The following is a 42,868-nucleotide window of genomic DNA, read 5'->3' as shown; positions in this document are numbered from 1 at the left end:
GTTCGATAGAGATGTCGGCAAGGGCATGCGGGGGGACCGATCCGAAAACGAACGCCACCGAGATCTACACTGATACATTCGTCGGCAGCGTCAGATGTGTATAAGAGACAGGTTCCGGGCCCGGCCCATTGATGCTGTTGCCGACCTAGACGGCCCAGCGCGCCCCGGAGGTGTGCAGCTTGCCGTACATGTGACTGATGTTCGTCACCGTCAGGCCGGCATCCGGGTTCAGCGCATGGACCACCTGCCAGTTGCCGATGTAGACCGCCACGTGCCAGATGGCATTGGGTTCTCCCCAGAACACCAAGTCGCCGGGCTGCAACTGCGAGAGCGGAACCTTGTAGGGTGCCTGGTCGAGCTGGGCCTGTGCGGTCCGCGGGAGCCACCGGCCCGCGCTGCCGAACGCCGCCTGCGTCAGTCCCGAGCAGTCATAGCCCAACGGGCCGACGCCGCCCCAATCGTAGAAAGTCTTCTTGTTGGATTCCTTCGCCCTTGCGAAGCTGATGGCCGCGTTGGCGATGCCGCCGTTTACCGAAGGAGCACCGACAACCGGCGGAGGCGTCACGACCTCGGGTTCCGGTTCCGGCTTCGGCTTGGGCTTTTCCGGCGGCGGCGTTGGCCTCGCTGGCGGGGTGGCGGGCTTGGTGGGAGCAGGCGTCGACGGCGGCGTGCTGGGCTTGGGAGCGGGCGCCGAAGGCCTGGACGGTTCCGGCGTCGAGGGGGTTGCCGGTCTCGACGTCGTCGGGGGTGAGGGGCGCGACGGCGTGACGTCGTCACTGGCCGGCGCCACGGTGGAACCTTGTGCGGTCGAGTTGCTGCTGGAAGGCCGCTGCGCCGCGGCGGCCTCTTGGGCTGACTGCTCAACCAGGGCCTGAAGCTGGCGGTCCTGCTCGGCCTTCTCCAAGGCGGCGATGCGGGAGTCCTCTTCGCTGGTGCTGGTCCCTCTGAGCTCGGCGAGATGTACCAGGAGCGTCTGGCGCTGTTCCTCGTAACGGATCACTTGCTGTTCCTGGGCGGCGCTGGCGGCCTTGGCGTCCGTCTCGGCGGCTTCCGCTGCGACCGCGGCGTCCTTGGCAGCCTCATCTGCCTGCGCGACATAAAGCTCCCAGGCGGCCCACAGCTGCGCGGCCTGCTGGGATTCGGTGAGGGTCTGCGAGCGGTTGGCGGTCAGCGCATCCAGAGTGGAAGCCTTGTACAGCACATCGCTGGTGTCCTTGCTGTCCAGCAGTGCGCTCAACGCGGGGTTGACGCCGCCGTTCCGGTACAGCTCGCCGGCCAGCTGGCCCACTTGGTTCTTGACCGACTCGAAGTATTCGGCGGCCTCCGAGGCCTTGGCCTTGGCGTCATCGAGCTCTGCGGTCCGCTCTTGCTGCTTCAGCAGCGACTCGCTGTAGGTGTTCTGCAAACGCATCGAATCGAACTCGGCGTTGGCCAGGTTCCCCGAGGCTTCCTGCAGCTGTTCTTCGATCCGGTCTACCAGCGCCTGGGTGGCGGCTGCATCGCCCTTGGCGTCGTCGATCTCGTCGTTGGAGGGGAGGTTCGGCGCGGCCGGCAGCGTGATCCGTACTGACGTCACCTGCGGCAATTGTCCGGCTGGAGCGGCGACGGCCGGCGCCAGGGCCGGAACGCAGACGAGTAGGGCGGTAGCCGAGAAGAGCGCGACGGCGCGCATCGGCGTCGTCGATCGATGCGGGGCAGGACGCCCCGAGGGAAGCAGCCTCATCCGAACGGGTCCTTAATACGAGCGCAGTGAACGTACGCGCCCTTTCGGGACGGCCGGCCTTGGGGCCGAGAGCGGTCAATGTGCGAACGGGTGGCACCCCAACTAGACCGAACTGCATTCACACAGCACGTTGAGAATATGCACCTTCGGTCACTTAAGCAACATTCGCCTCACGAGTAACATAAACAACATCAGTGTCATTTCCGCGGTTTTGAGCTGGAGCGGCGTGTCGCCGGTGAGCCTGGCCCCGAAGCCCGCGCCACATTGACGGCGTAGGCCGCGGGACTTTCCGCATCTGCGTCGACGTGTCGCCAGCGCGTCGCGCCTGCGTCACTTGTCCGGCCGCATCTGCGTCGACGTGGCGCCGGCGGACGGCCATGGTCTTGGGGCTGCTCGGGCCAGCAGCCGCAGGCTGAGCAGGGGGAGGCGGAAAAGCTGGGCGGTTAGCCCCAGCCCAGCTCGTGCAGGCGGTCGTCGTCGATGCCGAAATGATGGGCGACCTCGTGGATCACCGTCACCAGGATTTCGTGGACTATTTCTTCCCGGGAGGAGCACATCCGCAGGGTCGGCCCGCGGAAAACCACAATCCGGTCGGGCATGGACCCCGCACCCCACCAGTGGTCCCTCTCGGTGAGCGGCGTGCCTTCGTAGATGCCCAGCAGCTCCGTGGCCGGATCCTCCCACGGCTTGGGAACGTATTCCTCTTCGACGAAGATGCCGACGTTGCTCATTTCGCGCACGATATCTTCCGGAATCTGATCGATCGCGTCGTTGACCGCGTCCTCGAATTCCGGCAGGGACATCTCCATCGGCATGCAATCGACTTTACCCGCGGGGCGCCACGGCAGGGCCGGCCGGGCCGCCCCGCGCGAGGCAGGAAGGCCGGTTTTGGTTTTTCCCGAAGCAGGCCCTATAGTTTTATAGGTCCACAGCGGGGAAACGAATCCCAAGTGGTCCTGGCCCCCATCGTCTAGCGGCCTAGGACACCGCCCTTTCACGGCGGCGGCACGGGTTCGAATCCCGTTGGGGGTACGCGAGGCATCATGAATGGCAGCCGCTGAAGTGGTCAGAACCGCTTCAAAAGGCTGGTAGGATTGAGTCTCGTAAAAAATGCAAGGCCCTGTAGCGCAGTTGGTTAGCGCGCCGCCCTGTCACGGCGGAGGTCGCGGGTTCAAGTCCCGTCAGGGTCGCTTTGGTTTCCGGAGCGATTTCGGAACGCCATCGGTGATCATCGAGAGATGTTGCCAGGCTCTGTAGCTCAGTTGGTAGAGCGTTCGACTGAAAATCGAAAGGTCACCGGATCGACGCCGGTCGGAGCCACCAGCAAAACTAAATGAAAAACCCCGGAACTCGCCGAGTGCCGGGGTTTTTTCTTTGCCGTCTCTCCGCGGAAATATAGGCAGAGTGTGCCACACTGCCTCGTGGTGGGCCGCAGCAAGTGAGCGGCAGAGACCGGTGTATTCGCGTGGACGCTTTAGTCCTTGAGGAGCCGGTTCACCGCGTCGATGTTCGCCCGGGTGTACCTGAGCCGCTTTTCTCGCTTCGGTCGTTTTGCCAGTGCCTTGCCGATGAAGCAAACCAACAGGGACGTGAACGCCCACTGCCAGCGAAACTCGGCGATCCAGATCGCTGCCAGCGCACAGCCGGCGGCGAGGGCCAGGATCAACTGCCCGAACGTTCTCATGACTTGCCTCCCGATATTCCGCGAGGGCGGGATAGTCGCCGTCCTTGGCTCCGATTGTGCCTGCTGGGTCTGTCAGGAACCATCCACGGCCACCACTGTCCACAACAGGCTCAGTGCGGGAACATAGGCACATGAGCGAAACGGCATTCACCCTTGTGGGGGGCCCGACGGCCTTGCTTGAGTACGGCGGCTGGACCTTCCTGACCGACCCAACCTTCGATGACCCCGGGCAGTACCAGGGGGCGGCCGGAACCCTGGTCAAGACGTCCGGGCCAGCCATCCGGGTCGTCGACCTGCCGGCAGTGGACGTGATCCTGCTCTCGCATGACCAGCACGCCGACAACCTTGACACATCCGGCCGGCGGTTGGTGGAAGGCGGCGGCGCCAAGGTCCTCGGCACGCTGGAGACCGCGGACCGGATTGCAACGGTCACCGGCGTGGCTCCGTGGGAGCGGTCGGTGTTCGAGGCTCCGGACAAGGCCACCGTCACCGTCACCGCCGTCCCGGCGCAGCACGGACCGGAAGGATGTGAGCCGGTGACCGGTACGGTAACGGGCTTCGTCCTCACAGGATCCGACCTCCCGACCGTCTATGTGAGCGGAGACAACGCTTCGCTGGAGGTGGTCGGCGCCGTTGCCAAACGGTTCGCACCGATCGGTCTTGCGGTTCTCTTCGCCGGCGCTGCGCGGGTGGGCCTCTTCGACAACGCCGCGTTGACGCTGACTGCCCAAGACGCGGCTGAAGCGGCCCGCGTCTTGGAAGCGGCCGCCGTCATGCCGGTCCATGCGGAAGGCTGGCAGCATTTCAGCGAGGGGCACGGCGAACTTCGCACCGAGTTTACTGCCGCCGGTCTCGAGGGCCTGCTCCGGATCCCCACCCCGGGAGAAAAGCTGTCCCTCTAGACAAGGGGGCGCCGGCCGCGCCGCGCCGGGATTCAGTTCGCAGTTCATCATGCATTCGCCCGGTCTTCCCCGCGGCGATTCCCCCGCCGCTACAGTGGGCTGATGCCGAACCTTGCCTTCGAGGCCTCCGGGCCCGAGTCCGCCGAAACCATCATCTTCCTGCACGGGGCGGGCTGGCCGGGCATCACCTGGCACCAGCAAATGAAGCACTTCTCCACGTCCTACCGCTGCCTAGCCGCGGACCTGCCGGGCCATGGCGCCAGCAGCGGCGTTGGCTGGGAGGATCTAGACACGACCGCCAAACTGGTCGCCGAACTGATTGAGTCCGTCTCGGACCAGCCGGTCCACTTGGTTGGCCTCTCGATGGGCGGGGACGTTGGGCTGCGGCTGCTGGCACAACGCCCGGAACTGGTGCGGACCGCCCTGCTGACCGGGGTCCTGGTGCTCCCGGTGCCGCGGTGGATGCTGAAGGCGCAGCTTGCCCTCGCGGGCCTGACCAAGAACCGCTTCCTGTGGCGGGCCTCGGCCAAGTACCTGCGGCTCGGGCCGGAGCAGATAGCCGAGTACCTGGCGCGGAACCAGCCGCTGGACCCGCAGCAATATCGCGCGATCATCTCGGAGATCTTCGTCGGCACCAATGTCGAGGGCCTCGACCAAGCCGCCTGCCCGGTGCTCGTCACCGCCGGAGAAAAAGAACCGCGGCAGGCTCGCGAGTCAGTCTCCGTGCTGGCCGGGTTGATGCCGGACGCCCGCGGCGGGCTGGCGCCGAAGTCCCCGCACGAGTGGCCGATGAACCGTCCCGAACTCTTCAACCGGACGCTGGAGGATTGGCTGGCGGATCAGGCCGTGCTTCCCCGGACGCTGCTTCCGGTCTGACCTGCCCGAAGCCCCGGCACCGGCTGGCGGCCGGGGCTTCGCACCCGCTTTGCGCCCGACACAGCCCGTTCCCAGCCTCCATTCAGGATTACCGGCATACCATGGATGGGTATTCCGAGTGCCGCCTGCACCTGATGAGGCACTGACCGGGGACGATGGGAGCGAGGAGCGTAGTGCAGGCCCTTCTGAAGATTGCAGCCAGCGGCATGGTAACGGCCGTCATGCTGACATCGTGCAGCAGCGCTGACTCTGCAAGGGAAACAACGACGCCGGTGCCCGCCCCCTCTGCGCCGACCGCGGTACCGACTGCCCCTGCCGAACCACTCGCTTCACCTGGGCCGGCCGAAAGTCAACCTGCCCCGGCATCGCCCAGCCCAACACCGTCGTCGGGCTCCACCGACGCCAAGGGTGACGGCGGAGCAGACAAAGGCGCCCACGTGTGGGGCCGTTACGGAGATCGAGCCGACGCCTGCGCAGCGGTGGCCGCCAACGTGGCCTCGCTCCTGCTGGTCCCGCTGGGCTTCATGACCGGAGTGAAGGACTCCGACCTGAAGTCCTTACAGGTTGAACTGGACGAATTCAGCCGCAAGGTGCCGCCCGAGCTCACCGATGATCTGGACCGCGTCGAGCGGCTGCTGAAGAAGTCAGCACCTGACCGCGACTTCGACGTCGCCGCGTTCGCTGAAGCGCTTCAGCCGGTGCAGGACTGGCTGGCCGAACACTGCGGGGAATGAGGCGTTAGGCTTGCCCTGAGAGTCAGCACAGCGCCAGGGAGAACAGATGCACAGCGAGGATCGGCTGCCCGCCCCATCCGTCGGAGATGCTCCGGGGCAAGTCCCCGTCTCCGCACCTGCCGTCACCCCTGCGGGCGGTACGGAACTGCCGGACCTGCAGGTGCCGGAACAGGCCGAGCTTGACCCGGCTCTGCTCCCCGACTCGGCTTTGGTGGTCCCGGCTGCTCCGGGCCGCACTACCATTTCCGAAGCCGCGGTGGCCAAGGTGGCGGCGGTTGCCGCCCGCTCCGTTCCCGGGGTCTATGCACTGGGCAGCGGCACCGCGCGCGCCCTGAGCGCGCTGCGCGACGTGGTGGGTGGCAGCGACGCAGGCCAGGGCGTGAACGTGGAGGTCGGTCAGACGCAGGTAGCCGTGGACATCAATCTGGTGGCCGTCTACGGTAAGCCGCTGCACGAGCTGGCGAGCAGCGTGCGCGCGGCGGTGTACACCGCCGTCGAGCAATTGGTGGGGCTGGACGTGGTCGAAGTGAACGTGGAAATCAACGACGTGCACGTGCCTGGGCTGGACCCCAAGGCGCCGGCGGAGAAGCCGGTCCGCCAGGTGGCCCAGTAACAGGATGCGCGGATCGGTAGGAGGGGCAAGGATGAGCTACACGGTGGTCGGCATGGCCGTCGGCGCGGTTCTGGCGTGGGCCGCACTGGTGTTCCACTTCTGGGGATTCCTGCTGATGGCGGTGTTTCTCTTGGTGGGAGCGCTGCTGGGCCGTGCCGCGGAAGGAAAACTCGACTGGCGCAGCATCCGCGATGCATTGACCGGACGACGCTCGTCTTCATGACGGACCGCGCCGTGCCCGCCGAGAAACTGCCTCCCCGCCCGGCCAGACCAGCGCCGTTTGACCGCCCGAACGGAGAACCTTCGGCGCCAGAACCCGCAGGGCCACCCGCGGAGAGCTACGCCGGACACACCCGGGTCAGCACACAGGCCCTGACCAGCACCGCCCAGGGCGCCGCGGCGCGGGTGCTGGGAATCTCGCCGGGGCTGGTCCGCGCCACGTGGAGTGATGACGCCGGTTCGCTCGCCCTGTCCCTGGCGCTTCCCGTCGGCATCCCCTCGCTGAACCGGGTGCTGCTCGACCCCCAGTTGGTGGCCGGTTTCGGCGGTTCGGTCTGGGACCGGGCACACGCCGCCAAGGGGGCAATCCTGGCGGAGGTCTCGCGGATCAGCGGTTCGCAGCTGAGCCGGGTGGACATTCGGGTCACCGGCATCCGCGTGCAGGAAGGGGGGCGGGTCCGGTGAGCCACACCGAAGTTGAACGCGACCGTCCGGCCAGCGAGCATCTGGCCGATGAGCGCCTGGCCAACCGGGAACTGCGCAGTTCCCGCGCCACGGCGTCGGTGATTGCCGCCGTCCTCATTGCTCTGGCCGGGCTGTACCTGCTGCTCGAAGCCGCCTTGAAGGCGATAGGGCAGCCGTCCTGGCTGGCCGATCCGGAAGAGATGGCAGGCTGGCTGAACCAACTGCCGGGCAATGTGGCACCAGCCGTCCTGGCTGCGTCCGGGGCGCTGATCCTGCTGCTGGGGCTCTTCTTTTTCCTGCAGGGGGTGCTGCCGGGGCATCTGCACCGCCATCGCATCCCCGGACGCCGGGGCGTGGTGGTGGTGGACGATGAAGTGCTCGCTTCCTCGCTGGCGCGCCGGGCGCGCACCGAGGCGCAGGTGACGCGCGAGCAGGTGCTGGTGGTGGTCTCGCGTAGCTTGGTGGACGTCCGGCTGCGGCCCACGTCCGGCATCCCGGTGAACGCCGATGCCATCCAGTTGGCGGTGGAGGACGAAGTCCGCCGGGCGCGGATCAGTCCGGTCCCGCAGGTGCGCGTCTTCGTCTCCAGCTCCGGGGTGGTGGGACAGTGAACCAGACCCCCAGGACCCTGAACCGGGTCCTGATCACCCTCCTCGGCCTGCTCCTGATGCTGGCCGGCGGCACCGCCCTGGCGCTGGCACTGGTTCCGGCGCTCGCGGGATGGTGGCATGCCGTGACGGCACAGGCCGGCGCCAACCTGCAGACGGTGCTGGACGCCACCACTTTGCCCGGCCAGCGGGACAGCTGGCTCTGGATCGTCGCATCCCTGGTGCTGCTCCTGCTGGTGCTGCTGATGATCGCGTGGGTCGCGCAGCAGGGCAAGGGCCGCACCGGCACCATTGCTGCCGATTTCGACGGCGACGGCGCGCCCGGCGCTGTCCAGCTCAGTTCCGGCGTGGCCGAGCAGGCGCTGCGGGCCGCCCTGCTGGAACGCGACAGCATCCTGCACGCAACAGTTACCGCCTACGACTATGACGGCGGCGGAGCCCTGCGCATCCGGGTGGTGCCCCGACTGGGTGTATCCCCGCAAACAGTGGCCGACGACGTCTCCGATCTGGTGGAAGCGCTGGACCTCGCCCTTGGCATGAGCTTCCCGGTGGTGATCCACCTGGTGGCCGGCGCCCGCTCGCGGCTGGTCCGCGCGGACCGCGTCCGCTGACCACTCTCAGGTGAACCGGCGGGGACGGGGCTAGCGCCCGGTGGCCAGCCAGACGGCGGCGTTTGGTGCCAGCGAGCCGCTGTCGGCGGTTCGGTCCGTCGACGCAACGAGCGCCGAAGCGCCCGCGGGCAACCGGATCGCTGAGCTGCCCAGATTGGCCAGCACCTGAACCGTGCCGTTCCGATAGCTCAAGACGCCGGATGCCGGATCGTGCTCCGCCGCCCACTCGAAGTCGCCTTGGCCCAGCTTCCGCTCGGCCCGCAGGCCCAGCGCCGCCCGATACAGCTCGTAGCTGGAACCGGGCACACCCAGCTGCCGGTCCACCGCGTAGCGGGCGAACCCCTCCGGCTGCGGCAGCCACGGTTCATGCTGCGTGGAGCCCCAGCCGAACCCATGCGCTTCCGCCCGCCAGGGAAGCGGAACGCGGCAGCCATCGCGGCCGCGTTCTTCGCCGCCGGTGCGGAAGAACGCCGGATCCTGGCGCACCTCGGCCGGCAGGGTGGTGTGCTCCGGCAGGCCCAGCTCATCGCCTTGGTAAACGTACGCGGAGCCTGGCAGCGCCAGCATGACCAGCGCGGCGGCACGGCCGCGGGCATAACCGAGTTCCTCGTCGGGCTGTTCGTCCTCCGGGCCGATGCCCTTGGGGAACGTAGTGGGGTCGGTCAGTCCGTAGCGTGAACTGTGCCGGACCGTGTCGTGGTTGGACAGCACCCACGTGCTCGGCGCGCCCACAGCAGCCGCCGCAGCCAGCGAGTCATCAATGCTGCGGGCCAAGCGCTGGGCATCCCAGCCGGCCAGCAGGAAGTCGAAGTTAAAGGCCTGCTGCATTTCGTCCGACCGGACGTAGGCAAAGAGCCGCTCGGCCGGCTCCACCCAGGCTTCCGCCACCAGCATGCGGTCGCCGTCGTACTCCGCCAAGACCTTGTGCCATTCCCGGTAGATCTCGTGCACGCCTTCCTGGTCGAAGTAGGGTGGCGTGTCCGGGTGCACGGTCGCTTCCTCCGGGTCGGCTGCCTGCTGCAGCGCCGCGTCCTGGATGCTCTCGGCCGGTTCCAGCACCTGCTCCCGGGCGGGGCGGGCATCGGGGGCCGGCGATGCGCCGGCCGGCTGGCCGACGGCAACCCCGTCGTCGTCGATCAGTGCGTCTTCGCCGGGCAGCCGCTCGTTGCCGGCCACCATCGAGGTCTTCGCAGCCCAGTCCGGGAGGCCGTCGGCCTTGACCAGCCCGTGGGCCACGTCAATCCGGAAGCCGTCCACGCCGCGGTCCAGCCAGAATCTCAGGACGGAGACCATCTCCGCCTGGACTTCCGGGTTCTCCCAGTTCAGGTCCGGCTGCGTGGAGTCGAACAGATGCAGGTACCACTGGCCCGGCGCGCCGTCGGGGCCGGTGGCCCGGGTCCAGGCGTTGCCGCCGAACACGGACTGCCAGTTGTTGGGCGGCTCGGCTCCGTCCGGGCCTTTACCATCGCGGAACATGTAGCGGGCGCGTTCGGGCGAACCCGGGGCAGCAGCCAGGGCGCTGACGAACCACTCGTGCCGGTCGGAAGTGTGGTTGGGAACCAGGTCGACGATCACCCGCATACCGAGTTCGTGTGTGCGTGCCAGCAGGGAGTCGAAGTCTTCCAGCGTGCCGAAGAGCGGATCGACGTCGCGGTAGTCGGCCACGTCGTAGCCCGCGTCGTTCTGCGGGGAGACGTAAAAGGGCGAGAGCCAGATGGCGTCCACGCCCAGGTTTTTCAGGTAGGGGACCTTGGCGCTGATGCCCGCCAGGTCGCCCATGCCGTCGCCGTTGTTGTCCGCAAACGAGCGCGGATAGATCTGGTAGATGACGGCGTCGCGCCACCACGGTACGGATGCTGCAGCCATTAACACTCCTCGGCTCGCGGGTCAGGACCACTTCCAGCCTAATGATCTTCGCGACCGAGCAGGCAGCCGCGGTCGCCCGGCGGCCGGCAATGCGGTCTAGATCACGATTCGATATCGAACCGGCCAGCTTGCAAAAATGTGTCTTGCCGCACACTTAGTAAGCGTTTACGTTACCAGTTACCAGATTGGTACTTGGGTGGCTTCCTTCTGACCTATCAGCGTCTGCGCGGCCACCGGACAAAGGAGTCACATCATGCACATTGCACGCTCCAGAAAGGCCATCCTGCCGTTGGCCGCGCTCAGCGCCATGGCACTGACACTCTCCGCCTGCGGGGGAAGCACGGAAGAGCCCAGCGGGTCCGAAGCGGCCGCCGACTGTGCCGCCTACGAGTCCTACGGCACCTTTGACGGTGCCGAGGTCAGCGTCTACTCGACCATCACGGATACCGAGCAGGACAAGCTGGAGCAGTCCTGGGTGGACTTTGAGCAGTGCACCGGGATCGACGTGGTGTACGAGGGATCCAACGAATTCGAGACGCAACTCCAAGTCCGCGCCCAGGCCGGCAACCCGCCGGACGTGGCGATCATCCCGCAGCCCGGCCTACTGGCCGCGCAGGCACGCGCCGGAAACCTCAAGCCTGCACCGCAGGAAGTCTCCGACCTGGTGGACGAGAACTGGTCCGCGGACTGGAAGGCCTACGGCACGATCGACGGCACCTTCTACGCCGCTCCGATGCTGGCCAGCGTCAAGGGCTACATCTGGTACCAGCCGTCCACCTTCAAGGACAAGGGCTGGGAGGTCCCGCAAACGTGGGACGAGATGATGACGCTGACCAAGACCATCGCGGACGAGGGCACCATGAAGCCCTGGTGCGCCGGCTTTGAATCTGGCGACGCGACCGGCTGGGCCGGCACCGACTGGATCGAGGACGCCTTGCTCCGCCAGGCCGGTCCGGAGGTCTACGACCAATGGGTCAACCACGACATCCCGTTCAACGATCCGAAGGTGGCCGACGCGTTTGATGCGGTGGGCGACATCCTGAAGACCGAGGACTACGTCAACGGCGGCATCGGGGACGTCCGCTCCATCATCTCCACCTCGGTGGACGACGGCGGCATGCCGGTGATCGACGGCAGTTGCGCCATGCACCACCAGGCCACCTTCCAGGCGGCCAACTGGCCTGAGGGCACCAACGTGGCCGAGGACGGCGACGTCTGGGCCTTCATCACCCCGGGCCAGGAAGCCGGCGCCAGCGCCATCACCGGCGGCGGCGAGTTCGTGGCTGCCTACACCGAAAGCGAAGAGGTTTCGGCCTACCTGCAGTTCATGGCCTCACCTGAGTTCGCCAACAACCGGGTGGAGCAGGGCGCCGCAATCAGCGCCAACAAGGGCCTTGACCCGGCGCTGGCCGCCAGTGACCTGGACCGCCAGTCCATCGAACTGCTGCAGTCGGAGGACACCACCTTTCGCTTCGACGGTTCGGACCTGATGCCCGGTGCGGTGGGCGCCAACTCCTTCTGGAGCGGCGTTGTGGAATGGATCAACGGCAAGTCCACCAAGGAAGTGGTCGACTCGATCGAAGCCAGCTGGCCTTCGGACTAGCCGCTCCGTAGCCCGGCCGTGCCGCCTGTGACCACTGCAGGCGGCACGGCCGGCGCGACAGTTCCCTTCCACGCACCAAGGAGGTAAGTGCCATGGAAGACGTTGGCGAAAAGCTTGTGCAGGTAGTGATCGCGCTGGCAATCTTTGCCGCGATCATCGCCCTGATCATGCTGTTGGTGGACCGGGCCCCGAAGACGTTCCGCGATAAGGCGACGATCATCGGATTCCTGGCCCCCGCCGTCGTGCTGCTGGCCATCGGGCTGATTTGGCCGGCCATCCAGACCACCTACCTGGCGTTCACGGACCGCAACGGAACGCCCAACGGCTTGGACAACTTCGTCTGGATGTTTACCCAGCCCGAAGCCCTGGTCACGCTGAGGAACACGCTGCTGTGGGTTGTGCTGGTGCCGCTGATGTCCACCGGTATTGGGCTGGCCTATGCCGTATTCATCGACCGCGCCCGCGGCGAGAAGGCGCTGAAGGCCCTGGTCTTCATGCCGATGGCCATTTCCTTTGTCGGCGCTGGCGTGATCTGGAAGTTCATGTACACCTATCGCGGGGCCGAACGCGAGCAGATCGGCCTGATGAACCAGATCCTGGTGTGGTTCGGCGGCGAACCTAAGCAGTTCCTGCTGGACGCGCCGGAAAACACCTTCTTCCTGATTGCCGTGATGGTCTGGATCCAGACCGGTTTCGCCATGGTCATTCTCTCCGCGGCGATCAAGGGCATTCCCACCGAAATTGTGGAGGCGGCCCGGCTGGACGGGGCCAGCGCCAGGCAACAGTTCTTTTCCATCACCATCCCGTCCATCCGCGGGGCACTGATCGTGGTGGTCACCACGATCACCATCGGCACGCTGAAGGTCTTCGACATTGTCCGGACCATGACCGGGGGCAACTTCGAGACCTCGGTGGTGGCCAACGAGATGTATACCCAGGCGTTCCGCGCCAGCGAACCGGGACGTGGCGCCGCACTGGCGCTGATCCTGTTCCTGATGGTGCTCCCGATCGTGCTGTACAACGCCCGGCAGCTGAAGAAGCAGAGGGAAATCCGATGAGCGCAACGCCCGCCATCCCGGCCGCTCCCGAGGCGGCCGTGGCCAAAGCTGCTGAACCGCAGGTCCCGATCGCCCGGCGGGTCAAAAAGCGCCTCACCTCGCGCGGCGCCACCGCGGCTGCCATCATCATTGCCGTCATCTGGACGGTGCCCACCTTCGGCCTGTTCGTCTCCTCGCTTCGGCCCGAAGACAACATTCAGGCCAACGGCTGGTGGAACGTGCTGGGCGACCTGGAGTTCACCTCCGAGAACTACACCGAGGTCCTGGCGTCCGGGGGTGGCTCCGCGTCCAACCTGGGCCAGTACTTCATCAACTCTCTGGCGATCGTCATCCCTGCCACCATCATTCCGTTGGTGATCGCCTCCATGGCGGCCTATGTTTTCGCCTGGGGCCGCTTCCGCGGCAAGGACACGCTCTTCATCTTCATCTTCGCGCTGCAGATTGTGCCGCTGCAGATGGCGCTGATCCCGCTGCTCTCGCTGTTCATCAACCTCAAGATCGGCGAGTTCCAGCTGCTGCCGTCCGGCACCTACGCCCAGCTCTGGATAGCGCACAGCATCTTCGCGCTGCCGCTGGCCATCTTCCTGCTGCACAACTTCATCTCCGAGATCCCCGGCGAAGTCATTGAGGCGGCACGGGTGGACGGCGCGGGTCACGCAACCATCTTCTGGCGGATCGTCCTGCCACTGTCCGTGCCGGCGATCGCCGCCTTCGGCATCTTCCAGTTCCTCTGGGTCTGGAACGACCTACTGGTGGCACTGGTGTTCTCCGGCGGCACCGCTGACGTCGCGCCGATCACGCAGCGGCTCGCGGAGCTGACCGGTACCCGCGGCGACGAGTGGCACCGCCTGACGGCAGGGGCGTTTGTCTCCATCATCGTGCCGCTGGCGGTGTTCTTCGGCCTGCAGCGCTACTTTGTCCGAGGCCTGCTGGCGGGTGGCCTCAAGGGGTGAGGGCGCCGTGACCGGGATCGACGACGTCGCCCGGGCCGCCGGAGTCTCGACGGCTACGGTGTCGCGTGCCCTCCGCGGGCTGGCCGGGGTTTCCGCGGTCACCCGCGAGCGGGTGCTGCAGACGGCCGAGTCGCTGGGCTACGAGCCGTCGTCGTCGGCAGCCCACTTGGCGTCCGGCCGCACTATGGCTATGGGCGTGCTGCTGCCGATGATCGAGCGCTGGTACTTCGCGTCCGCACTGGAAGGCGTGGACCGGGCGCTGCGGGCTGCGGGCTACGACCTGATCGTGTTCAGCCTGGGCGGCACCGGCACCAACCGCGAACGCGTGTTCCACCGTTCCATGTTGCGCAAGCGGATCGATGCGCTGTTGGTGATGTGCATGCAGCTGACGCCGGACGAGCTGGCCGACCTGCAGGCGTTGGAGTATCCCAATGTGATTGTGGGCGGCCACGTGGACGGGCTGCGCAGCGTCAGCGTGGACGACGCCGCCGCGGCCACCGACGCGGTGGAATACCTCATCTCGCTCGGTCACACCAGGATTGCCCACCTGCAGGGCGGCGGCGCCTACGGCATCGACTTTAACGTGCCGCGCCGGCGCGAGCAGGCCTTCCGGGACACGATGGCCCGGCACGGACTTCCGGTCCGGCCGGAATGGCAGGCCATCGGGGACTTCCGGTTCGCGGGCGGCAAGATTGCCGCTGGCCAACTGCTGGATGCTCCGGGAGAGCGGCCGACGGCGATCTTCGCCTCCGCGGACGAGATGGCCTTCGGCGCGCTGCTGGCCGCGCACGAACGAGGGCTTCGGGTGCCCGAGGACCTCTCCGTAGTGGGGATTGACGACCACGAGTTCGCCGAACCGATGGGCCTGACCACCGTCCGGCAGCGGCCAGACGAGCAGGGGGCCTACGCCGCGGAGCTGCTGCTGGCTGAACTGCAGGGCAAGGCACGCGTGGACGTGCCACGGATCCAGCCGCACGAGCTGGTGGTCCGCGCATCAACCGGCCCACCGCCGTCGTAAATTTGGCCCGTAGGGTGCGGTGCGGGCGCAACGCGCGGCGGTGGGCTGCAGCGGTCAGGGCCTACCTCGGTTGTGGGCTGACGGTCAGGAGGCGCGGGCCAGCTGGCGGATCTTGATCCAGCGGCCGGCCAGGCGGCGGTAGGCGGCAGCGGCGCCGGTCATGTCCCCGTCGGCGAGGGATTCGATGCCGGCGTGCACGTCCGACGGCGATTCGTCCGGGTAGACCAGCTCGGCCACGCGGCCGTAGTCCAGCTCCACGATGGCATCGGCTGTGAAGGTCTCCAGCCATTCGATCAGCTCAGTCAGTTCTTCCAGCAGATCCAGCCCCGGGGCCGCCACGGCCAGTGATGCCGCCGCGTAACGGGCGCGGTCAATGCACTGAGGAACCGGGGCTGCCAAGCGGACGGTCTGCAACGTGTGGTCCGTTTCCACCCTTTCGGTGTGGTCGTCCTCTCGGAACAGCACAAACCAGCCGAACGGGATGCCCCAGGTGGAACTGCGCGTATGCAGCTTGGCCAGCGATTCCACAAAGTTGTCCGGATCCAACCGCGACTGCTGGGCGTCGCGGGCGGCCTCCGGCACCAGCAGCCCCAGCAGCGGATCCCGCAGGCTGCTGGAGAGCGATTCGGCGGCCAAGGTGCTGCGGACGGCCAGCTGGTTGGGGCAGTAGCGCGGGGCGGTGATGCCGTCCGTCGTCGGGTAATGCAATACCCGGATCAGGTCCTCACTGGTATGCGGGAAAGGGTCGGACACCGTGCGCGTGATCCGGCGCAGCGAGTCACCGCGGTCCAGGTTTTCCGTCACGTCCCGCCCGCGGCCGCGCTGGCTCATGATGAGCAGCTGCTGGTCGTCGTCGAACACATCGAGTGGTTCGAAGACCCGCAGGTAGGAGACGTACGGAAACTTCATCTCAATCCAGCTCCGCAATGACGGGTGCGTGATCCGAGGCGCCCTTGCCCTTGCGCTCTTCCCGGTCGATCATGGCGCCGCTGACCCGGGCGGCCAGCGCCGGTGAGGCCAGGATGAAGTCGATGCGCATGCCTTCCTTCTTCGGGAAGCGCAGCTGGGTGTAGTCCCAGTAGGTGTAGACGCCGGGACCGGGCGTGTGCGGTCGGACCACGTCCACGAATCCGGCCTCTTCGAAGGCACGGAACGCGGAGCGCTCCGGCTCGGTGATGTGCGTGGCGTTTTGGGCGCGGAACCATTCGATGTCCCAGACGTCGTCGTCCGTGGGGGCGATGTTCCAGTCGCCCATCAGGGCGAGGTTCAGCGAGGGGTCGGCCTGGACCCAGCTGGCGGCTTCTTCTTTCAGGACCTTCAGCCAGTTCAGCTTGTAGGGCATGTGGGGATCGTCGACTGCCCGGCCGTTGGGAACGTACAGGCTCCAGACCCGCACCCCGCCGCAGGTTGCCCCGATGGCGCGGGCCTCGGCCGCGGTGATCTCCTCGGTCTTGCCGAAGTGCGGCTGACCGGGAAAGGTGCGTTCCACGTCATCCAGGCCAACGCGGGAGGCGATCGCCACGCCGTTCCACTGGTTCAGGCCGAAGTGCGCCACTTCGTAGCCGTTCTTCTCGAACAGGTCCCAGGGGAAGTTCTCATCCTTGGCCTTGGTCTCCTGGATGGCCAGGACATCCACGTCGGAGCGCTGCAGCCAGGCCTCAACGCGGTCGGCTCGGGCACGGATCGAGTTCACATTCCAGGTAGCAATCTTCACAACAGCTACGTTACCCAAACGGCGCATGCTGCGCTTCTCGTCCGGGCGAAACGGGGAGCGCTGAGCTGAAACGGGCGGCCGGTGGCGTAACGGGCCGTCGGTGGCGAAACGGGTAGCGCGGAGCTGAACAGGCAGCCCGGGTGGTGGAACTACGCAGAGGACAATGTGGCATTCGTGGGCCGGGGGTATGTTGGAGGTATGTTCGCCGATAAGCCGCAGACTCTCGCAGATCCGAACGAACAGCAGCAGAGGAAAGCCATGCTGCAAACCGAGCCGGCCATCCAAGAACTTGAAGAATGGCGGGAAGAATTCGCTAAGACACGGACAGAGCCCGTACCGCATTTTGACCCGGCGGATGCCGGTTCGGCGGCACGGGTACTCTTCTTGCTCGACAGCCCCGGAAGCAACACCGTTACCGCCGAGGGGCTGGGATTCGTCTCAGTGGACAACCCGGACCAGGCCGCCGAGCGGTGCTGGAACGAACGGAACGACGCGGAGCTTCACGACGGAATCCTGCAATGGAACACCGTGCCATTCTTCCTGGACGGCGCCGAGCCGACACCGGTTCAGACCATCGCAGGGGTCAAGGCGCTCAAGTCGGTCCTGAGGCTGCTGCCCCGCCTCGAAGTAGTCGTGCTCTGCGGGACATTCACCAAGACTCAGTGGACCAAGCACATGGGTGCGTTCACCCGGCCGACGGTCATCAAGGCACCCAGTCCCGGCGGCAAGGCCCTGATCAGCAAGAAAAACCAGGAAGACTTCCGTAAGGCAGTGAGGCGGGCGAAAGGCTTGGTCGGCTGAACGTCAGCTCTGCCACCACTTGTCCAGGATGGACACCGGGGTGGTGCGCTTGTGCCTGGTCATCAGGTAGCGCTGCTCGATCTTCTCGGCGACCTCATCCGGAATCGTGCCGCCCTCGAGGTATTCGTCGATGTGGTCGTAGCTGATGCCCAGCTCGTCTTCGTCCGTGCGGCCCGGCTTGTCATCCAGCAGGTCGGCCGTCGGCACCTTGTGCGCCACTTGGTCGCTGGCGCCGAGGTGTTCCAGAAGTTGGCGGTTCTGCCGCTTGTTCAGCCCAAAGAGCGGAAGAACGTCGGCCGCGCCGTCGCCGAACTTGGTGAAGAAGCCCGTCACCGACTCTGCGCCGTGATCCGTGCCCAGCACCAAGTAATTGTGCTGCCCGGCCAGCGCGTACTGGGCCATCATTCGGGCGCGGGCCTTGATGTTGCCCTTATTGAAGTCGGTGATCTCTTCGCCGGTGGTCGCCGTGAACTCGGACTGGAAACCGTCAACCGCCGACTTGATGTTGAACGTCCATGACGCCGTCGGCTTGATGAAGTCCATCGCGGCCTGGGCGTCGTCCTCGTCATGCTGGACGCCGTAAGGCAGGCGCACGGCCACGAACGTGGCGTCCACGCCCTCGGCCTTGAGCTCATCCACGGCCAGTTGGGCGAGCTTGCCAGCAAGGCTGGAGTCCACCCCGCCGCTGATGCCCAGCACAAAGCCCTTGGTCCGGCTGGCCTTGAGGTAGTCCTTGAGGAAACCGACGCGCCGTGCGACTTCCTGTGCCGGGTCTATGGAGGGCTGGACACCGAGTTCGTCAATAATCGTGGCCTGAAGTTCACGCATGACCACAGCCTACTGGAGGACTCCGGCCGGGTGTCCACGTTTTGGCGGCCGCCCGAGCATCGTCGCAGGTCAGGGGCTCGCGCCGCGTCAAAACGTGGACAGTTGTGGCTGAACGTGGACAGTTAGGGCAGGGGAACCCGACCGGCCGACCGGCACCGGGCGCCGGACTCGAGGCCCCGGACCCGACGCCCGCCCCTACTGCTGGAACGCGGCGTCGAACGACACCGACGGCGGCTCGAAGTCGAACCGCTTCAGGAACTCCAGCGCTTCCGGCGCACCCTGCAGCCGGTCCATCCCGGCGTCCTCCCACTCCACCGAGATCGGCCCGTCATACCCGATCGCCGCCAACGCGCGGAAGCTGGCCTCCCACGGCACGTCTCCGCGCCCAGTGGAGACGAAGTCCCAGCCGCGCCGCGGGTCGCCCCACGGCAGGTGCGAGCCCAGCCGGGTGTTGCGCCCGGTGATCCGCAGCTTCGTGTCCTTGCAGTCCACGTGGTAGATCCGGTCCTTGAAATCCCAGATCAGCGACACCGGATCAATGTCCTGCCACATCATGTGGCTCGGATCCCAGTTGATTCCGAACGCCTCGCGGTGCCCCACGGCTTCCAGCGCCCGCACCGTGGACCAGTAGTCGTACGCGATCTCGGACGGGTGGATCTCGTGCGCGAACCTCACGCCGCATTCGTCGAACACATCCAGGATGGGGTTCCACCGGTCGGCGAAGTCCCGGTAGCCCGCGTCGATCACATGCGCCGGCACCGGCGGGAACATCGCCACGTACTGCCAGATCGAGGACCCGGTGAACCCCACCACGGTCTTCACCCCGAGCCGCTGCGCCAGCCGCGCGGTATGCATCATCTCCTCGGCCGCCCGCGTCCGCACGCCCTCCGGATCGCCGTCGCCCCAGACGCGCTCGCCGACGATCGCCTGGTGCCGGAAGTCGATCGGGTCGTCGCAGACCGCCTGGCCCTTCAGATGGTTGGAGATGGCCCATACCTTCAGCCCGTGGCGCTCCAAAATGCCCAGCCGGTCAGCGATGTAGTCGTCGTCGTCCCAGCGCCAGGCGTCCAGATGGTCGCCGGACACCGCGATCTCCAGGCCGTCGTAGTCCCAGCCTGCGGCGAGTTCCGCCACCTTCTCGAAGGGCAGGTCCGCCCACTGGCCGGTGAACAGGGTGAAGTTACGAGGCATCGGTTGCTCCTGTCGCTGAAAGGTCGTGGCGGCTGCCCGGTTCGGCCAGAACGACGGCGGCGCCCTCCTGGGCGGCGCTGCGCACCATCGCGTCCAGCACCTTTTGCACCGCCAGGCCGTCCTCGAAGCCGGGACTGGGCGCCGAGCCGGCGGCCACCGCGGCCAGAAAATCGGCGGCTTGGCTGGTGAACGTGTGGTCCCAGCCGAGCACGTGCCCGGGCGGCCACCAGGCCTGCAGGTAAGGGTGCGACTGCTCGGTCACCAGGATCCTGGCCGCACCTGCCAGCCCTGGCGGCGCACCGGCGTCGTAATAGTGGAGCTCATTGAGCCGCTCCAGGTCGAAACTGAGGTGCCCGCCCGAGCCGTAGACCTCGATCCGCAGCGCGTTCTTGCGGCCGGTGGCCATCCGCGTGACTTCCAGGCTGGCCACCGCGCCGGTATCCAGCCGCAGCGTGGCCCACGCGGCGTCGTCCACAGTCACCGGTTCCGGCCCGTCCGGGCCCTGCCGGGTGTCCACGAAGGTGTTGAGCGTGGCGGACACGGACGTGACCCGCGCGCCGAGCAGGAAGTGGAGCTGGTCCACCGCATGCGAGGCTAGGTCGCCGAGCGCACCGGAGCCGGCCGTCTCCCGGCGCAGCCGCCAGGTCATCGGTGCGGCAGCGTCGGCCAGCCAGTCCTGCAGGTAGGCGATCCGCACCTGCCGCACGGTGCCGATCCTGCCCTCCGCGATGAGCTGCCGGGCCAGGGCCAGCGCCGGAACCCGCCGGTAGTTGAAGCCGACCATCGCGTGCACGCCGGCGGCCCGGGCGGTGCGGGCGGCGGCCGCCATCAGCTCCGCCTCCGCCACCGAGTTGGCCAGCGGCTTCTCCACGATCACGTGCTTGCCGGCCTCCAGCGCGGCCACGGCCAGCTCGGCATGCAAGTGTCCCGGGGTGCAGATGTCCACGATCTGCACGTCGTCGCGGGCGAGGACGGCTCGCCAATCGGTGGATCCCTCGGCCCAGCCGTACCGGGCGGCGTCCGCGGCCACGCCGTGCGGATCCCGGCCGGCCAGCACGCGCTGCGCAACCGCGGGTCCACCGGGATAGAAGGCGGAGACGTTGCGCCAGGCATTCGAGTGCGCCTTGCCCATGAAGGCGTGCCCCAGCACTGCCACGCCCAGCGTCGGCGCGTCCGGATTGGCGGTCATCGTCTTCTCCTTCGTGCTCGGCGGTCTGTACTGCGGCCCGGTCTGTACTGCTGCCTCGGTCTGTGCTGGGGCGGATTCTGCGGCGCCCTCCGGCCGGCGCCGGCGCGGTTAGAGGCTCCGGAGGAACGCCAGCCCGTCCTCGGCCAGCCGGTCCTGGCTCGGTGCCAGCGGCCGCCAGATCGAGGCGGCCGTGGCGATGGCGGCGTTGTCAGCGGTGAAGCTCTCGATGTTCAGCGGGCCGGCGTAGCCCACGTCGTCCAGCGCCGCCATCAGCGCCGGCCAGTCGGTCTGGTCGCCGCCCGGGGCTCCGCGGTCGTTGCCGCAGACCTGCAGGTGGATAAGGTGTTCGCCGGCGGCGCGGATGGCCGCGGAACTCGAACGTTCTTCGATGTTCAGGTGGTAGCTGTCCAGCGCCAGCCCCACCCCGTGTCCGAGCAGCGGTTCCAGCGCCTCAAGAGCCTGCTCCACGGTGTTGATCAGAGAGGTCTCGTACCGATTGAGCGGCTCAATCCCCAGCACGACGCCGACCGCTTCGGCTCGGGCGGCCAGCGGCGCCAGATTCTCGCGCAGCTGGCTGTACGCCTCGGTCCGGTCGCTGGCGCCCATCCGCCAAACCCGGCCCGTGCCCGCGTAGAACGGGCCGCACACCGCCGGGGCGCCGAGCTCGTGCGCCAGGTCGATGCAGGCGGACAGATAGTCCTGGGTGGCCTGCACTGACTCGGCGTCGGCCAGGACCAGATCGCGGCCCGGTGCCATGGCGCCCACCAGGTAGGGCTTCAACCCGGTGGCCGCGAGGGCGTCCCGGGCGGTGCCGGCGGTGAAATCGCCGGGGTTCTCCAGCGGCAGTTCCACCGCGTCGAACCCCATCCCGGCGATCTTGGCCAGCAGCTGCGGAAGCACGTCGTCGGTCAGCGGGGACTGCCACACCCAGGTGTTGACCCCGATCGGCCGGTCCATCGTGTACCTCCCTCAACTGCCGCCCTTGTCGTGCGCGAACTGCCGCCCTCGTCGTGCGCGAACTGCCGCTGGCGCGCGTGCGCCATCCGCCGAACACGGGTCCGGGCGGGAACAACGTGTCCGGCCGGGCCCCCACACCCGGCCGGACACGCCTGTCTTACGGAATCTGGCGCTTCTGCCAGACCTCCGGATAGCCCGGCAGGTCCTCGCCGCCGAACTTCGCATAGTGGCCGTCCGGCATGCCTTCATTGCGCTTCAGCCAGTCGTCCAGTTCCTCGGCCGGGATCGGCTTCTGCGGCAGCACCCACTCGGCCGGGATCTCCTCGCCGGCGAAGATCTTCTGCACCGCCAGCAGCGGCGTGCGCCACTGGAAGTTGGAGTACACCGGGGCGATCGCGTCGATGCCGGTATCCTTCCACTTGCGCAGGAAGCTCAGCTCGTCCTCGCCGGTCATCACCGGCAGGTCCTTGCCCGCATCCTCGAACGCCTCGATCGCCGCCACCGCGCCGTCTCCGGCGTCCATCCACACACCCTGCACGTCGCCCTTGGCGAGTTCATCGGAGATGATCTTCTTGATCTCGGTCGGGTCCGCACCGGTGAAGTGGTCGGTGGCCTCGATGCCCTTCTCCTTGAAGATCTTCTCGGCCGCGGCCCAGCGCTGCTCCAGCACGTCCACACCGGGCAGGATGCGCAGCGCCACCACCTTGTCCCCGGACTGGAGCTTGCTGGTGAGGAAGTTTGCGCTGTCGATGCCCCAGGCGAAGCCGCCGATCGGGTGGATGAAGGTGGTGGCACAGTCGGTTTCCACGCCGCGGTCGAAGACCACCACCGGCTTGCCGGTATCACAGGCACGCTCCACAGCCGGCGTCAGCGCCGCCGTCGCGTTCGGTGAGATCACGAAGACGTCGCACTTGCCTTCGCTGATGAAGTAGTCGATGTCGGCAATCTGCGTGTTGGAGTCGTCCTGAGCATCGCGGGTCTCCATCTCGGAGATTACGCCCTCATCCTGCAGCACCTTGAGCTGCTGGTTCATGGTGATCCAGCCGGTCTGCCGCCACGGGTTGGAGATGGACGCGTTAGCGAAGCAGACCTTCTTGGCGCCCTTGGAGGCGAAGTCCGCGGTGTCGGTCATGTCGCCGGCGATGTACTGCAGCCACGGCTGTTCCGGATCGCCCTCAAAATCGGCGGTGCGCTGTTCGAATTGTTCGTCATAGAGCGCCTGGCTGAACCACTCCTGGGCGGCCTCGGTGGTCTCCGCCGGAGCTGATGCGGCGGGGCTGCCGGTATCCTCCGTGATCGACTGATCGGTGGTGCATGCCGTCATGGCCAGTAACGAGGCGGTCGCTGTGAGCGCGACCGCGGTACTTAGACGTTTCCTCGTCATGTCAGTTCCCTCCCTTGTCGGTGCCCTCAGCGGGCTCTGGTGCCGCAGTGATGCGTTGTTGTTCGGATTGCGCTGCCGCAGAGCCCCCGCGGCGCTTGCGTTGCCAGGACTGCGCGGCGGCAGCCACGGCGACGATGATGATGACGCCCTGAACGGTGTTCCGCCAGGTGGACGCCACGCCCATGAAGTTCAGCAGCGTGAACAGGGCTTCCAGGGCGAAGGCGCCGGCCGCGGCCGAAAGCACCCAGCCTCGTCCGCCGCCCAGCACCACCCCTCCCAGTACGACGGCGGTGATCGCCGTAAACTCGTAGCCTCGCCCCACGGAAGGGTGGACTCCGGCGTAGCCGACCAGCAGGATTCCGGCGACGGTGGCGGCGAGCGAGGAGAGCATGAAGGCGCGCGTGCGCACCCACCAGACCCGAGCGCCGGTCAGTGCGGCGGCGACGTCGTTGTCGCCGACGGCCAGCAGTGTGCGGCCGTAGGGCCGGCGCATCAGCCAGAAGGCCAGCACTGCCGCCACCGTCAGGATCAGCACCGGATAGGGGATGATCCCGAGCACCGGGACGTCTTCGATGCCGCCGCGGCCGATCTGGCGGAAACTGTCCGCCGGATTGCCTTGGGCGGCGCCGCCGGTCCAGTACAGCACCAGGCCCAACAGTGCCAGCATCATGCCCAGCGTGACGATGAAGCTGGGCACCCTCAGCAACGTGGTGACCAAGCCGTTGATCAAGCCGATCAGCGCGCCGAGGACGAACATCAGCAGCAGCACCGGGACGACTTTGGAATCGTCGTCGCCAATCAAGTTGCCCGCCACGATCACCTGCATGGTGACCACCGAGCCCATGGACAGATCGAATTCGCCGGAGACGATCACGAAGTACTGTCCGATCGCCGCAATCGCAATCGGGGCGGTGCGTCCGATGAAGCGGATGAAGGATTCGGGCTCACCGAACGACGGGCTCCAGATGATGATGGCCACCAGCAGGACGAACAGCAGGACGAAGACGCCGCCGCCGGGCGTCCGCAGGCTGCGGAGGAAACGTTCGCCGCGGCTGGCCCGGTTCTGCTGCAGGACGGCGCGGCCGGCTTCCGGATCCAGGATCGTGCTCATGGCTGTATCTCCTGCTGGTGCCCGCCGTGCCCGAAGCGCGGGGGCCGGGTGACGACGGTGCGGCGGGCATAGACGGCGACGGCGACCACGATCACCACGCCCCGGACCACGTCCTTCATAAACGGGTTGATCTGCAGCACGGACATGATGTTGTCCAGCATCGCGAAGATCAACACGCCGCCTAGCGTGCCGAGGACCGAACCCTTGCCGCCGGCCAGCAGGGTTCCGCCCAGCACGACGGCGGCGATCGACAGCAGATCGTAGCCGCCTTGCGAGCCGACCGTTGGGCTGCCGACGCCCAGCCGGCTGGCCAGCAACAGACCGGCCATGCCAGCCAAGACCGAGCAGGTGACGTGCGCCGTGATCACGGCGCCTGGGACCCGGACGCCGGACATGCGGGCCACGTCCCGGTCGCCGCCCACTGCATAGATGTGGTGGCCGATCCGCGTGCGGTGCAGCATCAGCAGCACCAGCGCGGCGCAGGCAAGCATGATCAGCGTGGAGATCGGCACCGGACCCAATCCAGTGGCGCCGATCAGCCGGAAGGAGAACGGAGCCTGGCCGAAACTGCCCTTGAAGTTCGTGGCCAGGTAGCCGCTGATAATCAGGCCCATGCCCAGCGTGGCTATGAAGCCGTGCACCTTGAGGCCTGCGACTATCAGCCCGTTGGCCAGGCCGATCACCGCCGAGACCCCGAGTGTCAGGGCCACGGCGGCCGGCACGTTCCCGCTCTGGTTGGCCATGACGCCGGCACCGATCAGGCTGGCCAGGCTGGTCACATAAGAGACGGAAAGATCGAGGCTGCCGACCAGGATCACCAGGGTTTGGCCGATGGCGATGAAGCCCAGCACGCTGGTGCCGGTCAGGATGGCGGAGATGTTGCCTGGACTGAAGAAGCTGCGGCCGGTGGTGGCCACCAGGATGCTGCCGGCGATCAGGACCAGCAGTGCCACCAGATAGACGATCTGGGTTGAGCTCAGCCTGGCGAAAAAACTGCCGGCCTGTGCTGATGGTTTGGCCCGGGGTGCTGAGCGCGTCGTTGTCATGCCGTCCCTCCGGTCGTGCTGCCGTCCTCCGGCGCCGTGCCGGGAACCCTGGCGCCGGTGGCCAGCCGCAGGATTTCCTCTTCGGTGGCACCGGCGGGGAGCTCACCGGCGAGTTGCCCGTCGCGCATCACCAGGATCCGGTCGGACATGCCGATCACCTCCGGCAGCTCGCTGGAAACCATCAGTACGCCCTTCCCCTCGGCTGCAAGCTGGCGCATCAGCCGGTATACCGCCACCTTGGCGCCGACGTCGATGCCCCGGGTTGGTTCGTCCAGCAGCACGATGCGCGGGGAGACGGCCAGCCACTTGGCCAGCACGATCTTCTGCTGGTTGCCGCCGGAGAGGTACTGCACTTCCTGGTCCAGATCCCGGGCGACCACCTCCAAGGCGCTGAACGAACCGGCGACTTCGCGGCGCACGGTAGGGGTGCGGCCGGGGAACACGGCGCGAACCACGCCCAGCGCGTTGTCCAGCAGCGACTGGTTCAGGCTCAGGCCCTGCGCCTTGCGGTCCTCGGTGATCAGCGCGATCCCGTGCCGCACCGCCTGGCGCGGAGAGTGCGGACGGACCGGCCGGCCGTTCAGCTGCATGGTGCCGCGGTTGAACGGTGCGGCGCCGAAGACCGCGTGCAGCAATTCCGTGCGGCCGGATCCCTGGAGTCCGGCGACACCGACGATCTCGCCCGGCATCAGCTTCAGGCCGATGCTGTCCAGTTGGTCATTGCCGGCGCCGTCCAGTTCCAGTAACGGTGTGGAGGCGGTGGCCTCGCGAGGAGTGGCCGCCTGGCTTTCGGTCGGCTGGATTCCCGCCGCCGGCTCGGCCGGGAGCTTGTCCGGGAAGTAGGCGGAGATGGGCCGGCCCACCATCATCCGCACCAGCGAAGCGTCGTCGAGCTCGGCGGCGGGTTTGGTGTCCACGATCCGCCCGTCCTTGAGCACGGTGATGGTCTGGCAGAGATCGAAGATTTCTCGCAGACGGTGCGAGACGTAGAGGATTCCGGTCCCGCGTTCGGCCAGCCGCTGCACAATGCCGTAGAGCAGGGAGACTTCCGGGCCGGACAAGGCGGCGGTCGGTTCATCCATGGAGATGATCCGCGCGTCATAGCTGACCGCCTTGGCAATCTCCACAATTTGTTGCTCGGCCACGGACAGCGACCGTGCCAGCGAGGTGGGACGGATGAACCCGATGCCGAGAGACTCCAACAGGTCTGCGGTGGCGGCGTTCATCTTCGCCCTGCTGACCAGCAGGCCCTTGCGGGGTTCGCGGCCCAGATAAATGTTCTCGGCCACCGTGCGGTCGGGCAGCAGGTTGAATTCCTGAAACACGGTGGACAGGCCGGCTTCGTGTGCCTGAGTGGGATGGCTGAACTGCACGCTCTGGCCGCGCAGCAGCACCGTTCCGGAGTCCCGCTGGTAAACCCCAGCCAGGATCTTCATCAGGGTGGACTTTCCGGCGCCGTTTTCCCCCACGACGCCGTGAACCTCGCCCGGGTGCAGCGTCAGCGACGCATCCTGCAACACCGGGTTGCCAAAGAAACTCTTCGTCAGCCCGCGCACTTCAAGCACAGGCTGATCCCGCTTTTGACCGTTTTCGGCCGCATCGCTGCTGACAATACCCTCCACGCCCCCTACTGTGGCACGCCTCACATACTTTTGTCGATAGTCAAACAAAAGTTGTCAAAAGTTCTTTAGATAGTCGCTGTAGAGACAAACAGAAGCTCCGCATGCTGTACTGAAAGTGTGTTGAACTCCGACGTCGCCCCGCAGCGCTTGGCAGCGCAGCCGGCCGCAGGAGCCAGCGAGGTCTTCCAGCTGCTCCGCGATGGCCAACCACGCACCCGCGCCGAACTGGCGCAGCTGACCGGCCTGGCCCGTTCCACGGTGACAGCCCGCGTGGATGCGCTGATGCGGGTAGGGCTGATCGCGCCCGTAGGCGGAGCGACCTCGACCGGCGGCAGGCCGCCGTCGTTGTTTGCGCTCAATCCGGCCGCACGGCTGGTGGTCGGAGCGGACCTCGGTGCCACGCACGCGCTGGTGGTCGTAGCCGATCTCTCCGGCGCGGTGCTGGCCGAAGAACGCGCCGAACTGAGCATCGCCAGCGGCCCGGACAGCGTGCTGGGCTGGCTCTGCGATGCGGTGGCGCGGCTGCTGAGGGAAGCCGGCCGGAGCGCGGCGGACCTGGGCGCGATTGGCATCGGATTGCCCGGGCCGGTCGAGCATGACACGGGTCGGCCGATCAATCCGCCGATCATGCCCGGCTGGGACCGCGTGGACGTCCCCGCGCTGGTGCAGCAACACTTCAAGGTGCCGGTACTCGTGGACAACGACGTGAACATCATGGCGCTGGGCGAGCAGGCCCTGGCCTGGCCGGACACCGCTGACCTGATGCTGATCAAGGTGGCCACCGGGATTGGCGCCGGCATCATCTCCTCGGGCCAGCTGCAGCGCGGCGCGCAGGGCACCGCCGGGGACCTGGGGCATGTGCGGGTGCCCCGCGGTGACGGCGTGGCCTGCCGCTGCGGGAACACCGGCTGTTTGGAGGCGTTGGCCGGCGGACCGGCGCTGGCCGCAGCGTTGACAGCGGAGGGGAAGAAGGCCCACAGCAGCCAGGACGTGATCGACCTGGTGCGCTCGGGCGACCTGCAGGCAATCCAGGCCGTGCGCCAGGCCGGCCGGGACATCGGCGACGTGCTGGCCACCTGCGTGAACCTGGTCAATCCCTCCGTGGTCGTGATCGGCGGCCGGCTGGCGCAGGCAGGCGAGCACCTGCTGGCGGGGATCCGGGAAGTGGTCTACCAGCGCTCGCTGCCGCTGGCCACCGAGCACCTGCGGATTGCCCCGTCCGTGGCCGGACAGCGTGCGGGTGTGCTGGGGGCCGTCTCGCTGGCGATCGGCCATGTGCTTTCGCCCGAGGCGATCGAGGCCGCGGCGTCGGCGTGACTGCCGGCTTTAGCCCCCATGGTCTGAAGTTATCGTTTCGCAACCTGCTGGGGCCCCCGCGCCTGCAGATAGGTGGCTAGCGTGAGACAAACGCTCATCCATTGACGGCAGGGGAGTCATGCGCACATTGGTCAACGTGGCGGCCGGTGCCGTTGCACTGCTGGCGCTGGCCGGCTGCGGCGGCGCCAAGCCAGTGGTGTCCGCAATGGCTCAGGTGCCTATCGCGGAGGACAAACTTCCTACGCACGTCAACCTGGGCCCTGAAGCGGATCCGGACAGCGCTCGGCTGCTGGCCGAGCAGGACGACTATGCCTTCTATGCGACCCGGGCGGACCCTGACGGCTTTTGCGTTGTTATCGTCAACCGTCAGGTGGACTCAGACTGGGTGACCGGCTGTGCGACCTCATTGCCACTTCACTTCAATCCCCGGGGCCAGAGCCCGATCAAGGTCGCTGGTCCCGCCGGTGTCATAGCCAAGCTTGCCTTAGACGGCTACGACGCGACCGACGACCTGGCCGCCGGCTGGGAGCAGTTGCACCCGAACCTGCTGGTCGTTGGACTCTAGCCATCTACTCGCTCAGGTAGCTCTCCAGCTGGTCGGCCAACTCTTTGGGGTGGCTGAGCGCCACGCAGTGGCAGCCGGGGATTTCGTCCGGGACAATGCCCAGCCGCTCGGGCACGATCCGGCGGAACAAGTCGGCGGGAAAGAAGCGGTCGTCCTTGCACAGGATGAACTTCGTCGGCACGTCCGGGTGGGCCTCGAGCGGCCAGGCCTTGTCCTGGGAGGCTTCCGACTGGCCGCGTTCAAAGCTCAGCGCCTTCTCGGCCAGCTCGCGCGGGACGCCGTTGTAGAAGCAGATGAACGGGTCATCGTTGCCGGTAAGTCCGCCGTCCTTGGCGGCCTGCTGCTTGGCAGCTTCGCCGTATCCGGTATTGCTCCACCAGTCCGCCGGCCGCTCACCGGGGGCCGGGACCATCGCCGCAAGGTAGACCAGCAGCTTGACCGGCAGCCGGGCGGCGATCAGCGGCGCGGTAAAACCGCCAAACGACTGGCCGACCACCACCAGGTCCCGCCGGTCGCCGATCTCCGCGACCACCGCGTCTGCGGTTTCGTCCAGCCCTTTGGTTTCGTCCTCGCTGGGCAAATCGGGGGCGACCACGTCGTGTCCCCGGGAACGCAGTTGGGCCTTCACCAAATGCCAATACCAGCCGACGTCCCCGGCCCCGTGAATGAACACAAAGGTGGCCATCTGTGCAAACCTCCCCTAGCTCGCGTGGCCCCGATTATGACAGGAACGGCGCCGACGGTCACTGGTGCGGGTACATAGGGCGCCTGGAAGCAACGAAACTCTGCGCCGGGCGTGCCAGCGTCACTGATTCGGAACGACGCAGTGGCAACCCCATAGACTGGGAATCATGACCCAGACTTCTGCGGCCGATCCAGCGGCCGACCGCGCCCGCCTGCTCGAACTGATCAAGGAACTGGCCGTGGTGCGCGGCAAAGTCACACTGTCCAGCGGCGCCGAGGCCGATTACTACATCGACCTGCGCCGGGTCACCCTGCACCACGAAGCCTCCCGCCTGGTCGGCAGGGTCATGTTGGCCATGCTGGATGAGGCCGGCATCGAGTTCCAGTCAGCCGGCGGCCTCACGATGGGTGCCGACCCGGTGGGCACCGCGCTGATGCACGCCGCGGCAGACGCCGGCCGCACAGTGGATGCTTTTGTCGTGCGCAAGGCGCAGAAGTCCTACGGAATGGGTCGCCAAGTTGAGGGTCCCGACGTGAGGGATCGCTCCGTCGTCGTACTGGAAGACACCTCCACTACCGGCGGTTCCGCCCTGACCGCGGTGGAAGGCGTGCGCAACGCCGGCGGGCAGATCACTGCGGTGGCCGTCATCGTGGACCGCGACACCGGCGCCAAGGAACGCATCGAGGCCGAAGCTGGCGTGCCGTATCTGTTCGCCTTCGGCAAGGACGAGCTGGGTCTGGACTAGCAGCGGCAGGCAGCTCAGCAAACTCATGGATGTACGCAGGAACAAGGCCGCCCGCCAACTGCGCCTGGCCAGCGACCTGCACCGGGTCTCGCGGCGCTCGTTCCTGATCGGCGCGGCGTTCGGCCTAGGCACCGCCGCGGACCTGGCGGCCACCCGCGCCATTCAGGGCATGCGCAATGAAGCGCAGATCCTCACGCTGGCGGATGAGCGCGCGGACCGCCGCTTCCCGCGCTCCAGTTGGGTAGTGTTCCCCGGGTACAAGACCAGCTGGGAGGAGGGGCTGTGGATCCTGAACTCGCTGCGCACCGGCTTGACGGAGCGCGGCCGGCTGGCGGTGGCAGGCTACTCGAACCGCGGACTGGACCTGGCCGAACTGACCGAGGTGCTGCAAAAACACATCCAGGACAACAAGCTACAGAAGCTCTACTTCTACGGGCACAGCTTCGGCGGCATGGTGGCGGTGGAGATGACCGCCCGGTTGCGGGCCAAGGGCTACCCGGTGGAGCTGATCCTGATGGATTCGTCCCCGTACAGCCGCTTCGACGTGCTGGACAAGACCATGTTCGAAGGCGTGGTGTTCCTGTACGAGGCCGGCTACCGGGTCCCAAGTTATCTGCGCGGGGGATACGAGCTGGGCGAGCGGATTGTGCACAAGAACGAACGCAGCTGGCGGCAGATCGTGGAGCAGACCATGGAGCAGTTGTCCCCGCTGGCAGTCTCCAGCACGCTGATCCAGTCGCAGTCTTCGTACATCTACCATTTCGACGCGCACCGCTTCAGCCACAGCATCGGCGAGACCAAGATGGCGTGGATGGGGAACCCGGGCGATCAGACGATCAACTACACCACTGCCCGGCGCAGCTGGCTGGTGAACTACGAGGCGAACTTCCTGACCAACAACCTGGTGACTGAAGGTGCACGGCCCGCCCACGCCAGTCCGCAGTGGAATTCGGCGATCTACGTGCCGATCATCCAGCAGGTGGAAAACGACTACTTCCCGCTGCCGGTGGCTGGAATGAAGGCGCAGTTCTTCTAGTTCCGGGCCGCCGGCGCCCTGGGGCGGGCCGCTCGCTATACGAGCGGAATCAGGTCTGCCACCGAGTCGAAGGATTGGTTCGGCCGGAACGGGAAGCGGGACACGTCGTCGGGCTGGGTGATGCCGGTGTAGACCAGCACGGTGTGCAGCCCGGCCTCCATGCCGGCGACGATGTCCGTGTCCATCCGGTCGCCGATCATCGCCGTGGTCTCGGAGTGGGCATCAATCTGGTTCATGGCCGAGCGGAACATCATCGGATTGGGTTTGCCCACGATGTACGGCATGCGGTTGGTGGCCTTGCTGATCAGCGCCGCGATGGCTCCGGTTGCCGGCAGCACGCCTTCCGTGGACGGGCCGGTGGCATCCGGGTTGGTGGCGATGAAACGCGAGCCGGCCAGGATCAGCCGGATGGCCTTGGTGATGGCTTCGAAGGAGTAGGTTCTCGTTTCGCCCAGCACCACATACTGCGGGTCCCGGTCGGTCAGGATGAAGCCGGCCTCGTGCAGAGCCGTGGTCAGTCCGGCCTCGCCGATCACGTATGCGCGGCCGTGCCCCTCCGACGAGGGGGTCTGGTTGCGCAGGAATTGGGCAGTGGCCAGCGCCGATGTCCAGATGTTCTCCTCGGGCACCTCCAGCCCGGCCTGATGCAGCCGTGCGGCCATATCCCGGGGAGTGTAGATGGAGTTGTTGGTCAGCACCAAGAATCGCTTGGAGGTGTCAACCCAGCGCTGGATCAGTTCCGCTGCGCCCGGGATAGCGGTGCTCTCGTGCACCAGCACGCCGTCCATGTCGGTGAGCCAGCACTCGATATCGGCGGGCGTGCGGGTCTTTTGCTGGTGCATGGTTCCCTTTCGTGCGGTGGTGCGGTTGGGTACCGGGGTCGGCGCTGGCCCAGGTGCAGTGCGGGCCGGGGGCGTGGGCCCAGGAGTGCCCGGCGAGTGCCGGCGGGACGGCGCTTCCGGCCTCAGTCTGTCACCTAGGCTTGTGGGGTGGAAAAAAACGCAGGCGAAGACGAGGCCGGACAGCCGTTGACCGACGGCCGGACACCGGGATTGGACATTCCCGTAGCCGCCCCGAACGCCCCAGGGCTGGAACCCGACGCTGCTGGGACCGACTCGAACGTGGCGGTAGCCGCCCCGGACGCGGCCGGAACCGGCGCCGCGGAGGTGAGCATCGGCGTCGGGCCCTGGGAAGGGACGCTGCCGGAGGGCGACCACTGGGACCCGCAACTGCTGGCCGACGGCGACCGCCGCAACGTGACGGACCAGTACCGTTACTGGAAGCACGACGCGATCGTCGCGGACCTGGACTCCCGCCGGCACAATTTCCACGTGGCCATCGAGAACTGGCAGCATGACCTGAACATCGGCTCCGTGGTGCGCTGCGCCAATGCCTTTTTGGCCAAGGAAGTGCACATCATCGGACGGCGGCGGTGGAACCGGCGCGGGGCGATGGTTACCGACCGCTACCAACATGTCCGGCACCACCCCACCGTGGACGACTTCGTGGCCTGGGCTCAGGGCGAGGGGCTGCGGATCATCGGGATAGACAACTTCCCCGATTCGGTGCCGCTGGAAACCTACGATCTGCCCGAGAACGCCGTGTTGGTCTTCGGCCAGGAAGGTCCCGGACTGACGCCCGAGGTCCACGCCGCCGCCGACGCCACGCTGTCGATCGCCCAGTTTGGCTCCACCCGCTCGATCAATGCCTCCGCCGCCGCGGCCATCGCCATGCACGCGTGGATCCGCCGCCACGTCTTTGCGCAGCCGGTGGGGGCGCCCGGGCCGTAAGCACGCGTGCGCGGGGCGGGGCGGGCCCGCGGTTCGCTTCGCTTAGCTGGCCCGGAGGCTCAGCCTCGCGGAGCCATGGCGGCTCGGCCCGGAGTAACTTCCCACGTATGGCAGTAACGTCCCATGTTTGGGGCTATCCACAAGCCCCTGAGGTGCGGAAACGTTGAAGGCGCTGTCCACATTTCAGCGGTAGCTCCGGGTCAGCTGTCCACATTCAGTAGGAACTGTCCATGTCTTGGCTGTCCACAGGCCTCTGACCTGCGGCGATGCTCAGGGCCCCGCCAAAACGTGGACACCGATGGCTTGGCCGGGGGTGATGTAGTCGTGGGAGTTCGGGGCGGTCATGTTCTTGCCGCCGGGGCCCGCGGGCCGTCGCGGTCAGCCGAGCAGGTCCAGCAGGGATCCCGCGCCGACGGCCCGGGCGCCGAGCCCCTCGGCCCGTTCGCGCAGGCCGCGGTCCGACGTCACCACGGTCACCGACGCTTCGGGGTCGGCGCCGAACGCCTTCTGCACCTGGGCCACGATCTCGTCGTCGCCCGATCCGGCCGCGTGCACCACCTCTAGTCGCACACCGCGGCGGTGCGCTGCCGAGGTCTGGTCCGCCCCGCCGTCGTCGCTCGGGGAAGCCGAATGCGAGGCGGAGCCATCCGGGGAAGGTTCCGCCCCGCCGTCGTACTTAAAGGGACCTTCCGGGGCGGCATCCTTCGCAGCACCTTCCAGCACGACGACGGTGCGCGGCCACACGGTACCGGCCGGCACCGCCAGCAGGTCGGCCGGAAGCCCCGGTTCCAGCGCGGCGCGCAGCGAGGCCAGCAGGCGGCGGGCGGCGCCGGCACGGTCCTTCCACCAGCCGTCCGGCCGGGAGCCCACCACGTTCGCGGCGTCGATGACCAGCAGCGGCGGGTGCTCCAGCAGGGTGCGCAGCCGCGGCCAGGCCTCGCCGAAGTGCGGATGCAGCGGCAGGTTGTCCACCTCGTGCAGCGGCACCCAGGCCAGGGCAAGGCTCTCGGCGTCGGTAATGGCCGGTTCGAAGGGGCGCACGGTCCGGGCGGCCGCGGTGGTGTAGGTCCAGAAGCCGAGGTCGAGCACCGAGGTGAACAGCGGCGCCAGTGCGTCGACCGGGACGTCGGCCTCCTCGTTCGCCTCGCGCAGTGCGGCGTCCACTGCCAATTCGTCCTGATGGCGCGCGCCGCCCGGGATTCCCCACGTGCCGCCGAAATGGCTCCACTGGGCCCGGTGCTGGAGCAGGATGCCGCGCTCGCGGTCCACCGCCAGCAGCCCGGCCGAGCCGAACCGGCCCCACATCCGGGTGCCGTCCGGTCCTTCCACCCAGGCGTCGCCGGGATCGCGCGGACCGTGGAACGGCGGCGGGAATTCAGTCATGGTCCCAGCTTGCCACGACCGGCTATGCCGCGGGGGAGTGCCGTGCGGCGGGTGCACGGGGACAGCAGGTTCGTTCCGAGGACGGAGTGCCTCGTCGGGCCGGCGGGGTCCGGATCCCGTCGGATCCCGCCGGAGCCGGCAAGTGAAAGCGACAGCGGATGTAACCCGGCTTCACAGACGCCTGCCCGGATCCGGCGGGATGGCAGCAGCCTGGGGGCGTCTCGAACCTACGGCCCTTACGACTCGAAGCCGCTCCCCGGATGCGACTCGATAGGATGGGCCCAGAGGCAACGCCTTCGAATCCGTATCGTTAGCCAAGGAGTCAGCATGCCCGTTGCAACCCCTGAGATCTATGCCGACATGATTGACCGCGCCAAAGCGGGCGGCTTCGCCTACCCGGCGATCAACGTCACCTCTTCGCAGACCCTCAACGCAGCCCTGCAGGGCTTTGCCGATGCCGGATCCGACGGCATCATCCAGGTGTCCACCGGCGGTGCCGCGTACTGGTCCGGCTCCGGTGTGAAGGACATGGTTGCCGGTTCGCTGGGCTTCGCCGCGTTCGCCCGCGAGGTGGCCAAGAAGTACCCGGTCAACGTGGCGCTGCATACCGACCACTGCCCCAAGGACAAGCTGGATAGCTTTGTGCTGCCGCTCTTGGCGGAGTCCGAGGCGGCCGTGAAGCGCGGCGAAGACCCGATCTTCCAGTCGCACATGTGGGACGGCTCGGCCGAGACGCTTGAAGAGAACCTCAAGATCGCCGAGGACCTGCTGGCCCGCACCGCCGCGGCCAAGATCATCCTGGAAGTGGAAATCGGCACCGTGGGCGGCGAGGAAGACGGCGTCGAAAACGAGATCAACGAGAAGCTCTACACCACCGTGGACGACGGGCTGAAGACCATCGAGGCGCTGGGCGCAGGGGAGAAGGGCCGCTACATCACCGCGCTGACCTTCGGGAATGTGCACGGCGTCTACAAGCCCGGCGGCGTGAAACTGCGCCCGGAGCTGCTCCAGCAGATCCAGGCCGAGGTCGGCTCGAAGGTCGGCAAAACTAACCCGTTCGACCTGGTCTTCCACGGCGGCTCCGGCTCGACCGAGCAGGAAATCGCCGACGCCGTCTCCTACGGCGTGATCAAGATGAACGTGGACACGGACACCCAGTACGCCTTCACCCGCCCGGTGGCCGGCCACATGTTCGCCAATTACGACGGCGTTCTGAAGGTCGACGGCGAAGTGGGCAACAAGAAGGCCTACGACCCGCGTGTCTGGGGTGCGGCCGCCGAGAAGTCGATGGCCGCCCGCGTGGTGGAGGCGGCCCAGCGCCTTGGCTCTGCCGGAAAGTCGGTGAAGTAAATGACCGAGCCTTTCCGCACTAACCTGCTGGGCCCCGAGCCGACCTATCTGCCGGAAGAGACCGACGTCCTGGCCCGCCTGGATGCCGGCGACGAAGCGGTGGATCTGGCGGCGAAGTTCCCGTCCTCCTCGCTGGTGTGGGCGATCCTGGCCGATGAAGCCTACGCCGAGGGCCGGACCGTCGAGTCTTACGCCTACGCCCGGGTGGGTTACCACCGCGGCCTGGACTCGCTGCGCCGGGCCGGCTGGCGCGGCGCCGGACCAATCCCCTGGGAGCACGAACCGAACCGCGGCTTCCTGCGCGCCCTCTACGCCCTGGGCCGGGCCGCCGGTGCCATCGGCGAGGCTGAAGAAGTGGACCGAATCGGCAAATTCCTGACCGATTCCGATCCCAACGCCACGGCGGCCATCGAAAGCGCCTGAGGTGCAAATCGGTTGGTTAGAAAACGGGAGTTGGCACTACGCCAGCTCCCGTTTTCTCACCAATGGATTTCATGCTGGCTTGCTTTAGCGGCGGCAGTCGCGCTGTCTATTCCTCGTCCCGGTCCGCAGCGTCACGTGATTCCGGGTGGCTGCCGACGTCGCCCGGCGGCCGCGGGCGGAAGACCAGTCCGGACTCCGGCGCGTAGGCGAACCAGCCGCCCGCGCCGGACGTCTCGTCCTCGGCCTTCAACAGGGCCAGTTGTTCCCGGTCGTCGCGCTCGGACGCGGCTCGCTGGCCGAATGCTGCGGTTGCTTCCGGAGAGCCGGGGCCCCTGCCTCTGAACCGGCGAACTCCTGCGCCGTTCTCATAGGACCGGAACTCCACCTCGAAGTCTTCGCCCAGCTCCCCGGCGACCTGCTGCGCCAGTCGGATACCGTCCTCGGTGAATTGGGCAGCCAGTTCCGGGGCCCGCCATTCCACATCGACGAGGGCATCGTAGTAGCCCTGTTCCCAGCGCGTGAGGTCTCGGATCAGCCGCTCGCTGAGGCCGCACTCCGCGTAGTCGACCGGCCCATCAAACCACAGCACCGTGTCTGCGTAGTCCGGGAACATCCGAACAGCGGGAACCTTGTCTTCGGCCCAGTCCATGCGGGGAATCTACCACTGAATCAGCACGCAAAGACCGCTGCCCCTCCCCGTCTGGCCCTTTCGCGGCGATGCGTTGTTAGGCATGATGGCGAGATGGAACCCGCAGCCAGTGACGCACCAGCCGCAGCAATGAGCGGGGCCGAAGCGTGAGCAGATCCGAGACCATCGAGCAGTATCTCCGCCGTCTCGGGTCGAACGATCCGACGCCGGGTGCGGGCGCCGTCGGGGCGATCCATGCAGCACAGGCGGCGGCGCTGATCGGGATGGTCGCGAACTTTTCCAAGCCGGCGGCGAACGGCCCAGGCGGTTCGGCATCCGCAGCCGGCCACGGCGGTTCCGGAACGTCGGAAACGGACCTCGAAGCCATCCTGTCCGAGGCGGACGAGCTGATGCGGACAGCAATGCAAGAGGCGGAAGCCGACGAAGAGAAGTTCCAGCGGGTAGTCGAGTGCTACAAGTTTCCGTCCGGGACCGACGGAGAGCGGGCCAAGCGAAGCGCGGCGATCCGCGAGGCGCTCGTCGAAGCGACACTTCCGGCGAGGGCCCAGCTGGACCTGGCCACCGCCGTCGTCCGTCTGGGCGAGGAACTGCTCGATGTCTGCAAAGCCGACCTCCTCAGCGACATCGCAGTGGCGGCCGAGGCGGCACGCGCCGCCGCGGCCACCGCGCGCATTACGGTGGAGGCCAACTTGGCGTCGATCGCGGAGGAGTCCCTGCAGGAGTCTCTCCGGGAACATACGCAGAAGGCGGACCGGGTGGTGGGCCGGGCGGAGGAGCTGTCCGCGCTGGTACGGCAGCGCGTACTCAAGTAGCCGCGAGGCCCGCCGCACAACCGAGCCGCCTAGCCGCGAGCCCCCGAAAGGCACCCGGCCCCGGCCGTTGCAGCTAGTCCTTCTTGCTGGCGATCTGAATCAGGTTGCCGCAGGTGTCGTCGAGGACGGCGGTGATGACCGGTCCCATGTCGGCGGGCTTCTGGATGAACTCCACGCCCAGCGCGGTCAGGCGCTCGTATTCGGCGTGCACATCGTCCACGCCGAAGCTGTTGAACGGGATGCCGTCGGCCACCAAGGCTTCCTTGAACGGCTTCACCGCCGGATGCCCGGACGGTTCCAGGAGCAGTTCCACCCCGTCCGGGGCTTCCGGAGAGACAACCGTCAGCCAGCGGTCGGCGCCGAGCGGCACATCATTCTTGAGTTGGAAGCCCAGCTTGGTGGTGTAGAACTCGAGCGCCTTCTGCTGGTCGTCGACGAAAATGCTGGTGGTGGTGACAATCATGGTTCTTCCTTCGTGGTGGTGGACTGCGGGATACGAGTAAGCCATTCCCGCGCGGCGGCCAGCGGGGCAGGGTCCAGATGGTGCACGGTGGTGCGCCCCCGGATGGTGGACGTTACCAATCCGGCCTCGCGCAGAATGGCCAGATGCTTGGTGACAGCCTGGCGGGAGATCTCCAGGTGGTGCTTGTTGATCAAGCCCACGGTCAGCTGGAAGAGCGTCTGGTCGTTGGTTGCGGCCAGCTCCTCCAACAGGATCCGCCGCGTCGGATGACCGAGGGCTTGGAAAACAGCATCCATGCCTCTACAATACGCAACCTTAAGGTTGCCAGTCCAGTGGCTGCGTCCGGCATCGCAAGCTAGGGCCGGTGATCAGCCCTGGCTTACGGCCGGAAAGCCAGAGCACGATCCGCCGAGCCTGTGGCCGAAAGTCAGCCGGCGACCAGCCCGGGCCTTCCGCAGCAGCGGTTGGGAAGGGATGATGCAGATATGGGTGCGAACACTGCGTTCACGGTCACCGAGCAGGTCTACGTTCCGCCGGCACGGGCGTGGGCACTGTTGACCGACTGGGCTGCCGCGCCGGCCTGGATGCCGGGGGTGAGCGAGATGCACGCCGAAGGCCCTTTGGTTACTGGCCAAACCATCGACTTCCACTCCCAAGGGCATGACCGCAGCTGTACGGTGAGCGAGCTCGACGTCGGCCGCAGTATCACCATCGCTTCCTCCCAGGGGGACGTGCAGGCGTACTACCGCTACGAGTTCGACGGCGATGGCGGCGCCACCCGCCTGACCCTCACGGCCGACGTCGTCATCAGTGAGGAACTGGCCGGCATGGCAGATCAGATCCGCGCGGAGCTGGCCGAGGCGGACTCCGGGCAGCTGGCCGGTTTCAAACGCTTCGCGGAGGCCGCGCCCTGATCCGGTGCTGCCGTGTGCCCCGCCGCAAGCTCAGTAGAATCGACTGCTGGGACCGTTTGAAAGGACTGTGTTGGCCAAGCTCTACTTCCGCTACGGGGCGATGAACTCCGGCAAATCCACCGGGCTGCTCCAGGTTGCGTTCAACTACGAGGAGCGCGGGCAGCGCGTGCTGCTGGCCAAGCCGAACCTGGACACCAAGGGGGACAGCAAGATCGTCTCCCGGCTGGGCATGGCCCGGGATGTGGACTTCATGATCCCGCCTGGCGAGTCGGTGCGCGAACACTTCGGCCGGGTAGCTGCCGGCGAAGATCCGGATGCCCTGCTGGAGCGGGTGGACGTCCAGCCGGTGGCCTGCCTGCTGGTGGACGAGGCCCAGTTCCTGGAGCCCGAGCAGGTGGACGACCTGTTCCGCATTGCGGTGATGGACAACGTTCCGGTGCTCGCTTACGGCATCCGGACCGACTTCCGCACCCAGGCCTTCCCCGGCGCTCGCCGGCTGCTGGAAATCGCCCATACGCTGGAAGAACTGAAGACCATCTGCCGATGCGGCCGCAAGGCCGTGTTCAACACCCGCCGGGTGGGTGGGGACATTGTTTTCGACGGCGAGCAGGTCGCCATCGACGGCGAGGACGTATGGTACGAATCGCTCTGCGGGACCTGCTATCTGGAGGCCTCCGGCGGCACACTGTAGGTCCGAGGAAGGCCCAGCCGTTCTGCCAGCCCCATCGCGTTGAACGGCGCGTGGACCTTGGCGTCGTTGTCGAAGTACAGGTACGCGTCCCGGCCCGCGCCGTCAGGACAGCCGGAGCCGGACAGCCAACCGCCGACCGCCGTCGCCAGCCGGTCCAGATCCGAGTCCGGATAGCCGCCGGCATAAAGCTCGTCCTTGCCGTGCAACCTGACGTAAATGAAGTCCGCGGTGATCTCGTGCAGCATCGGCCACTTTCCGGCGCTGTCCGCGAGCACCAGGGCTGCGTTGTGCCGACGCAGTTGGTCGTAGAACTCCTCAGTGATGAACGTGGTGCTGCGGATCTCGACGGCGTGGCGCAGCGGGCGGTCGGCAGCGTCGCCGGGGATCCACGTCCGGTCCGTCATCAACTCGGTGTGCTCGGCGGCCAGTGCCGCGGCCGCCTGCGTGCTCCCGGGCAGTTGGGCCAGGAACTTCTCCATCACGCCGGCGTCGTAGGTAGCGCGTTCCGGCAACTGCCACAGGAACGGGCCGAGTTTGTCGCCGAGCCCCAGCACGCCGCTGGCATAGAAGTTGGCCAGCGCCTCGCGGACGTCCTTCAGCCCCTTGAGGTGCGTGATGTAGCGGCCGCCCTTGACCGAAAAGACGAAGCCCTGCGGAGTTTCCTCGTGCCATCGGCGGAAGCTGGAGGGCCGCTGGAGCGAGTAGAAGGTGCCGTTGATTTCCACCGAGTTCAGGTGGCCGGAGGCGTACTCCAGTTCGCGGTGCTGCGGGAGGCCTTTGGGGTAGAAGGTGCCCCGCCACCGCGGATACCGCCAGCCGGAAATTCCGATCCGGGCCACCGGTTGAGAGACGGCCATGTCCGGCAGGCTACCCCGCCGCGCCGCCGCAGGCCAGAGCGCGGTGGCCGTGAAGACTGCAGCCCCGGTGGTCTGTGGAAGCCGGAGCCCGGTGGCCCGCTGCCGCCCCGCGGGCACCGATTCCGGGCCGCGCAGGCCCATCGGCTAAACTTGGTGGGTAAGAGCCCCAGATACTCCGCGTGGAGTGCGGGGCGTTCTCATGCGCGGCAGCGGCTCCTTCTTGTACAGACTGTCCGGGGCTTCCGCCGCATCGAATGGGGGAGGATCCCATGCCAGCAATTGTGATCGTCGGAGCCCAGTGGGGCGACGAAGGAAAAGGCAAGGCAACCGACCTGCTCGGCGGCCGCGTGGATTACGTGGTCAAGCCGAACGGCGGCAACAACGCGGGCCACACCGTCGTCGTCGGCGGGGAAAAGTACGAGCTGAAGCTGCTGCCGGCCGGCATCCTGTCCCCCAACGCCACCCCGATTATCGGCAACGGCTGCGTGGTCAACCTGGAAGCCCTCTTCGAGGAGATCGACGGACTCGAAGCCCGCGGTGCCGACACCTCGCGGCTGCGCGTCTCCGCCAACGCCCACCTGGTGGCCCCGTTCCACCAGACGATGGACAAGGTCACCGAGCGCTTCCTCGGCAAGCGGGCCATCGGCACCACCGGCCGCGGCATCGGCCCCGCCTACATGGACAAGGTGGCCCGGCTCGGCATCCGCGTGCAGGACGTCTTCGACGAATCGATCCTGCGCCAGAAGGTCGAGGGCTCGCTGCGGCAAAAGAACGAACTGCTGGTCAAGGTCTACAACCGCCGCGACGTCCACGTGGAGGAAGTGGTGGAGTACTTCCTCTCCTTCGCCGAGCGGCTGCGCCCCATGGTCATCGACTCCACGTTGGTGCTGAACCAGGCGCTGGACGAGGGCAAGGTAGTGCTGATGGAGGGCGGCCAGGCCACCTTCCTGGACGTGGACCACGGCACCTACCCGTTCGTGACCTCCTCCAACCCGACCGCCGGTGGCGCATCCGTAGGCTCGGGCATTGGCCCCACCCGGATCAACCGCGCCGTGGGCATCATCAAGGCCTACACCACCCGCGTTGGCGCCGGTCCGTTCCCCACCGAACTGTTCGACGACATGGGTGAATACCTGCAGAAGAAGGGCGGCGAGTTCGGCGTAAACACCGGCCGGCCGCGCCGCTGCGGCTGGTACGACGCCGTGCTGGCCCGCCACGCCTCCCGGGTCAACGGGTTCACCGACTACTTCGTGACCAAGCTGGATGTGCTCACCGGCATCGAGCAGATCCCGGTCTGCGTTGCTTACGACGTGGACGGCGTCCGGCACGACGAAATGCCGATGACCCAGACCGAGTTCCACCACGCCAAGCCGATCTTTGAGTACTTCGACGGCTGGACCGAGGACATCACCGGTGCCAAGACGCTGGAGGATTTGCCGACGAACGCACGCAACTACGTGCTGGCGCTGGAGAAGATGTCCGGCACCCGGTTCTCTGCCATCGGCGTCGGCCCGGACCGCGACCAGACCATTGTGATCAGGGACCTGATCTCGGAGTAAGGCACAGCAGACAACGACGGCGGGGCGCGGCTTGGCGCCGCATGTCACCTGCCGTCTGGGGGTGGCGTAGCGACCGTCGAACGGCAAGGAAGGGCGCGGACAGCGATGTCCGCGCCCTTCGCCGTAGGTACGGCTGTTCAACGCCGGCTCGAAAGTGGGACCTGCATCGAGGTCGAGTCATTCAGGAAAATGCCGTCGACGACGCGGCTTGCGGAAGCGAGCCGCCCGGAATCAACCGATCCTCTCATCTCTCCGGGCAGCTGGATCCGGAAGGTGTGCGTGTCTCGGCCTGGCTAGGTTCCTGCGGCGGACTGTATTGGGTTCGGCCAGCTGGTGTTGCGGAGGGATCTTGTGATCGGGTGCACAGTGCGGTGGGTGGGGCCGGCGGGGGTGTCGGGTGGTTGTGCGGGGTGGTGTTGGGGGTTCGATATCCGCGTGGTGGCGGGGTTTTTGGGGTGGTGTCCGGCTGGTCGGCGGGTGTGTTGGGGCGGGTTGGGTGGGCGATTTGCCGGGAGGCGGGGAGGGGTGTATTGTTTTCTGAGTCGCTGCTGCTGAAGCAGGGAAAACAGCGGCCAATCCCCTTCAAAATACGCCAGGATTTGGTGCGTTTTTCGCGCCTGCTGGAGTGGTTTGGGGGGCCGGGATTCGCAGGCTGAATCCGCCGGGAACGGCGATTTGCAAAGGCTGCGGGAACCGGGTAAGTTAGAAAAGTTGCTCCGGAGCGATGGAGGGCCTGTGAGGGTCGTCTTGGTGCCGGGTGCTCCTGTTGTTTGAGAACTCAATAGTGTGCCAAGTTTGTTGATACCAATTATTTATTGGTTGAAGTGCCGTGGCGTGCCGCCCCTGTGGTGTG

45 protein-coding genes and 3 tRNA genes are annotated in these 42,868 nt (G+C 66.9%); 27 read left to right on the top strand and 21 right to left on the bottom strand.

The window, feature by feature from the left end; genetic code table 11:
- Positions 1-145: 145 nt before the first annotated feature.
- Both ACWF5H_RS00240 and ACWF5H_RS00235 read right to left on the bottom strand, forming a co-directional pair.
- Complete coding sequence (locus tag ACWF5H_RS00240; RefSeq protein ID WP_452034102.1) at positions 146-1,723, bottom strand: C40 family peptidase; 1,578 nt, start codon at positions 1,721-1,723, stop codon at positions 146-148.
- 443 nt (positions 1,724-2,166) lie between these two features.
- Positions 2,167-2,538 carry a metallopeptidase family protein gene (locus tag ACWF5H_RS00235; protein WP_364652207.1) on the bottom strand — a complete coding sequence of 124 codons (372 nt, stop codon included), beginning with the start codon at positions 2,536-2,538 and terminating at the stop codon, positions 2,167-2,169.
- 144 nt (positions 2,539-2,682) lie between these two features.
- Between ACWF5H_RS00235 and ACWF5H_RS00230 the strand changes: the two genes are divergently transcribed.
- The 3 genes from ACWF5H_RS00230 (at position 2,683) to ACWF5H_RS00220 (ending at position 3,046) form a co-directional block, all read left to right on the top strand.
- Positions 2,683-2,755 (top strand) — tRNA-Glu (locus ACWF5H_RS00230).
- 84 nt (positions 2,756-2,839) lie between these two features.
- A tRNA-Asp gene (locus ACWF5H_RS00225) sits at positions 2,840-2,913 on the top strand.
- A 57-nt stretch (positions 2,914-2,970) separates the two neighbouring features.
- Positions 2,971-3,046, top strand: a tRNA-Phe gene (locus ACWF5H_RS00220).
- Positions 3,047-3,197: 151 nt separating this feature from the next.
- On the opposite strand, the gene ACWF5H_RS00215 is transcribed toward ACWF5H_RS00220, so the two are convergent.
- Entirely contained in the window at positions 3,198-3,407 is a 210-nt protein-coding gene (locus ACWF5H_RS00215) for a hypothetical protein (protein ID WP_452034100.1), read from the bottom strand.
- 131 nt (positions 3,408-3,538) lie between these two features.
- On the opposite strand from ACWF5H_RS00215, the gene ACWF5H_RS00210 reads away from it, so the two are divergent.
- From ACWF5H_RS00210 to ACWF5H_RS00175, 8 genes are all read left to right on the top strand, one after another.
- Positions 3,539-4,309 (top strand): MBL fold metallo-hydrolase, encoded by a 771-nt coding sequence (locus tag ACWF5H_RS00210; protein ID WP_452034099.1) that lies wholly within the window; start codon positions 3,539-3,541, stop codon positions 4,307-4,309.
- A gap of 102 nt (positions 4,310-4,411) precedes the next feature.
- Positions 4,412-5,185: an alpha/beta fold hydrolase gene (locus tag ACWF5H_RS00205; RefSeq protein ID WP_452034097.1), complete on the top strand. Its 774-nt coding sequence runs from the start codon at positions 4,412-4,414 to the stop codon at positions 5,183-5,185.
- Between the two features lie 437 nt (positions 5,186-5,622).
- Positions 5,623-5,919, top strand: coding sequence for a hypothetical protein (locus ACWF5H_RS00200; RefSeq protein WP_364652211.1), 297 nt, complete (start codon positions 5,623-5,625; stop codon positions 5,917-5,919).
- Between the two features lie 46 nt (positions 5,920-5,965).
- The gene (locus ACWF5H_RS00195) at positions 5,966-6,532 is read left to right on the top strand and encodes an Asp23/Gls24 family envelope stress response protein (RefSeq protein WP_452034095.1); all 567 of its coding nucleotides are present in this window, start codon (positions 5,966-5,968) and stop codon (positions 6,530-6,532) included.
- Between the two features lie 31 nt (positions 6,533-6,563).
- On the top strand, positions 6,564-6,755 hold the full coding sequence (locus ACWF5H_RS00190; RefSeq protein WP_136785653.1) for a DUF2273 domain-containing protein: 192 nt from the start codon (positions 6,564-6,566) through the stop codon (positions 6,753-6,755).
- Positions 6,752-7,216 (top strand): hypothetical protein, encoded by a 465-nt coding sequence (locus ACWF5H_RS00185; protein ID WP_452034094.1) that lies wholly within the window; start codon positions 6,752-6,754, stop codon positions 7,214-7,216. Before ACWF5H_RS00190 ends, ACWF5H_RS00185 begins: the two co-directional genes overlap by 4 nt.
- The gene (locus ACWF5H_RS00180; RefSeq protein WP_452034093.1) at positions 7,213-7,827 is read left to right on the top strand and encodes a hypothetical protein; all 615 of its coding nucleotides are present in this window, start codon (positions 7,213-7,215) and stop codon (positions 7,825-7,827) included. Before ACWF5H_RS00185 ends, ACWF5H_RS00180 begins: the two co-directional genes overlap by 4 nt.
- Positions 7,824-8,435 carry a hypothetical protein gene (locus ACWF5H_RS00175; RefSeq protein ID WP_452034092.1) on the top strand — a complete coding sequence of 204 codons (612 nt, stop codon included), beginning with the start codon at positions 7,824-7,826 and terminating at the stop codon, positions 8,433-8,435. The genes ACWF5H_RS00180 and ACWF5H_RS00175 overlap by 4 nt, the downstream gene beginning before the upstream one ends.
- A 30-nt stretch (positions 8,436-8,465) precedes the next feature.
- Here ACWF5H_RS00175 and ACWF5H_RS00170 read toward each other — a convergent pair whose 3' ends face one another.
- On the bottom strand, positions 8,466-10,301 hold the full coding sequence (locus ACWF5H_RS00170) for a glycoside hydrolase family 13 protein (RefSeq protein ID WP_452034091.1): 1,836 nt from the start codon (positions 10,299-10,301) through the stop codon (positions 8,466-8,468).
- Positions 10,302-10,554: 253 nt separating this feature from the next.
- On the opposite strand from ACWF5H_RS00170, the gene ACWF5H_RS00165 reads away from it, so the two are divergent.
- The 4 genes from ACWF5H_RS00165 to ACWF5H_RS00150 all read left to right on the top strand — a co-directional run bounded on the left by ACWF5H_RS00165 (position 10,555) and on the right by ACWF5H_RS00150 (position 14,933).
- Positions 10,555-11,904 (top strand): ABC transporter substrate-binding protein, encoded by a 1,350-nt coding sequence (locus tag ACWF5H_RS00165; protein WP_452034089.1) that lies wholly within the window; start codon positions 10,555-10,557, stop codon positions 11,902-11,904.
- 92 nt (positions 11,905-11,996) lie between these two features.
- On the top strand, positions 11,997-12,962 hold the full coding sequence (locus ACWF5H_RS00160) for a carbohydrate ABC transporter permease (RefSeq protein ID WP_452034087.1): 966 nt from the start codon (positions 11,997-11,999) through the stop codon (positions 12,960-12,962).
- Positions 12,959-13,915, top strand: a complete 957-nt coding sequence (locus ACWF5H_RS00155; protein ID WP_452034086.1) for a carbohydrate ABC transporter permease — start codon at positions 12,959-12,961, stop codon at positions 13,913-13,915. The genes ACWF5H_RS00160 and ACWF5H_RS00155 overlap by 4 nt, the downstream gene beginning before the upstream one ends.
- A gap of 7 nt (positions 13,916-13,922) precedes the next feature.
- A complete protein-coding gene (locus ACWF5H_RS00150; RefSeq protein ID WP_452034085.1) occupies positions 13,923-14,933 on the top strand; it encodes a LacI family DNA-binding transcriptional regulator in 1,011 nt (336 codons plus the stop codon).
- Positions 14,934-15,017: 84 nt separating this feature from the next.
- Here ACWF5H_RS00150 and ACWF5H_RS00145 read toward each other — a convergent pair whose 3' ends face one another.
- Positions 15,018-15,842, bottom strand: coding sequence for a hypothetical protein (locus ACWF5H_RS00145; RefSeq protein WP_364652220.1), 825 nt, complete (start codon positions 15,840-15,842; stop codon positions 15,018-15,020).
- A 1-nt stretch (position 15,843) separates the two neighbouring features.
- Positions 15,844-16,647 carry an exodeoxyribonuclease III gene (locus ACWF5H_RS00140; RefSeq protein ID WP_452034084.1) on the bottom strand — a complete coding sequence of 268 codons (804 nt, stop codon included), beginning with the start codon at positions 16,645-16,647 and terminating at the stop codon, positions 15,844-15,846.
- 198 nt (positions 16,648-16,845) lie between these two features.
- Between ACWF5H_RS00140 and ACWF5H_RS00135 the strand changes: the two genes are divergently transcribed.
- A complete protein-coding gene (locus ACWF5H_RS00135; RefSeq protein ID WP_364652222.1) occupies positions 16,846-17,448 on the top strand; it encodes a uracil-DNA glycosylase family protein in 603 nt (200 codons plus the stop codon).
- Between the two features lie 3 nt (positions 17,449-17,451).
- Here the strand turns inward: ACWF5H_RS00135 and nadE are convergent, their stop codons facing one another.
- The 8 genes from nadE to ACWF5H_RS00095 all read right to left on the bottom strand — a co-directional run bounded on the left by nadE (position 17,452) and on the right by ACWF5H_RS00095 (position 26,719).
- On the bottom strand, positions 17,452-18,276 hold the full coding sequence (gene nadE / locus ACWF5H_RS00130) for an ammonia-dependent NAD(+) synthetase (protein WP_452034082.1): 825 nt from the start codon (positions 18,274-18,276) through the stop codon (positions 17,452-17,454).
- Positions 18,277-18,471: 195 nt separating this feature from the next.
- Entirely contained in the window at positions 18,472-19,467 is a 996-nt protein-coding gene (locus ACWF5H_RS00125) for a sugar phosphate isomerase/epimerase family protein (RefSeq protein ID WP_452034081.1), read from the bottom strand.
- A complete protein-coding gene (locus ACWF5H_RS00120) occupies positions 19,457-20,656 on the bottom strand; it encodes a Gfo/Idh/MocA family protein (RefSeq protein ID WP_452034079.1) in 1,200 nt (399 codons plus the stop codon). Before ACWF5H_RS00120 ends, ACWF5H_RS00125 begins: the two co-directional genes overlap by 11 nt.
- Positions 20,657-20,764: 108 nt before the next feature.
- On the bottom strand, positions 20,765-21,613 hold the full coding sequence (locus ACWF5H_RS00115; protein ID WP_452034077.1) for a sugar phosphate isomerase/epimerase family protein: 849 nt from the start codon (positions 21,611-21,613) through the stop codon (positions 20,765-20,767).
- A gap of 157 nt (positions 21,614-21,770) precedes the next feature.
- Positions 21,771-22,997, bottom strand: coding sequence for a substrate-binding domain-containing protein (locus ACWF5H_RS00110; RefSeq protein ID WP_452034075.1), 1,227 nt, complete (start codon positions 22,995-22,997; stop codon positions 21,771-21,773).
- 1 nt (position 22,998) lies between these two features.
- Positions 22,999-24,108: an ABC transporter permease gene (locus tag ACWF5H_RS00105; RefSeq protein ID WP_452034074.1), complete on the bottom strand. Its 1,110-nt coding sequence runs from the start codon at positions 24,106-24,108 to the stop codon at positions 22,999-23,001.
- Positions 24,105-25,154 (bottom strand): ABC transporter permease, encoded by a 1,050-nt coding sequence (locus ACWF5H_RS00100; protein WP_452034073.1) that lies wholly within the window; start codon positions 25,152-25,154, stop codon positions 24,105-24,107. Before ACWF5H_RS00100 ends, ACWF5H_RS00105 begins: the two co-directional genes overlap by 4 nt.
- Positions 25,151-26,719 (bottom strand): sugar ABC transporter ATP-binding protein, encoded by a 1,569-nt coding sequence (locus ACWF5H_RS00095; RefSeq protein ID WP_452034072.1) that lies wholly within the window; start codon positions 26,717-26,719, stop codon positions 25,151-25,153. The genes ACWF5H_RS00100 and ACWF5H_RS00095 overlap by 4 nt, the downstream gene beginning before the upstream one ends.
- 177 nt (positions 26,720-26,896) lie before the next feature.
- On the opposite strand from ACWF5H_RS00095, the gene ACWF5H_RS00090 reads away from it, so the two are divergent.
- Positions 26,897-28,093, top strand: a complete 1,197-nt coding sequence (locus ACWF5H_RS00090) for an ROK family protein (protein WP_452034071.1) — start codon at positions 26,897-26,899, stop codon at positions 28,091-28,093.
- A gap of 118 nt (positions 28,094-28,211) precedes the next feature.
- The gene (locus tag ACWF5H_RS00085) at positions 28,212-28,658 is read left to right on the top strand and encodes a hypothetical protein (protein WP_452034069.1); all 447 of its coding nucleotides are present in this window, start codon (positions 28,212-28,214) and stop codon (positions 28,656-28,658) included.
- Between the two features lie 4 nt (positions 28,659-28,662).
- On the opposite strand, the gene ACWF5H_RS00080 is transcribed toward ACWF5H_RS00085, so the two are convergent.
- The gene (locus ACWF5H_RS00080; protein WP_452034068.1) at positions 28,663-29,343 is read right to left on the bottom strand and encodes an alpha/beta fold hydrolase; all 681 of its coding nucleotides are present in this window, start codon (positions 29,341-29,343) and stop codon (positions 28,663-28,665) included.
- Between the two features lie 166 nt (positions 29,344-29,509).
- Between ACWF5H_RS00080 and pyrE the strand changes: the two genes are divergently transcribed.
- Both pyrE and ACWF5H_RS00070 read left to right on the top strand, forming a co-directional pair.
- Positions 29,510-30,088: an orotate phosphoribosyltransferase gene (gene pyrE, locus ACWF5H_RS00075; RefSeq protein ID WP_452034066.1), complete on the top strand. Its 579-nt coding sequence runs from the start codon at positions 29,510-29,512 to the stop codon at positions 30,086-30,088.
- A 25-nt stretch (positions 30,089-30,113) separates the two neighbouring features.
- On the top strand, positions 30,114-31,124 hold the full coding sequence (locus ACWF5H_RS00070; protein WP_364652234.1) for a thioesterase domain-containing protein: 1,011 nt from the start codon (positions 30,114-30,116) through the stop codon (positions 31,122-31,124).
- 35 nt (positions 31,125-31,159) lie between these two features.
- Here ACWF5H_RS00070 and ACWF5H_RS00065 read toward each other — a convergent pair whose 3' ends face one another.
- Positions 31,160-31,966 carry an HAD-IIA family hydrolase gene (locus ACWF5H_RS00065; RefSeq protein ID WP_364652235.1) on the bottom strand — a complete coding sequence of 269 codons (807 nt, stop codon included), beginning with the start codon at positions 31,964-31,966 and terminating at the stop codon, positions 31,160-31,162.
- 279 nt (positions 31,967-32,245) lie between these two features.
- On the opposite strand from ACWF5H_RS00065, the gene ACWF5H_RS00060 reads away from it, so the two are divergent.
- Entirely contained in the window at positions 32,246-32,914 is a 669-nt protein-coding gene (locus tag ACWF5H_RS00060) for a TrmH family RNA methyltransferase (protein WP_452035287.1), read from the top strand.
- 378 nt (positions 32,915-33,292) lie between these two features.
- On the opposite strand, the gene ACWF5H_RS00055 is transcribed toward ACWF5H_RS00060, so the two are convergent.
- Positions 33,293-34,297 carry an NUDIX domain-containing protein gene (locus ACWF5H_RS00055; protein WP_452034065.1) on the bottom strand — a complete coding sequence of 335 codons (1,005 nt, stop codon included), beginning with the start codon at positions 34,295-34,297 and terminating at the stop codon, positions 33,293-33,295.
- Positions 34,298-34,603: 306 nt separating this feature from the next.
- Between ACWF5H_RS00055 and fbaA the strand changes: the two genes are divergently transcribed.
- Positions 34,604-35,647 (top strand): class II fructose-bisphosphate aldolase, encoded by a 1,044-nt coding sequence (gene fbaA / locus ACWF5H_RS00050; protein ID WP_452035285.1) that lies wholly within the window; start codon positions 34,604-34,606, stop codon positions 35,645-35,647.
- Positions 35,648-36,070 carry a DUF3151 domain-containing protein gene (locus ACWF5H_RS00045; protein WP_452034064.1) on the top strand — a complete coding sequence of 141 codons (423 nt, stop codon included), beginning with the start codon at positions 35,648-35,650 and terminating at the stop codon, positions 36,068-36,070.
- A 106-nt stretch (positions 36,071-36,176) separates the two neighbouring features.
- On the opposite strand, the gene ACWF5H_RS00040 is transcribed toward ACWF5H_RS00045, so the two are convergent.
- Positions 36,177-36,719 carry a hypothetical protein gene (locus ACWF5H_RS00040; RefSeq protein ID WP_452034063.1) on the bottom strand — a complete coding sequence of 181 codons (543 nt, stop codon included), beginning with the start codon at positions 36,717-36,719 and terminating at the stop codon, positions 36,177-36,179.
- Between the two features lie 146 nt (positions 36,720-36,865).
- On the opposite strand from ACWF5H_RS00040, the gene ACWF5H_RS00035 reads away from it, so the two are divergent.
- Positions 36,866-37,531 carry a cyclodeaminase/cyclohydrolase family protein gene (locus ACWF5H_RS00035; RefSeq protein ID WP_452034062.1) on the top strand — a complete coding sequence of 222 codons (666 nt, stop codon included), beginning with the start codon at positions 36,866-36,868 and terminating at the stop codon, positions 37,529-37,531.
- 73 nt (positions 37,532-37,604) lie between these two features.
- On the opposite strand, the gene ACWF5H_RS00030 is transcribed toward ACWF5H_RS00035, so the two are convergent.
- Positions 37,605-37,994 (bottom strand): VOC family protein, encoded by a 390-nt coding sequence (locus tag ACWF5H_RS00030; RefSeq protein WP_452034061.1) that lies wholly within the window; start codon positions 37,992-37,994, stop codon positions 37,605-37,607.
- Positions 37,991-38,290 carry an ArsR/SmtB family transcription factor gene (locus ACWF5H_RS00025; protein ID WP_452034060.1) on the bottom strand — a complete coding sequence of 100 codons (300 nt, stop codon included), beginning with the start codon at positions 38,288-38,290 and terminating at the stop codon, positions 37,991-37,993. The genes ACWF5H_RS00030 and ACWF5H_RS00025 overlap by 4 nt, the downstream gene beginning before the upstream one ends.
- Before the next feature lie 189 nt (positions 38,291-38,479).
- Between ACWF5H_RS00025 and ACWF5H_RS00020 the strand changes: the two genes are divergently transcribed.
- Together ACWF5H_RS00020 and ACWF5H_RS00015 are read left to right on the top strand one after the other, a co-directional pair.
- The gene (locus ACWF5H_RS00020; protein WP_452034059.1) at positions 38,480-38,908 is read left to right on the top strand and encodes an SRPBCC family protein; all 429 of its coding nucleotides are present in this window, start codon (positions 38,480-38,482) and stop codon (positions 38,906-38,908) included.
- 70 nt (positions 38,909-38,978) lie between these two features.
- Positions 38,979-39,599 carry a thymidine kinase gene (locus ACWF5H_RS00015; protein WP_452034058.1) on the top strand — a complete coding sequence of 207 codons (621 nt, stop codon included), beginning with the start codon at positions 38,979-38,981 and terminating at the stop codon, positions 39,597-39,599.
- Here the strand turns inward: ACWF5H_RS00015 and ACWF5H_RS00010 are convergent.
- Positions 39,569-40,456, bottom strand: coding sequence for a DUF72 domain-containing protein (locus tag ACWF5H_RS00010; protein ID WP_452034056.1), 888 nt, complete (start codon positions 40,454-40,456; stop codon positions 39,569-39,571). The two genes, ACWF5H_RS00015 and ACWF5H_RS00010, sit on opposite strands and share 31 nt — an antisense overlap.
- Before the next feature lie 269 nt (positions 40,457-40,725).
- On the opposite strand from ACWF5H_RS00010, the gene ACWF5H_RS00005 reads away from it, so the two are divergent.
- Positions 40,726-42,015, top strand: a complete 1,290-nt coding sequence (locus tag ACWF5H_RS00005) for an adenylosuccinate synthase (protein WP_127513039.1) — start codon at positions 40,726-40,728, stop codon at positions 42,013-42,015.
- The last annotated feature ends 853 nt before the right edge of the window (positions 42,016-42,868 follow it).

This window comes from Arthrobacter sp. NPDC055138 (genome assembly GCF_053607305.1).
Note: the sequence above shows the minus strand (reverse complement) of the source record. Positions and strands in the feature narration are given on the sequence as shown.

Excerpts from the sequence above, each read along its gene's own strand:
- ACWF5H_RS00160 (WP_452034087.1), top strand. The coding sequence starts at position 11,997 with ATGGAAGACGTTGGCGAAAAGCTTGTGCAGGTAGTGATCGCGCTGGCA.
- ACWF5H_RS00240 (WP_452034102.1), bottom strand. The coding sequence starts at position 1,723 with ATGAGGCTGCTTCCCTCGGGGCGTCCTGCCCCGCATCGATCGACGACG.
- ACWF5H_RS00155 (WP_452034086.1), top strand. The coding sequence starts at position 12,959 with ATGAGCGCAACGCCCGCCATCCCGGCCGCTCCCGAGGCGGCCGTGGCC.
- ACWF5H_RS00215 (WP_452034100.1), bottom strand. The coding sequence starts at position 3,407 with ATGAGAACGTTCGGGCAGTTGATCCTGGCCCTCGCCGCCGGCTGTGCG.
- ACWF5H_RS00110 (WP_452034075.1), bottom strand. The coding sequence starts at position 22,997 with ATGACGAGGAAACGTCTAAGTACCGCGGTCGCGCTCACAGCGACCGCC.
- pyrE (WP_452034066.1), top strand. The coding sequence starts at position 29,510 with ATGACCCAGACTTCTGCGGCCGATCCAGCGGCCGACCGCGCCCGCCTG.
- ACWF5H_RS00025 (WP_452034060.1), bottom strand. The coding sequence starts at position 38,290 with ATGGATGCTGTTTTCCAAGCCCTCGGTCATCCGACGCGGCGGATCCTG.
- ACWF5H_RS00010 (WP_452034056.1), bottom strand. The coding sequence starts at position 40,456 with ATGGCCGTCTCTCAACCGGTGGCCCGGATCGGAATTTCCGGCTGGCGG.
- ACWF5H_RS00190 (WP_136785653.1), top strand. The coding sequence starts at position 6,564 with ATGAGCTACACGGTGGTCGGCATGGCCGTCGGCGCGGTTCTGGCGTGG.
- ACWF5H_RS00085 (WP_452034069.1), top strand. The coding sequence starts at position 28,212 with ATGCGCACATTGGTCAACGTGGCGGCCGGTGCCGTTGCACTGCTGGCG.
- ACWF5H_RS00105 (WP_452034074.1), bottom strand. The coding sequence starts at position 24,108 with ATGAGCACGATCCTGGATCCGGAAGCCGGCCGCGCCGTCCTGCAGCAG.
- ACWF5H_RS00070 (WP_364652234.1), top strand. The coding sequence starts at position 30,114 with ATGGATGTACGCAGGAACAAGGCCGCCCGCCAACTGCGCCTGGCCAGC.
- ACWF5H_RS00145 (WP_364652220.1), bottom strand. The coding sequence starts at position 15,842 with ATGAAGTTTCCGTACGTCTCCTACCTGCGGGTCTTCGAACCACTCGAT.
- ACWF5H_RS00235 (WP_364652207.1), bottom strand. The coding sequence starts at position 2,538 with ATGCCGATGGAGATGTCCCTGCCGGAATTCGAGGACGCGGTCAACGAC.
- ACWF5H_RS00205 (WP_452034097.1), top strand. The coding sequence starts at position 4,412 with ATGCCGAACCTTGCCTTCGAGGCCTCCGGGCCCGAGTCCGCCGAAACC.
- ACWF5H_RS00065 (WP_364652235.1), bottom strand. The coding sequence starts at position 31,966 with ATGCACCAGCAAAAGACCCGCACGCCCGCCGATATCGAGTGCTGGCTC.
- ACWF5H_RS00005 (WP_127513039.1), top strand. The coding sequence starts at position 40,726 with ATGCCAGCAATTGTGATCGTCGGAGCCCAGTGGGGCGACGAAGGAAAA.
- ACWF5H_RS00120 (WP_452034079.1), bottom strand. The coding sequence starts at position 20,656 with ATGACCGCCAATCCGGACGCGCCGACGCTGGGCGTGGCAGTGCTGGGG.
- ACWF5H_RS00080 (WP_452034068.1), bottom strand. The coding sequence starts at position 29,343 with ATGGCCACCTTTGTGTTCATTCACGGGGCCGGGGACGTCGGCTGGTAT.
- ACWF5H_RS00030 (WP_452034061.1), bottom strand. The coding sequence starts at position 37,994 with ATGATTGTCACCACCACCAGCATTTTCGTCGACGACCAGCAGAAGGCG.
- ACWF5H_RS00045 (WP_452034064.1), top strand. The coding sequence starts at position 35,648 with ATGACCGAGCCTTTCCGCACTAACCTGCTGGGCCCCGAGCCGACCTAT.
- ACWF5H_RS00100 (WP_452034073.1), bottom strand. The coding sequence starts at position 25,154 with ATGACAACGACGCGCTCAGCACCCCGGGCCAAACCATCAGCACAGGCC.
- ACWF5H_RS00115 (WP_452034077.1), bottom strand. The coding sequence starts at position 21,613 with ATGGACCGGCCGATCGGGGTCAACACCTGGGTGTGGCAGTCCCCGCTG.
- ACWF5H_RS00170 (WP_452034091.1), bottom strand. The coding sequence starts at position 10,301 with ATGGCTGCAGCATCCGTACCGTGGTGGCGCGACGCCGTCATCTACCAG.
- ACWF5H_RS00165 (WP_452034089.1), top strand. The coding sequence starts at position 10,555 with ATGCACATTGCACGCTCCAGAAAGGCCATCCTGCCGTTGGCCGCGCTC.
- ACWF5H_RS00055 (WP_452034065.1), bottom strand. The coding sequence starts at position 34,297 with ATGACTGAATTCCCGCCGCCGTTCCACGGTCCGCGCGATCCCGGCGAC.
- ACWF5H_RS00020 (WP_452034059.1), top strand. The coding sequence starts at position 38,480 with ATGGGTGCGAACACTGCGTTCACGGTCACCGAGCAGGTCTACGTTCCG.
- ACWF5H_RS00040 (WP_452034063.1), bottom strand. The coding sequence starts at position 36,719 with ATGGACTGGGCCGAAGACAAGGTTCCCGCTGTTCGGATGTTCCCGGAC.
- ACWF5H_RS00125 (WP_452034081.1), bottom strand. The coding sequence starts at position 19,467 with ATGCCTCGTAACTTCACCCTGTTCACCGGCCAGTGGGCGGACCTGCCC.
- ACWF5H_RS00185 (WP_452034094.1), top strand. The coding sequence starts at position 6,752 with ATGACGGACCGCGCCGTGCCCGCCGAGAAACTGCCTCCCCGCCCGGCC.
- ACWF5H_RS00210 (WP_452034099.1), top strand. The coding sequence starts at position 3,539 with ATGAGCGAAACGGCATTCACCCTTGTGGGGGGCCCGACGGCCTTGCTT.
- nadE (WP_452034082.1), bottom strand. The coding sequence starts at position 18,276 with ATGCGTGAACTTCAGGCCACGATTATTGACGAACTCGGTGTCCAGCCC.
- ACWF5H_RS00135 (WP_364652222.1), top strand. The coding sequence starts at position 16,846 with ATGTTCGCCGATAAGCCGCAGACTCTCGCAGATCCGAACGAACAGCAG.
- ACWF5H_RS00195 (WP_452034095.1), top strand. The coding sequence starts at position 5,966 with ATGCACAGCGAGGATCGGCTGCCCGCCCCATCCGTCGGAGATGCTCCG.